Source organism: Pantoea sp. CFSAN033090 (genome assembly GCF_001264395.1).
GTDB classification, from domain to species: Bacteria; Pseudomonadota; Gammaproteobacteria; order Enterobacterales; family Enterobacteriaceae; genus Pantoea; species Pantoea agglomerans.
This window is the reverse complement of record NZ_LGYX01000022.1, coordinates 57,672-110,777: the sequence shown is the minus strand read 5'-3', so window position 1 is coordinate 110,777 and position 53,106 is coordinate 57,672. Positions and strand designations below refer to the sequence as shown.

At 57.3% G+C, this 53,106-nt stretch carries 37 protein-coding genes (1 of these 37 cut by a window edge); 29 read left to right on the top strand and 8 right to left on the bottom strand.

From position 1 onward, the window contains the following. Positions 1-706 precede the first annotated feature (706 nt). From bcsO to AFL22_RS18050, 7 genes are read left to right on the top strand one after another with little or no spacing between them, the layout of a single operon-like run. Positions 707-1,297 carry a cellulose biosynthesis protein BcsO gene (bcsO, locus tag AFL22_RS18080; RefSeq protein WP_052271855.1) on the top strand — a complete coding sequence of 197 codons (591 nt, stop codon included), beginning with the start codon at positions 707-709 and terminating at the stop codon, positions 1,295-1,297. Further along, complete coding sequence (bcsQ, locus tag AFL22_RS18075) at positions 1,288-2,091, top strand: cellulose biosynthesis protein BcsQ (RefSeq protein ID WP_033780835.1); 804 nt, start codon at positions 1,288-1,290, stop codon at positions 2,089-2,091. The genes bcsO and bcsQ (AFL22_RS18075) overlap by 10 nt, the downstream gene beginning before the upstream one ends. 49 nt (positions 2,092-2,140) lie before the next feature. Then, positions 2,141-4,252 carry a UDP-forming cellulose synthase catalytic subunit gene (gene bcsA / locus AFL22_RS18070; RefSeq protein WP_010671648.1) on the top strand — a complete coding sequence of 704 codons (2,112 nt, stop codon included), beginning with the start codon at positions 2,141-2,143 and terminating at the stop codon, positions 4,250-4,252. Then, positions 4,249-7,263 (top strand): cellulose biosynthesis cyclic di-GMP-binding regulatory protein BcsB, encoded by a 3,015-nt coding sequence (bcsB, locus tag AFL22_RS18065; protein ID WP_052271854.1) that lies wholly within the window; start codon positions 4,249-4,251, stop codon positions 7,261-7,263. The genes bcsA (AFL22_RS18070) and bcsB (AFL22_RS18065) overlap by 4 nt, the downstream gene beginning before the upstream one ends. A gap of 11 nt (positions 7,264-7,274) precedes the next feature. Beyond that, positions 7,275-11,090 (top strand): cellulose biosynthesis protein BcsC, encoded by a 3,816-nt coding sequence (locus AFL22_RS18060; protein ID WP_052271853.1) that lies wholly within the window; start codon positions 7,275-7,277, stop codon positions 11,088-11,090. Next, on the top strand, positions 11,090-11,533 hold the full coding sequence (gene bcsD, locus AFL22_RS18055) for a cellulose biosynthesis protein BcsD (RefSeq protein WP_052271852.1): 444 nt from the start codon (positions 11,090-11,092) through the stop codon (positions 11,531-11,533). The genes AFL22_RS18060 and bcsD overlap by 1 nt, the downstream gene beginning before the upstream one ends. Before the next feature lie 8 nt (positions 11,534-11,541). After that, the gene (locus AFL22_RS18050) at positions 11,542-12,549 is read left to right on the top strand and encodes a glycosyl hydrolase family 8 (protein ID WP_031590334.1); all 1,008 of its coding nucleotides are present in this window, start codon (positions 11,542-11,544) and stop codon (positions 12,547-12,549) included. 128 nt (positions 12,550-12,677) lie between these two features. On the opposite strand, the gene bcsG is transcribed toward AFL22_RS18050, so the two are convergent. The 3 genes from bcsG to bcsE are packed head-to-tail and all read right to left on the bottom strand — an operon-like array spanning position 12,678 to position 16,062. Next, complete coding sequence (gene bcsG, locus AFL22_RS18045; RefSeq protein ID WP_052271851.1) at positions 12,678-14,339, bottom strand: cellulose biosynthesis protein BcsG; 1,662 nt, start codon at positions 14,337-14,339, stop codon at positions 12,678-12,680. Further along, complete coding sequence (gene bcsF / locus AFL22_RS18040; RefSeq protein ID WP_010671654.1) at positions 14,339-14,527, bottom strand: cellulose biosynthesis protein BcsF; 189 nt, start codon at positions 14,525-14,527, stop codon at positions 14,339-14,341. The genes bcsG and bcsF overlap by 1 nt, the downstream gene beginning before the upstream one ends. Continuing rightward, positions 14,527-16,062, bottom strand: a complete 1,536-nt coding sequence (bcsE, locus tag AFL22_RS18035) for a cellulose biosynthesis protein BcsE (RefSeq protein WP_052271850.1) — start codon at positions 16,060-16,062, stop codon at positions 14,527-14,529. The genes bcsF and bcsE overlap by 1 nt, the downstream gene beginning before the upstream one ends. Positions 16,063-16,268: 206 nt before the next feature. On the opposite strand from bcsE, the gene bcsR reads away from it, so the two are divergent. The 8 genes from bcsR to AFL22_RS17995 all read left to right on the top strand — a co-directional run bounded on the left by bcsR (position 16,269) and on the right by AFL22_RS17995 (position 30,922). After that, complete coding sequence (bcsR, locus tag AFL22_RS18030) at positions 16,269-16,466, top strand: cellulose biosynthesis protein BcsR (RefSeq protein ID WP_052271849.1); 198 nt, start codon at positions 16,269-16,271, stop codon at positions 16,464-16,466. Next, the gene (bcsQ, locus tag AFL22_RS18025) at positions 16,466-17,197 is read left to right on the top strand and encodes a cellulose biosynthesis protein BcsQ (protein ID WP_050680411.1); all 732 of its coding nucleotides are present in this window, start codon (positions 16,466-16,468) and stop codon (positions 17,195-17,197) included. The genes bcsR and bcsQ (AFL22_RS18025) overlap by 1 nt, the downstream gene beginning before the upstream one ends. After that, on the top strand, positions 17,194-19,797 hold the full coding sequence (gene bcsA, locus AFL22_RS18020; protein ID WP_052271848.1) for a UDP-forming cellulose synthase catalytic subunit: 2,604 nt from the start codon (positions 17,194-17,196) through the stop codon (positions 19,795-19,797). Before bcsQ (AFL22_RS18025) ends, bcsA (AFL22_RS18020) begins: the two co-directional genes overlap by 4 nt. 4 nt (positions 19,798-19,801) lie before the next feature. Continuing rightward, a complete protein-coding gene (gene bcsB, locus AFL22_RS18015) occupies positions 19,802-22,090 on the top strand; it encodes a cellulose biosynthesis cyclic di-GMP-binding regulatory protein BcsB (RefSeq protein ID WP_052271847.1) in 2,289 nt (762 codons plus the stop codon). After that, positions 22,083-25,547: a cellulose synthase complex outer membrane protein BcsC gene (gene bcsC / locus AFL22_RS18010; protein WP_052271846.1), complete on the top strand. Its 3,465-nt coding sequence runs from the start codon at positions 22,083-22,085 to the stop codon at positions 25,545-25,547. Before bcsB (AFL22_RS18015) ends, bcsC begins: the two co-directional genes overlap by 8 nt. Positions 25,548-25,663: 116 nt before the next feature. Next, positions 25,664-27,670: a biofilm formation regulator HmsP gene (gene hmsP / locus AFL22_RS18005; RefSeq protein WP_031292605.1), complete on the top strand. Its 2,007-nt coding sequence runs from the start codon at positions 25,664-25,666 to the stop codon at positions 27,668-27,670. Between the two features lie 225 nt (positions 27,671-27,895). Continuing rightward, positions 27,896-29,185, top strand: a complete 1,290-nt coding sequence (locus AFL22_RS18000; protein ID WP_010257403.1) for a dicarboxylate/amino acid:cation symporter — start codon at positions 27,896-27,898, stop codon at positions 29,183-29,185. A gap of 246 nt (positions 29,186-29,431) precedes the next feature. Further along, positions 29,432-30,922, top strand: a complete 1,491-nt coding sequence (locus AFL22_RS17995) for a pitrilysin family protein (protein WP_010257399.1) — start codon at positions 29,432-29,434, stop codon at positions 30,920-30,922. Positions 30,923-30,924: 2 nt separating this feature from the next. Here AFL22_RS17995 and AFL22_RS17990 read toward each other — a convergent pair whose 3' ends face one another. Next, positions 30,925-31,797, bottom strand: coding sequence for an alpha/beta hydrolase (locus tag AFL22_RS17990; protein WP_052271845.1), 873 nt, complete (start codon positions 31,795-31,797; stop codon positions 30,925-30,927). A 523-nt stretch (positions 31,798-32,320) separates the two neighbouring features. Then, positions 32,321-33,253, bottom strand: coding sequence for a sugar kinase (locus AFL22_RS17985; protein ID WP_010671661.1), 933 nt, complete (start codon positions 33,251-33,253; stop codon positions 32,321-32,323). A gap of 284 nt (positions 33,254-33,537) precedes the next feature. On the opposite strand from AFL22_RS17985, the gene AFL22_RS17980 reads away from it, so the two are divergent. Further along, positions 33,538-35,598, top strand: coding sequence for an AsmA family protein (locus AFL22_RS17980; RefSeq protein WP_052271844.1), 2,061 nt, complete (start codon positions 33,538-33,540; stop codon positions 35,596-35,598). Here AFL22_RS17980 and ppiC read toward each other — a convergent pair whose 3' ends face one another. Then, the gene (gene ppiC, locus AFL22_RS17975; RefSeq protein ID WP_010257386.1) at positions 35,599-35,880 is read right to left on the bottom strand and encodes a peptidylprolyl isomerase PpiC; all 282 of its coding nucleotides are present in this window, start codon (positions 35,878-35,880) and stop codon (positions 35,599-35,601) included. A 75-nt stretch (positions 35,881-35,955) separates the two neighbouring features. On the opposite strand from ppiC, the gene rep reads away from it, so the two are divergent. Continuing rightward, positions 35,956-37,977 (top strand): DNA helicase Rep, encoded by a 2,022-nt coding sequence (gene rep, locus AFL22_RS17970; RefSeq protein WP_010257384.1) that lies wholly within the window; start codon positions 35,956-35,958, stop codon positions 37,975-37,977. Positions 37,978-38,020: 43 nt separating this feature from the next. Here the strand turns inward: rep and gppA are convergent, their stop codons facing one another. Together gppA and rhlB are read right to left on the bottom strand one after the other, a co-directional pair. Next, entirely contained in the window at positions 38,021-39,505 is a 1,485-nt protein-coding gene (gene gppA, locus AFL22_RS17965; protein WP_052271843.1) for a guanosine-5'-triphosphate,3'-diphosphate diphosphatase, read from the bottom strand. Positions 39,506-39,512: 7 nt separating this feature from the next. Continuing rightward, the gene (rhlB, locus tag AFL22_RS17960) at positions 39,513-40,805 is read right to left on the bottom strand and encodes an ATP-dependent RNA helicase RhlB (protein WP_022624852.1); all 1,293 of its coding nucleotides are present in this window, start codon (positions 40,803-40,805) and stop codon (positions 39,513-39,515) included. Positions 40,806-40,922: 117 nt separating this feature from the next. Here rhlB and trxA point away from each other — a divergent pair, with 117 nt between their 5' ends. From trxA to AFL22_RS17900, 12 genes are all read left to right on the top strand, one after another. Continuing rightward, a complete protein-coding gene (gene trxA / locus AFL22_RS17955) occupies positions 40,923-41,255 on the top strand; it encodes a thioredoxin TrxA (protein WP_003851963.1) in 333 nt (110 codons plus the stop codon). A gap of 352 nt (positions 41,256-41,607) precedes the next feature. Beyond that, entirely contained in the window at positions 41,608-42,867 is a 1,260-nt protein-coding gene (rho, locus tag AFL22_RS17950) for a transcription termination factor Rho (RefSeq protein WP_010257369.1), read from the top strand. A gap of 280 nt (positions 42,868-43,147) precedes the next feature. Next, the gene (wecA, locus tag AFL22_RS17945; RefSeq protein WP_022624853.1) at positions 43,148-44,233 is read left to right on the top strand and encodes a UDP-N-acetylglucosamine--undecaprenyl-phosphate N-acetylglucosaminephosphotransferase; all 1,086 of its coding nucleotides are present in this window, start codon (positions 43,148-43,150) and stop codon (positions 44,231-44,233) included. A 27-nt stretch (positions 44,234-44,260) separates the two neighbouring features. Further along, complete coding sequence (wzzE, locus tag AFL22_RS17940) at positions 44,261-45,310, top strand: ECA polysaccharide chain length modulation protein (RefSeq protein WP_010257365.1); 1,050 nt, start codon at positions 44,261-44,263, stop codon at positions 45,308-45,310. A 10-nt stretch (positions 45,311-45,320) separates the two neighbouring features. Continuing rightward, a complete protein-coding gene (gene wecB / locus AFL22_RS17935; RefSeq protein ID WP_033759719.1) occupies positions 45,321-46,451 on the top strand; it encodes a UDP-N-acetylglucosamine 2-epimerase (non-hydrolyzing) in 1,131 nt (376 codons plus the stop codon). Beyond that, the gene (gene wecC / locus AFL22_RS17930; protein WP_010257361.1) at positions 46,448-47,707 is read left to right on the top strand and encodes a UDP-N-acetyl-D-mannosamine dehydrogenase; all 1,260 of its coding nucleotides are present in this window, start codon (positions 46,448-46,450) and stop codon (positions 47,705-47,707) included. The genes wecB and wecC overlap by 4 nt, the downstream gene beginning before the upstream one ends. Continuing rightward, positions 47,704-48,774 carry a dTDP-glucose 4,6-dehydratase gene (gene rffG / locus AFL22_RS17925; protein WP_033767584.1) on the top strand — a complete coding sequence of 357 codons (1,071 nt, stop codon included), beginning with the start codon at positions 47,704-47,706 and terminating at the stop codon, positions 48,772-48,774. The genes wecC and rffG overlap by 4 nt, the downstream gene beginning before the upstream one ends. Before the next feature lie 19 nt (positions 48,775-48,793). Continuing rightward, on the top strand, positions 48,794-49,675 hold the full coding sequence (gene rfbA / locus AFL22_RS17920; protein WP_010257356.1) for a glucose-1-phosphate thymidylyltransferase RfbA: 882 nt from the start codon (positions 48,794-48,796) through the stop codon (positions 49,673-49,675). Next, positions 49,653-50,360, top strand: coding sequence for a dTDP-4-amino-4,6-dideoxy-D-galactose acyltransferase (rffC, locus tag AFL22_RS17915; protein ID WP_052271842.1), 708 nt, complete (start codon positions 49,653-49,655; stop codon positions 50,358-50,360). Before rfbA ends, rffC begins: the two co-directional genes overlap by 23 nt. Further along, entirely contained in the window at positions 50,347-51,477 is a 1,131-nt protein-coding gene (gene rffA / locus AFL22_RS17910) for a dTDP-4-amino-4,6-dideoxygalactose transaminase (RefSeq protein ID WP_052271841.1), read from the top strand. Before rffC ends, rffA begins: the two co-directional genes overlap by 14 nt. Continuing rightward, positions 51,477-52,727: a lipid III flippase WzxE gene (gene wzxE / locus AFL22_RS17905; protein ID WP_033780852.1), complete on the top strand. Its 1,251-nt coding sequence runs from the start codon at positions 51,477-51,479 to the stop codon at positions 52,725-52,727. The genes rffA and wzxE overlap by 1 nt, the downstream gene beginning before the upstream one ends. Further along, positions 52,724-53,106, top strand: partial view of a TDP-N-acetylfucosamine:lipid II N-acetylfucosaminyltransferase gene (locus tag AFL22_RS17900; protein ID WP_052271840.1) — the start only. It continues 685 nt past the right edge of the window; 383 of the gene's 1,068 nt are visible here — the first part of the coding sequence; the start codon lies at positions 52,724-52,726; the stop codon falls past the right edge of the window. The genes wzxE and AFL22_RS17900 overlap by 4 nt, the downstream gene beginning before the upstream one ends.

Genomic DNA, 53,106 nt, shown 5'->3' with positions numbered 1-53,106 from the left:
CGGCTACGGGCGCACCTCAGGGATGAGGTGCGTACTAAAAACACCGGGAGCGTTTTTGAACAACGCAACGCGTTGGCCCGGCTACGGGTGCCCCTCAGGGATGAGGGGCGTAATCGCCCGCGCTGAGCCTGCCAGGGATGGCGTCTTTTGCGTCTTTGCTTAAGGCGTATGCCCCCCTGAGCCTGTTCGCGATCTTAACTCCCCAGCCGAAGGCTCCTTTCTGGAGCCTTTTTTTATCTCAACTCAGCTGCAAGCCGCACTGCTGGCAGGTCAGCGAGCACTTTCTGGTTATTCCTCCTCTTTTTCCGTTATCAGTCTTAACCTGTTTTTCTTCTGGCGATATTTGCAGTGAAAAAAGATAAATAGCCTCAATCACTTATGGCAGAAGTGCGATTTTTTTGCGCCTGCGGCAGCCTGAACGCTCTTTGAAACGCTGTTTACAGGAGTCAGCCTGGCAGTGCCAGAGGTTGTAAGAGCGGTATTTTCTGAAAAATTATTAAAACAGGGCTAATGAATTTAACTTAAGTATTACTTATTAATTATCAGCGGCAATGACTCAGCAGAGGCTTTATTCCGCCACTATTGAATCTTTATGATTAAACAATTTGATTGAAATTGCTTTTTTTGTAATCAGGTTTTTCTGACTGATATTAAAGGGATGTGTTATATTCCAGGAAAATTCCCACCTTGTTGCAGGCCATGGCCAATGAAGAATAATTACGATGATTTGCAGCGTTTTAAAGAGAAAACGCAAACGCTCGACATCGACTTTAAAGATATGTCTGGCCAGACGCAGGAAGCGGCGGAACACAGTAAATGGGCATTGATTCGCCAGCTGGCGAAAGAAGAACATCAGACACCGTTTGGCGGCGGCGAGCGTATTGACCTGCCGCAACCTCAGCCGCTGCGTGGTGATGAGTTTACGGCTCCACCGCCTGGGGCACCGGCACGACATACCGCACTCACTGCGCAACCGGCAATGGCAGCTCGCACCTCGATTCTCGATAGCCTGTCAGGCAGCAACCTGCCAGCAACCAGCACGACTGCACGCGGTCCTTCATCACTCTTTCCGCCACCGCCACCACTGCAAAAAGCGGCCGTGGCTGAGCCTGCGACCCCGCTGCGTGCTGAGCCGGTCCGGCCTGCCGCCGTGGCGGAACTTCAGCTCGTCGTCGCACCCACCGCCACCCATTCTGAGCCAGGACGATTTGGTGCGCTGTTCCGCTCGCGCGAGATTAATCTGCCGAAAGAAACCTTACTCAAACCGTTACTGGAGAAGATTGCGCTATGCCATTAGTTTGTGTGTGCTCGCCGAAGGGGGGCGTGGGGAAAACCACGCTGGCGGCGAATCTGGCCTGGAGTCTGGCGCGTTCCGGTAGCAAAGTTCTGGCGATTGATTTTGATGTGCAGAATGCAATGCGTCTTCACTTTGGCGTGCCGCTTCATGATGGCCGCGGATTTGTGGCGCGCTCAGAAGAGCAGGCGGACTGGAGCCAGTCGATTCTTACCACCGGCGGCAATATCTTTGTGCTGCCCTATGGCGACGTCACGGAGCCGCAGCGCGAACGGTTCGAAGAGAACCTGATGAAAGATCCCCACTTTATTAAGCGCGGTCTGGATACGGTGCTCAATTATCCCGGTCTGGTGATCGTGGCTGATTTCCCGCCGGGCCCGGGCCCCGCCCTTAAAGCAATGACGGCGCTGGCCGATATGCATTTAGTAGTGATGTTAGCCGATACCGCATCAGTATCGTTATTACCGCAGATTGAAGAGAACCGGATGATCGGTAAGCCTCTCAATAATAAGCAGGGTCACTATTTCATCCTTAACCAGTGTGACAACCGCCGGAATATCAATCGCGATGTCACCGCGTTTATGCAGCAGCGCCTGGGCGATAATTTACTGGGCGTGGTTCACCGTGATGAAAGTGTAGGTGAAGCCAATGCTTCGCAGCAGTCTGTTTATGATTTCAGTCCCGCCTCGGCAGCGGCATTTGATATTGAACTGATCGCGAAAAGGGTCAGCAGCATTCTGAATATCACCGTGGGTAATGGCGAAGTTCAGGCTCCCATCCGCACAAACCACTTTTAGTCGGCTTCTGCCAGGCGACTGACTTACACAGCTCTTCTCAGGGTGAATCATGAGTAAAATCGGGTTTTACCTGCTGCTGCTGGTGCTTGCACCCGTTGCGGCGGTGATCATCATTACGCCAATGGACAGCCAGAAACAGTATATTTTTGGTCTGATCAGCATCGGCATGATGTTTTTATTGGGTTTCAGCAAGAGCCGCAAAATAACGGTGGTGATGGTGGTTCTCTCTGCGCTGATGTCCAGCCGCTATATCTGGTGGCGGACCACCGAGACGCTGCACTTTAATTCCGAAGTTGAAGCTATCTTAGGCATTGGCTTATATCTGGCGGAGCTGTACGTCTGGCTGATCTTAATTCTTGGCTTCCTGCAAACCACCTGGCCATTAAAACGCACCATCGAACCCTTACCGGACGACACCAGCCTGTGGCCGACGGTCGATATTTATGTGCCTTCCTACAATGAAAGTCTTGATGTGGTGCGCGACACCGTACTCGCGGCGCAGTGTATCGACTACCCGCGTGACAAAATCAGGGTCTATCTGCTGGATGATGGCAAGCGCAGCGAGTTTGCCCGCTTTGCGGCGGATGTCGGCGTGGGTTATATCACCCGTGACGACAATAAACATGCCAAAGCCGGGAACCTCAACCATGCGATGAAAATCACCAAAGGTGAGCTGATTTGCATCTTCGACTGCGACCACGTGGCGACGCGCACCTTCCTGCAGGCGACGGTCGGACCGTTCCTGAAAGATCCGAAGCTGGCGCTGCTACAGACGCCGCACTACTTCTATTCTCCCGATCCCTTTGAGCGTAACCTGCGCGCCGCACGCAGCATTCCAAACGAAGGCTCGCTGTTTTATGGCCCGGTGCAGCAGGGTAACGATAACTGGAATGCCACTTTCTTCTGTGGCTCCTGTGCGGTTATCCGTCGTTCAGCGCTGGAAGAGATTGGCGGTTTTGCCGTTGAAACCGTGACCGAAGATGCACACACCGCCCTGAAAATGCAGCGACTGGGCTGGGGCTCAGCCTTTTTGTCGATCCCGCTGGCTGCCGGTCTGGCAACAGAACGTCTGGGCCTGCATATCATTCAGCGTACCCGCTGGGCGCGTGGCATGACACAGATTTTCCGCGTCGATAACCCGCTGTTTGGCCGTGGCCTGAAGTGGCAGCAGCGTCTTTGCTATCTCAACGCCATGCTGCATTTCCAGTTTGGCCTGCCACGCGTTGCCTTCCTGACCGCACCGCTGGCTTACCTGCTGTTTAACCTGAATATTATTCACTCATCGGCCTCGCTGATCTTTGCCTATGTGCTGCCCCATCTGGTGATGTCGCTCTACGTTAACTCACGGATGAATGGCCGTTTCCGTTACACCTTCTGGGGTGAAATTTATGAGACGGTGATGTGCTTCCATCTGGTGATCCCGACCATTCTGACTCTATTGTCGCCAAAACATGGCAAGTTTAACGTGACCGATAAAGGCGGCGTGCTGGATCAGGGCTTCTTCGATTTCCACATCGTGCGTCCGCATGTGATTGTGGCGCTGCTGCTGGGCATTGGCATTGTAGCCGGCGTGGTGCGCGCCGTGATGCATGACTATTTTGGCGTCGATCCTTACGTAATCGCGCTCAACGTCGGCTGGGCGATCTTCAGCCTGATCATTCTGATGGCGGCAATTGCCGTGGCGCGCGAAACCAAGCAGGTGCGTAAAACCATCCGTGTTGAAGTGCAAATCCCGGCGATTATTCATTACGCCAGCGGCATTTCATCGCGCACCCAGACCAGCAACCTTTCGATGGGCGGCGCGCAGCTTGATGCACCCGATGGACGTCATGAAACTGATGAGATTGAAGAGATTGATCTGCTGCTGAAATCCGGCGCGATCACTATCCCGGTCAGTCAGATTTCCGGCGATGATGAGAGCATCCGTCTGCGCTTTGAGGCGATGCCGCTGGCGCGTCGTCGCGAACTGGTCCGTGTGGTGCTGGCTCGTGCTGATGCCTGGATTCAGCCGGAGTATAAGCAGGACAACCCACTGATTTCGCTGGGCACTATTATCCGTACCGTCTTTGAGCTGTTCTGGCTGACCTGGAAAGGCCGCCACGATAAACGTAAAAATGTCGACCCGGTTGCCGCGGCGGCGAAAGAGGATGGGGCGGCATGAAGATCCTGACGCAAACTTTGCTGGTCAGTTCACTGACCGCAGCGTTATGGCTGACGCCCGCTGGCGCGGAAACGCCGGTTGCTACTGATAACAGCAGTGCTGCGCCGGTAAACAGTTCAGCCCCGACGCCGCCTGATGCTGCTTCCACCACGCAGCCTGCCAGTGCGCCGGTAAACAGTCCGGCTCCGACGCCGCCTGATGCTGCTTCCACCGCGCAGCCTGCCAGTGCGCCGGTAAACAGTCCGGCTCCGATGCCGTCTGATGCCGTTTCCGCCACGCAGCCTGCCGATGCCACCGTCAGTGCACCCGCGACAAATCTGGCTCCGGTCAGCGATGCGGCATCTGTGGCACCCATGAATAATGGTTCCACCCAGACGGCAGGTTCAGACCAGGTAGCCGCCCCGGTCAGCGGTGGAGAGTCTGCAATGCCATCAGTGTCACCAGCGGCAAATGCGCCATCTGCGACACCGTCCGCAGAATCTGCACCAGCATCGGCGCTTCAGAGTGCATCACCCAATGCCATGGCACCCCCGGTGAACGCCTCTTACGCCCCAGGTAGCGAGGCGACATCACAAACTCAGCCATCTTCAGTGACCGGTGACGCGGCCTCAACGCCTCAGACCGCGTCATCGACCGGTGAGGCGGCGGCTTCTGCCCAGACCACCGCGCCGATGGCCGCCACCGGCGCGGTGACCCAGGACAGCAGCGCGCTGTCCGCGGTGCCCCTGCCGCAGGGCCTGAGCAGTGCCGATCCCGCGCTGGAAGCGGCCGCCAGTGCGCTGCCCTACGCGCCAGGTCAGGTAGCTGCACCGGTTGCAGAAGCGCAGCCGCCGATCGCGGCTGCCATCAATCAGCCAATCAGTAGTGTTATTTCAGTGGCCCAGATGGGCCAGTCGCGCGGCATCACGCTGACCGGCGGCCAGCTTCAGTCGGGCATCACCTTTACCCTGCCCGGCGATGAAGTCATCACCAATGCGCGACTTAATCTGACGCTGCGCGTCTCAGCTGCGCTGGCGGCACGCAATACGTCGCTACAACTGATGCTGAATGGTCAGCCGCTCGGCACGCTGCCGCTGGGTGCGACGGACAGCGATGTCAGCGACTATGAGCTGGATATTCCGGCGGCGATGGTGGTGTCGGCGAACAATCTGAGTTTTAAAATCAATGATGCGGACAAGTTGCTGTGTGAAAGAGAGAGCGCACAGCAGTATCAGGTCACCATTCTGCCGAACACATCGCTGCACCTTGAGGGTCAGAAGCTCAATATCGGCACCAGCCTGCGTAATTTCCCGCGCCCCTTCCTGGATCCTCAGCGGATGACGGCGTCCACCGTGACGGTGGGCTTTGCCAGTCATGTTTCAGCCGATGCTGTCAGCGCGGCGGCACTGGTGACATCCTGGCTTGGCATTCAGAGTGATTATCGCGGCATCCGTTTCCCGGTGGTGCGCGGCGAACTGCCGGAACACAACGGCATCCTGTTTGGTCATCCTGGTGACCGGATCGGCACCCTGACTTTCCCGGCCAGTAACGGTCCGATGTTGCAGGTGGTGGATAATCCCAATAATCCGGTTTACAAATTGCTGCTGGTCAGTGGCAACAATGAGGAGCAGTTGCGTCAGGCGGCGAACCGTCTGACGACGCAGCCACTGACGACGGATGAGAGTCATCTGCAGGTCCCCGCACAGACTATTGCAAACCGCAAACCTTACGATGCCCCGCGCTGGATTAACACTGACCGTCCGGTACGACTGAGCGAACTGCTGCGTAAAGATCAGAGTCTGACCAGTAGCGGCATCTGGCATGATGCGCTGCGTGTTAACTTCCGCGCCGCGCCTGATTTGTTCCTGTGGGATGGCGACACAGTGCCGGTCAATCTGCACTATCGCTTCCCGTCCGAAAGCTGGATCGATGAGGATAATTCCTTCCTTAACGTCATGCTTAACGGCACTTTTCTGCGCAATCTGACGGTGAACAAAGTCGGCCTGCTGGAGAACGCCTGGCACCGTCTGGGCGGTGATGCGCGTCAGGAGCAGTATCAGCTTAATCTCGAACCCTACCTGATCTATGGCGATAACCAGCTGGCGCTCTACTTCAATATCAAACCGCGGGCTGATGCGCCCTGCGGTGTGTTACTGAACAACAACATCAAGAGCCGGATTGAAGAGGATTCATGGATCGATCTGAGCCATACCCGTCACTTCAGCATGCTGCCGAACCTCTCTTACTTTGTGGGTGCCTCTTTCCCGTTCTCACGTCTGGCCGATTTCAGCCAGACCACGCTGCTGCTGCCGGAAACGCCCAGCGATGCTGAACTGTCAACGCTGCTGGATCTGGCGGCGCGGGCTGGTAAAGCCACCGGTCTGGCGCTGACACAGAATCAGGTACTGTTTGGCCTGCCGACTGGCGGAACCCATCTGGCGCGCATACAGCAGAGCGATCTGCTGGCGGTGAGCACCACCGGCAACAGCGCCTTTAATCAGGCGATGCTGGCGGCTTCCCCTTATGACGCCACCAGCAGCACTTTTGGGGTGAAAGAGCCTGACACGCTGGAAAAATTACGTGGCTGGCTGACCGGTGACTGGAGCCGTCAGCAGCTGGATGCCGATCGTTACTTCTCCTCCAACGAAGCGTGGCGAGGCTTCCTCAGCTACCGATCGCCATGGAACCGCGATCGGCTGGTGGTGATGACGGTGGCAACCAGCGACGATCAGCTGTTGCGACTGCATAACGATTTGAGTTCAGCGCAGATTAACGCCGGCATTCGTGGCGATACCGCGATTATTACCGATGAAAACGGCATTCGCAGTTTCCGCGTCGGCGCGCAGTTTCCCAGCGGTGAGTTGCCCTGGTACATGATGGTGGTGTGGTATGCCAACCAGCACTCGGTGCTGCTGGCGGTGGCGGCGATGCTGCTCTCCGCGCTGGTGGGCAGTGCGGCCTGGGTGATGCTGAAGCGTCACGCCTGGCGACGTCTGAACCCAAAGCAGGACCGTGATTCCGGCAGGAAGTAAGGATAATAATAATGAAAAAAAATCTGTTAAGTGCCGGTATCCGTAAGGCGTTGCTGCTGGGCAGTGCGCTGGCCCTGTCACAGCCGCTGCTGGCGGCGGAAAGCGCCAATCCGGCGTTGCAGGCGCTGTTCGATCAGGCCTCTTACTGGCATCAGAAAGCGCATGACGACCTGGCGACAGCCTCACTGCAAAAGGTGCTGATGGTTGAACCCAACAACACTCAGGCGCTCTACCTGCTGGCGCTCTATTCACAGCAGGGTGGCGACACTGCGGCGGCGGCGCAGTATCGCGCCCGTCTGAGTCAGGTCTCCCCCAACGATCCGCATCTTGGCGAGCTGGATAACGCGCGCCAGATGCAGACCATTCCGCAGGCGCAGCTTGCGCTGGCGCGTCAGCAGGCGCGCAGCGGCAATATTCCGGCGGCGTTACAGACCTGGCGCAACACCTTCAGCGGCAATGCGCCACCACCCAGCGTCGCGGCAGAATATTATCTCACTATGGCGGGCGACCGTACGCTGCTGCCGCAGGCGGTTGAGGCACTGCGCCAGTTTGCGGCTCAGCATCCGCAGGACACCGGCGCACGGCTGGCGCTGGGTAAAGCGCTGACCTATCAGGAAACAACCCGTCGCGAAGGCATTGAGGTGCTGAGTTCGCTGGCAAGCGGTAATAAGGATGCCGACCGCTCACTGCGTCAGGCGCTGCTGTGGCTCGGTCCGCAGCCGTCAGATGCGGCGCTCTATCAGACCTGGCAGCAACGTCATCCGCAGGACTCCGCTGTCATCGACTACTACCGTAAAAACGTCGGCGGCGCAGAAAAAGGGGCCGGATTCAGCGCGCTGAACAGCGGTGACGTCGGCGGTGCGCAGTCCAGCTTTGAAAAAGTACTGGGTGCGAATCCGCAGGATGCCGATGCGTTAGCGGGCATGGGCTATGTGGCCCAGCGAGCCGGACGTTATCAGGAAGCGGCGGATTATCTGCAGCGGTCTGCTCAGCTCGGCGGCGATCAGGGTTCATCGCGTCAGCAGCAGGCTGACGATGCGCGTTTTTATGCACAGCTGGCCAGCGCCCAGCAGGCACTGAAAAGCGGAGACACGGCGCAGGCGCTGACATTAAGCGAACCGCTGGTGCAGGCTGACGGCGAAAAAGGGCTGGCCGCCAGACTGTTCCGCGCCGACGTGCTGCGCCGCACCAATCAGCCACAGCAGGCGGAGCAACTCTATCGCACTATTCTGCAAAGCGATGCGGATAACCGCAGCGCCAAAGAGGGACTGTTCTACGTTCTGCGTCAGCAGAATCGGGGCACCGAAGCTAACACGCTGCTGGGTGCATTGCCGGACAGCGTACGCCAGAGCGTCACGCCACGGGCCAATGAAGCCGATGCGCTGCGTCAGCAGGCGAAGCGTCAACTGGCGGCCGGTAACAATGCCGCTGCCATCGCGACGCTGCAGCAGGGTATTCAGCGTTATCCCACGGATGGCTGGCTGCGGCTCGATTTAGCCCGGCTCTATCGTCAGCAGGGCGACACGCTGCTGGCGGCCAACGTGATGCAGCCGGTGATGCGCAACGGGGCCAGCACCAGCGAACTGTATGCCGGTGCGCTTAACGCCAGCGAAAGCGGCGGCTGGCAGCAGGCCAGCACGTTGCTGTCGCGTATTCCCGCTAACGCGAAGACGGCGGCGATGCGTGAACTGGCGCAGCGGGTTAATTTCAATCTGCAGATGAGCACGGCCGACCAGTATCTGGCGCAGGGCGCGACGGCTGCTGCCGCCAATACCCTGAAGGCGCTCACGGTTAATCCACCCACCAACCCGGTTGATGCCGGAAACCTGGCGCAGAAGCTGGCGCAGGCGGGCGATCTCACCAGCGCCGTTTCGGTGGTGCGGACTAACCTGCAGCGTGGCGTGCAGGGCAATGCGGGCGATTATGCCGCGCAGATGACGGTACTGAATCAGGCGGGCCTCGGCAGTGAGGCGCAGCGCTTCCTCAGCAACCCGGAACTGCAGGCGCGCAGTACACCAACGCAACTGGCCGGTATTCGCAATGGCTATCTGATTAACGAAGTGGATCGTCTGCGGCAGCAGCGTCAGTACGCGGTGGCGTATGACAAGCTGATTGGCGCGCTGCAGCAGGATCCGCAGAACCGCGATCTGATGTTCGCGATGGCCCGTCTCTACCAGGACGGCAAGATGAACCGGGATGCGGGCGTGGTCTATGACTACCTGATGACCCAGGATACGCCGACGCAGGATGCGCGCGTCGGGGCCATCAACGTCGCGCTGGCGCAGAACAATGTGCAGCGCGCTAATGAGCTGAGTCGCGGCCTGAACAGTACGACTCAGACACCGGATCGTCTGCTGCTGCTGGCGCGGGTGGCGGAAGCCAATGGCGAGCATTCTCAGGCGATGGCTTATCTGCGTTCAGCGCGCGGTCAGCTGATTGGCCTGCAGGGCGCGCAGCCTGGCAGCGTGCCGACCGTGGGCGGACTGGCGCTGGCGGATAATCCGTTTATCAACCGTGATACTTCGCCGGTGGGACGTTCACCATCCAGCTACGGCACCGTGCTGCCGTGGCAGGCGGCACCGGCGGGCGTTGCCGCTGGCGTGACAACGCAGGGCGAACAGGCCGCGGGCAGCGAAACCGTTGCTCAACAGTCACAGATTCTGCACGACGTCGACACCATGATGGATTCGCTGCAGGAAAAAACCGGCAGCTGGAGTCAGGGCATGGTGCAGGTGCGCGGGCGTGATGGCGAGTCGGGCCTGAGCAAGCTGACGGAAGCCAAAGCGCCGCTGACCTTCTCTACCGTGCCGTTTGAAACGGCGCGCCTCGACTTTACCGCCACGCCGGTCTCACTTACGGCGGGCAGTGGCGCAGCCGATGCCTGGCGCCGTTTCGGCACCAATGCGCTGAGTCAGGGCAGGGTGGTGGCTGCAGGCGGTGCAACGGTGAATGACCTGCCGAACGCCACCACCGATTCGCAAACCGCTTCGGGCGTGGAGCTGAATCTGGCGCTGAAGGGCGACAGCTATAAAGTGGATATCGGCAGTACGCCGCTGGGCCAGGATCTCAGTACTCTGGTCGGGGGCGTACAGTGGTCACCGAAACTCACCGACTTCCTGACGCTGATCCTGACCGGTGAGCGCCGCGCGATTACCGACAGCCTGCTCTCTTACGTCGGCGCAGAAGATAAAGCCAGCGGCAAACGCTGGGGACGCGTCACCAAAAACGGCGCTAACGCCCTGTTAAGCTACGACAATGGCGATGCAGGCTTCTATGCTGGTGCAGGCGCGTACAGCTATCTCGGCGAGAATGTCGCCAGCAACAACAACCTGCAGGCGACGGCCGGTGCCTACGTTCGTCCGTTCCACACTGAGGATCGCGAGCTGAAAGTCGGCATGAGCCTGTCGTGGATGGACTTCTCAAAGAATCTCAGCTACTTCAGCTACGGTCAGGGCGGCTACTTCAGCCCGCAGAACTATGCGTCGGTCTCCTTCCCGATAGAGTTCTCACGCAAGTTTGACGATCTGAAGGTCAATATTGGCGGTGCAGCCGGTTATCAGACCTACAGTCAGGATAAGAGCGCGTACTTCCCGTCGGATGCCAGCCTGCAGTCAGAGCTGGAATCCCTTGCCGCCAGCGGCAGCGTGAAAGACGCTTACTACTCCGGCGGCAGTAAAAACGGCATCGGCTACAACCTGCACGCCGGGGCGGACTACAAACTCAATAAAGATGTGACGATTGGCGGCCAGCTGGGTTATGACACCTTTGGTGACTACAACGAAAGCAGCGCGCAGCTCTATGTCCGTTACCTGTTCGGAGAGAAGTAATGAGTGAGCATTCGGGGGTATCGCATCCGTATCAGCCGGGCTGGTTTGACCTGGTCAGCGTGCTGATTGACGGGATGATCGCCAACGCCGGTCATCAGGAGGCGGAAGCCTTTCTCTATAAGATGGGGGAATCGCTGGCGACCCGCTATCCTTTGCCAGAGTCGCGTACCGTGCAGGATCTGGAGCGCGAGTGCAATCTGCAACTGGCGCGGTTTAACTGGGGCTTTGTGCAGCTTCAGCCGGAAGAGAAGGCGCTGCTGATTGCCTGTCACGCCTTACCGGCAGGCGACAACATCCACTCTCCAGCTGACTGGCAGGCGGCGTTTGGTGCGGTGATGGCCGGACTTTTTTCGGGCTGGTTGCAGGGCCAGGGCGGCAGCAGCATTGTGCCGGTTACGCTTGAACTCAACGATGGCAGCACGCTGCACTATCGATATCAATAGGATCGGAAATGAAACGTAATCCACTCTGGCGGGTCTGGCTCTGCTCTGTTTTACTGCTGGCCTGCAGCGCGCAGGCGAGTGCCAGCGGCTGGGAGACTTTTAAAAGTCGCTTTGTGACCTCAGAAGGGCGGATCACTGACACCGCCAATAACAACGTCAGTCATACCGAAGGCCAGGGTTATGGCATGTTGCTGGCGGTGGCCAACGACGATCGCGCCACCTTCGATCGGCTGTGGCAGTGGACGCGCAGCCAGCTGCGTAATCCGCAGACCGAGCTTTTTTACTGGCGCTACGTGCCGGGCAGTGACAACCCGGTCGCCGACAAGAATAACGCCGCGGATGGCGATGTGTTGCTGGCCTGGGCACTACAGCGTGCTGCACAGAAATGGCAGGTGGAGAGCTACCAGCAGGAATCTGACCGTATTCAGCGCGCCATTATCAGGCTGGATGTCACGAGCTTTGGCGGCCACACCGTGATGTTGCCGGGTGCGCAGGGCTTTAACAAAGTCAGTTATGTGGTGCTTAATCCCTCTTACTTCCTGTTTCAGGCATGGCGCGAGTTTGGTGAACACAGCCATCTTCAGGTCTGGGATAAGCTGATTAACGATGGCTTTGATCTGCTGGGTAAGCTGAGCTTTGGCAAAACCGGGCTGCCAATGGACTGGGTCGCACTGAATGCCGACGGTTCGGTTGCCCCGGCCGTCGGCTACTCGAACCGCTTCAGTTACGATGCGATTCGCGTGCCGCTGAACATCTGGTGGTATGACCCGCACAGTCTGGCACTGGTGCCGTTTCAGCGCGTCTGGCAGGGTTACAGCCGCATGCTGACACCCGCCTGGTTCGACGTGCTGGCGAATGCCCCAGCACCTTACCATCTTGAGGGCGGGCTGCTGGCGGTACGTGACCTGACGCTGAATGAAACCGGCTATCTGAGCGATAAGCTGGCTGCGGATCAGAACTACTTTTCTGCCAGTCTGCAGTTGCTGACCTGGCAGGCGTTTCAGGAGAAGCGCTGATAACTGGCAGAATGGCGGCACTGGCCGCTATTCTGCCATCGACAGCCACGCGCTCAACAGGGAGCAGGCGCCGCGCCTGACCCGCCTTTAACTGCCGGGTCACGGCTCTGCAACCCGGCGGTTACGCGTTACTGCGGATAGGCGACCCAGTCGCCGCCGTTCAGCCTGATCCAGGGTTTGCCCTGATACATTATCGCCACTGCACCGTCATTTTCCGACACCACCGGCGTCTGTGGCAGCTTGTCAGTCAGCACCGACATATTCACATTCGGGGCATTAAATACCTGCCCATCTACGACGCGCGACACAATCTCTGACAAGGCCAGCAGGCTGGTCGGCGCATCAATGTTCAATGGCTGAGCCTGATGCGGCGCCTTCATCCCGACAAACTTAATGCCCACCGGTACGTGAGTAATATCCGGGCTGGGAATATCGCGCAGGCCGGACATCTGCATTTTGTCTCCCTGCAGCGCGGCACCGTGCTCGGGCACTACCAGTACCATGACGCGGCGGCCCGACTTCTCCAGCTGCGTCATAAAGGCATCAAGCTGATCGAATAGTAGTTGTGCGCGCGGTTTCCACGGTGCCGTTTTGGTGCTGCCGAGTTCACGGGTGCCGTCGTGCAGCGGGATCAGATTGTAGAAGGTGGCGCTGCGTGCATCGCTGCTTTTGCTGCGGTCGTCCAGCCAGCGCTGCATCAGTTGCGCATCGTTGAATACCGGCGAGCCGTCGAATGATGTCAATTCTGGTGCGATACCCGCCTGTGACATCAGCGGTGCCTGAATATCGCCGCCCTCGCGCACCTCCTTCAGGTAGTTACCGAATACCCCAGTGTGATCCATCATCAACTGCTCTTTAAAGCCCAGCTTCGCCAGATTGTCGAACAGATAGCAACGCGGATCGGCAGGTTTATAGAGATCGCTATGCGAGGTCTGGCCACAACTGGCACGCAGCAGTCGGATACCCGCCGGTCCGCTGTAGCTGGTTGCGGCGTTGTAATTGCTCAGCATGATGTCGAAATGCTGCCACAGCGGATGGTTACGCAGCTGAGAAGCATCCATATCAGACCAGGCGAGCGAACAGATATTGATCACCAGGATGTCGAAAGGCTGCGAATCGGCAGGCAGATTGTCGGGAAAATGCGTCACGCGCTGGCGTTCACTTTCATGAAAGCGGTTCAGCCAGGCGGTGAGATTCGCGCTGGTCGGCGGCGCAGACTGCTCCAGTCCATCCGGCGTGGCGGCTGGCTGGCCGCCGCTGGGTGTCTGATTCAATACGACCTGTGGCGTGGCCGTCCGGGTCGGCAGCAGCGACATCGCCGGGCCAGCAATCGTCAGCACGTTAAGCCAGATCAGCATCAGCGAAACCAGCACCGTGATGCGAATCCATTGTGAAACAAACAGATAGAGAACCAGCAGCACAAAGGCGGCCCCCACCATTTGCCAGTTAATAAAGCGATCGGCCAGGTCGAGCAGATAGGCCGCAGAGAAGCCCGCCAACTGATCGCCCTGGCTGAGTATGCTGCTGAGTCCTGGCAGCCAGGTGTCGTGCCAGAACAGCGCGATGCCAACCGGAATCGAGATCAACTGGCGGATGCGATGCAGGCGCGCCGAGGGTAACGGAAAAAGCAGCCAGGCGAGAAACACCAGATTGCTCAGGGCGTGAAAATTGAGATAGCCATACCACAGCAGGCCGAACTTCAGTAAAAAGTAGAAATTCCAGCCGCCCAGTCCGCGCCAGGAGGACCAAAAGCGGGAAGAGGAGGCCGCCGCGGGTTGATCAGTATTCATTAATTTTTTCTATCCGTTTCAGAGGATTGACGCTGCCAGTGACCTTCCGATTTAAGCGCGCGCGCTGGCAACAAACGATTCATGATGCCGTTCCAGCGACGGGGTAGCCATTTTTGATATAATGGCTTTAAAAACAACAGGATAAACAGAATTAGTAGCGCAATTTGTACCCAGTCCATCAGATTCATCAGGCTTTGTTCTCCGGCAGTAAAGTGATGGGCTGCGGTGCAGCGCGTTCATGTGTTTCAGGCCGGCTCTCAACGGCGGCGCGGGCCGTCTCTGATACCGGAGCCAGATCCTGAATTGCCATCGGCGTCAGTTTCTTAATATTGCTGACTTCCGCGAGGATCTGATTATCCTCAAACCAGACCATCCGGTTAGCAAACAGCTCGTCGTGAGGCAGGGAAAAGATATATTTCAATGCCTTATCAAGGTCGTTATAGCGGCAGGAAGAGAGGAAAAGGATGACACGATCTTCCAGCACCGTGACCAGGTCGCCAAAGCGGCGCGGTTTACAGAGCGTCAGGATTTGCTGAGGCTTAAGCTGTGGCACAGGCCGCAACGCGACCAGCAGGCCCTTATCATTTTCCGGCAGCAGGGTATTGCTGATCAACTGGCCGACTGACTGACAGAAGGCATCGAGACGCAGGTAGCCTTTCTCATGCAGAGGCTGCAACGAAGCGGTTAACGCCTCAAGACTGGCGGGAACGCGACGGTTAAACACCTGTCCCTGAAGGCCCTCCAGCGTGGTCAGAAAGCGCGACATTGTGGCGTTGGTCGGGACGATGGCGTTTACACCGCAGGCCAGCAGCAGACGTTCGTCGCTATAACGCAGGCTGGCACCCATCTCGCGCACCACAATTTTCAGGCCGTTGCCGCGTGTACGACGCAGGCTGTGCACCATCTTCGCCAGTTCGTTGATATATTCGCTGCGGGTCAGGCTGAAAATCACCGTTGCGGCATTGGCCTGCTGCGCCCGCAACCAGACCTGCTCATTATCCTCGAACAGTTGCCACTGGCGTGAAAGCGGCGGCGCGCCCTCGAGCACGATGTTGTCCGCAAGATAATGCTGCTCATCGTTGAGGCTCAGCGGTTCCTGCTTTTCATTTAAGGTAAAAAATCGCTCATTTTCACAGCCCAGACGTATTGCCCGATCGGCAAGCAGGCGTTCCGCGGCATACCACCAGTTAATTCGATACTGCCAGCTATCCTGCTGAAAGCTCAAATGCGCAACGCCATCCAGCTGACGAAAATAACGCTGAAGATGATTACTCAGATTTATTATTGTGGTGCCGGAGGTCACGATTAAAAGGGTGAGCTTTCTTTTATGCAGCGTCTGACGCATGCCCTTTATCCAGCGGGATAATTCTGCGTCATCAAGCTTATCCCATTGCGCTGCGCTGCTATTAAATATCACCAACCCATTTTTACTGCCGAGCGTGCGCAGAAAATCACTTTCCAGCTGCAACAAACTGCCTTTGCTTTTGGAAAGAGAAAACAGCGGAATACGATCGGGTCCGCCAGGTGGGTCGGGCGTCAGCAAATCACGCGGCGGCTGGTCAGCGCTGATCAGCGTTACGGCCTGCTGATGTGAAATTACCTGTCGAATAAAAGTGCGGGCGTCATCCTGCCGCGCACAGGTCACCCAATAACAGCCAGGCGTTTGCAATGCCGTTAATTCAGGCTGAACATGCAACAGCCCCAGCGAAAAAGAATTTTTCATATTGAATTCGTTATTTTTCCAGTCCAGGCTAGCTTATTATAGACAGGCCGGGATGTAACCTGAGAAATTTAAACATTGCTAATCACAGGCCGGCTCACATTGTTCTGCAATTGCCGCGTTTCTGGAAATATTTTTCAACTTTCCTTTACGCGTACGCGCAGTCGGTCATCCTGAGTGTGACGTTGTTTTATTTTTGGCGAACAGTAATGAAAAACCACAATCTCAATAACCCTGTTGCCGCTAATGGCGATCGTCAGGATGATATTAGTGCGTTGCGTGATGCGTTTTCTTTGCACTCTTTCCGCTATGTCGACATTGCGCGGGAAGAGCGCCTGAAAGCGATCGTGTCGCGCTGGCCGCTATTAGCGGAAACCCTTGCCAGCCAGTCTGAGACCGATCGCTGATGCCGCAGATCGCGCTTCAGGGCGTACGGGGCGGCGTCGGCACGACTTCTCTTTGTGCCGGATTAGGCTGGGCGCTGGCGGCACTCGGCGAACGAGTATTGTTGATCGATGGCTCCCCGGTCAGCCAGCTCGGCGTGCATTTTAATCTGCCCGCTCAGCAGGATAATGGCTGGATGAAAGCACTGTGTGAGGGCGGTGACTGGCAGCACAGCGGGTTTCGCTATCCCGATGGTCCTGATTTGCTGCCTCACGGGGTGCTTTCCCATCAGCATGCTTTGACTATTGCCAGACAGAATGAGGCGATCGCCGCGCCGCTGCTCCAGGCATTACCGGACCTGCGGGCGCGCTATCAGTGGATTATTTTCGATCTGCCTGCCGATACCCTGCCCTGGCATGAAACGCTCTATCCGTCGCTGGACAGCCTGTTGTGCGTCACTCAGCCAGACGCGAATTGCCATTTACGGCTTAGCCAGCGCCAGTTTCCGGCGCGCACCCGGTTTATTATCAATCAGTTTAATGCCAACAGTCGTCTGCAGCAGGATCTGCATCAGCTCTGGATGGCCTCGCTGAATCCGCTGATACCGCTGCTGATCCACCGGGATGAGGCGCTGGCAGAAGCGCTGATGATGAAGCAGCCGGTCGGTGAATACCGGCCACATGCGTTGGTCAGTGAAGAGATCATCACGCTGGCAAGCTGGCTGCTGCTCAATCTGAATGGAGTGAGCTCTTGAATCCGTTGTGCTGGCTGTTAACAGCGCCCGCCTGGCAATCGCTGCACAGGGGCTATACCACCGCGCGAGGCAATGGCGCGTCCCGCTTCGCCAGTGCGCTCCATCTGTTCTGGTCGGTGCTGGGCCTGATGCTGCTTCGCTTCGAAACGCCGGGCTGGCAGCGGATTATTCAGCAGCGCCGCCGGCTCTATCCGCACATTTCGCCGGAGCGGCCGCGACCGCTGGATATCCTGCGTTATCTGATCCAGACGCTGTGGCTTTTGGTGATCCTGCCGCAGAGCGATCGCGCTCGTGGCGGTTTCCGTGGCCTCGGTGCGCTGTCTGGCTGGCGCCACCATGGCTACCGCTGGCTGGACAAGGCCGTTGCCCACTCACAGACCCAGGGAATCGATGTGCGCATCGAACACTGGCTGAAGCGGCTGTCGCCGCTGGTGCGACGCAGCCTCTTCGCCGTCACTGCCCTGTTTGCCACGTTGCTGGCGCTGCTCTGTATCAGCCAGCCGTTTGGCCTGATGACGCAGTTTATCTTTGTGGTACTGCTCTGGAGTCTGGCGATGCTGGTACGACGCATCCCGGGGCGTTTCCCGACCATGATGCTGATTGTGCTGTCGCTGACCGTATCGTGCCGCTACCTCTGGTGGCGCTATACCTCGACGCTGAACTGGGACGATCCGCTGAGTCTGGTGTTTGGTCTGCTGCTTATTGCGGCAGAGACCTACGCCTGGGTGGTGCTGGTGCTGGGCTATTTTCAGACGCTCTGGCCGCTTAATCGTCAGCCAGTATCGATGCCTGTCGATCGGGATCAGTGGCCAGGCATCGATCTGCTGGTGCCAACCTACAACGAACCGCTCAGCGTGGTCAGACCCACCATCTACGCTGCCATGGGCATCGACTGGCCGAAAGACCGCCTGAATATCTATCTGCTCGACGACGGCGACCGGCCGGAATTCCGCGACTTTGCCGCCAGCGTGGGTATCAACTATGTCGTCCGTCCCACCCATGAGCACGCCAAGGCCGGCAATATCAATCACGCGCTGAAAAAGTACTGCCGCAGCGAATTTGTGGTGATTTTCGACTGTGACCATGTGCCGACGCGCGCCTTTTTGCAGATGACCATGGGCTGGTTTATTAAAGATCCCCGGCTGGCGATGATGCAGACGCCGCATCACTTCTTCTCGCCTGATCCGTTTGAGCGCAATCTCGGGCGGTTTCGTCGTACGCCCAATGAGGGTTCGCTCTTTTATGGGCTGGTGCAGGACGGTAATGATACCTGGGACGCCACCTTTTTCTGCGGCTCCTGCGCCGTGCTGCGCCGCAGCGCACTGGATGAAATTGGCGGTATTGCGGTGGAAACCGTTACCGAAGATGCCCATACCTCGCTGCGTCTGCACCGGCGCGGCTACACCTCGGCCTACATCCGCATTCCTCAGGCGGCCGGACTGGCGACCGAAAGTCTGTCAGCGCATATCGGACAGCGCATCCGCTGGGCACGCGGTATGGTGCAGATCTTCCGCCTTGATAACCCGCTATTTGGTAAGGGGCTGAAGTGGGTACAGCGGCTCTGTTATGCCAACGCCATGCTGCACTTTCTCTCTGGCATTCCGCGGCTGGTCTTCCTGCTGGCGCCGCTGGCGTTTTTGCTCTGTCATGCCTACATCATCTACGCGCCTGCGCTGGCGATCGCCATTTATGTTTTGCCCCATATGCTGCATACCAGCCTCACCAACTCGCGTATTCAGGGACGCTGGCGACACTCTTTCTGGAGCGAGGTCTACGAGACGGTGCTGGCCTGGTATATCGCCCGGCCTACCACCGTGGCGCTGTTCAATCCTCATAAAGGGAAGTTTAACGTCACCGCAAAAGGCGGGCTGGTAGAGGAGGAGCATCTGGACTGGGTGATAACCAAGCCCTATATGCTGCTGGTGCTGCTCAACCTCGCAGGGGTTTTGATGGCGTTCTGGCGCATGCGGCACGGTCCGGCCAATGAGGTACTGACGGTATGGGTGAGCCTGATTTGGGTGCTCTACAACATGATTATTCTTGGCGGTGCGGTAGCGGTTTCGGTTGAAGCACGGCAGATCCGTGAGGCGCACCGGGTGGAGATCGCCATGCCGGCCGCCATTGCACGCGAAGATGGTCATATGCTGCCCTGTACGCTGCGTGACTACTCTGACGGCGGCGTCGGGCTGGAGATGCGCGAGCCGGATGCGCTGCGGGAGAATGAAAAAGTGTGGCTGCTGCTGCGTCGTGGACAGCAGGAGTTCAGCTTCCCGTGCCAGGTGCAGCGTGTCTTTGGCCACCGGGCTGGCGTGCGTCTCCATCAACTGACCACTCAGCAGCATATTGAATTTATCCAGTGTACCTTCGCCCGCGCCGATACCTGGGCGCTGTGGCAGGACGGTTTTCCGGAAGATAAACCGGTCCAGAGCCTCGCCGATATCATGATCCTCGGTTTCAAAGGTTACCTGCGCCTGGCGGAATATGGCCCGCCGCAGTTACGTCGGCTGTTTAACCTGCTTACCGTTGGGGTGAGCTGGCTGGCTTCGCTGTTGCCGCAAGGCATCGGACGTGTGCCAGCTTCAAAAAACGCATTGAGTTGATGATATGACGATACCGAGAGTAAACAGGTGGTTTGCCGCTCTGCTGCTGGGCAGTGCAACGTTAAGCTGTGCCGCCGCGCAGGAGGACGCGCCCGCAAACATCAATGGTGTAACGCCTGTGCAATCTTTACCGCAGGATAGCGGCGCGCCGCTGCGGAACAGCCAGCTGAGCTTTGCCCAGCTGGCACCGCCGCCTGGCAGCATGACGCTGCGTGGCACCCGCACTACCGGACAGATTGAGTTCGGTGTGCGCAGCGATGAGGTGGTGACGCGCGCGTTGCTGAACCTCAGCTTTCGGCCTTCGCCCGCACTGCTGCCGACGCTGTCGCAGCTGAAGATTTATCTCAATGATGAGCTGGTCGGTCTGATTACCCTGACGCCGGAACAGCTGGGTAAAGAGATCCAGACGCAGCTGTCGATCGATCCGCGCTACATTGCCGACTTTAACCGCGTGCGTTTCGAGCTGGTGGGCCACTACGCCAACGTCTGTGAAAATCCTGCCAATAGCGCAATCTGGCTGGATATCGGCAAACAGAGCGGCATCGATCTGACGCTGCAAAAACTGCCGCTGAAAAATGACCTCTCCCACTTCCCGGAACCCTTTTTTGATTCGCGGGATACGCGACCGCTGACCCTGCCGATGGTGTTCAGCGCCCAGCCGGATGTCACGCAGCAGCGGGCTGCCGCCATTCTTGCTTCCTGGTTTGGCAGCAAAACGGGCTGGCGCGGGCAGCGTTTCCCGGTGCTGTATAACCAGCTGCCGCAACAGCAGCATGCGGTGGTGTTTGCCACCAACGAAGCGCGCCCGGATTTCCTGAAAGATCTGCCGCCGGTGACAAAACCCACAGTAGAGATTGTCAGCCAGCCCGATAATCCGTATGAAAAAATGCTGCTGATTCTGGGACGCAACGATGAGGACCTGCTGACGGCGGTTCAGGGTATTGCCCAGGGTGAGCTGCTGCTGCGCGGCGATATCTCAACCATCGACAGCGTTAAGCTGCTCTCCCCGCGCCAGGCCTATGACGCCCCTAACTGGGTGCGGACCGATCGCCGCACCACTTTCGCCGAACTGACGCAATATGAGAATCAGTTGCAGTCTGATGGGGTGCAGCCTAATCCCGTCAGCCTGACCCTCAATCTGCCGCCCGATCTCTTCCTGGTTCGCGCGCGCGGTATCGACATGGATCTGAGCTATCGCTATACCGCGCCTTTCCAGTCGGATGGCTCACGGCTGGCGGTCAACCTGAATAATCAGTTCATTCAGGATTATCCGCTGCCGCCGAAAAATACTACGGGTCAGCAGCTGCTGCATATTCCGCTGATTCAGGGAATGCTGGACAAGAGCCATGAGCTGCTGATTCCGGCGCTGCGCCTCGGGGTGGTGAATCAGCTGCGCTTCGATTTTGATTACGCCAACATCACCATCAGCGGCAACGCGGATGGACGCTGTGAAACCGCAACGCCGATAACGCATCATGTGGTGGTGGACGACAATTCCAGCATCGATTTTTCCGGCTATCGCCACTACATCGAAATGCCGTCGCTGCGCGCCTGGGCGAATGCGGGCTTTCCGTTCAGCCGCTACGCCGATCTGGCGCAAACCCTGGTACTGATGCCGCCAAAACCCGATGCAGAGCAGGTCAGTACGCTGCTGAATACGTTGGGCAATATGGGGGCGCAAACCGGCTATCCGGCGCTGCGCGTTCAGTTGACCGATGACTGGGCCACGGCGAAGAAGCAGGATGTGGATCTGCTGATGATCGGCGTCATCCCCAAAGATCTTCAGGATGACCAGCGGATCCCCGCGCTGGTCGACGCCACCGCCAGCTGGCTGAAAGAGCCTGTGCGACAAATCACTCCGGAAGTGAACCCGCAAAGTCAGCGCGAGCAGGCGGCAGAAAGCACGACGACTATCAGCTCCCGCGGCCCGCTGGCAACGGTGATTGGCTTCCAGTCACCTTTTTACGATCAGCGCAGCGTTGTCGCGTTGCTCGCCGATGGCACGCCGCGTAGCTGGCAGTTGCTCAACGAGGCGATGGGTGACAGCGGCAAGCGTGGCACGATGTCTGGCTCCACCGTGGTGATCCGCGAGTCAGGGGTTAACAGTCTGCGCGTGGGAGAGAGCTACTACGTTGGTCATCTGCCGTGGTGGGAGCGTCTCTGGTCGCTACTCTCCGTCCATCCCTTCTGGCTGGCACTCTGCGCACTCTTTGTAGTGGTGCTGTTTGCGCTGATGACCTGGCGTCTGATGCGAATTATTACCCGTCGTCGTTTACTGGATGAAGATGAATAACGCACAGGTGCTGCGGGCAGGCATGCTGCTCGGCGCACTGAGTGCGCTGCCGGGGCTGGCTGCACCGGTCGACGGATCGGAGGTGTCGCCGGTCGAATGGTTGCTGTCACAGGTACGCACCGGCGAGTCGACCAACAAATATGATCTGGTGCAGCAATCGCTCTACCGGCTTGAGAAGATCGATCCCGATAATCCGCAGGTGCTGGCGGCTCGCCTGCGGCTGGCGCTGCGTCAGGGCGATATCCCTAAAGCGCAGATGCTGCTGGAGCAGCTGAAAAAGGTTGCGCCCGACTCCGCCGCGACGCGTGAATCCGCCGTCGGCCTGACGCTGATGTCGTCGGATGGGCGGCAGCAGCTGCAGCAGGCGCGCCTGCTCGCCACCTCGGGGCGCCTGGCGGAGGCGAAAAGTGCTTACGACGCGTTGTTCGGAGGGGTTTTTCCGGATGCGAACACGGCGCTGGAATACTGGCGGCTGCTGGCACGCACTCCCGGTCAGGAGAGCGTCGCTTACCAGCAGCTGCAGGCGCTGGAGCAGCGCTACCCGGGCAATATCGGGGTTGAGCTGCAAATTGCACGCATGGCATTTGATCAACAGCAGCCGGAGCAGGCGATAGCGCAGTTGAAAAAGCTGGCAAACAGCAACGGCGGACGCGCCGCTGCCGCCGATCTCTGGCTGCAGCAAATCAACGATCAGCCGGTCAGTGACAGCAGCGTGGCGCAGTTAAACGCCTACCTGGCTGTTTTTACCGACGGCGACGCACACCAGCAGGGCGCGGATGTGCTGGCGAAGCAGCAGGCGCAGCTCGCCGATCCCGCCTATCGCGAGCGGATGCGTGGCCTGGCGCTGGTCGAGGCGGGCGATGTGAATAATGCGATGGCAGCGCTTAGCCGGGCACTGAAGGATAACCCCAACGACGCCGAATTGATGGGTGCAATGGGGCAGACTCAGGCACGCGCCGGCCATCGTGATGTGGCGGTGCTCTGGCTGGAACGCGCCGTTGAGGCGGGCAAGCAGAGTACGCTGATCGGCAAATGGCAGTCACTGCTGCAGACTAACCGTTACTGGCTGGCGGTCGAACAGGGCGACAAGGCGCTGGCGCAGCATGACGTTGAGGGAGCCGAACGCGCTTACCGCGCCGCACAGAAAATTGATAGCACCGACAGTTATGCCCTGATTGGCCTGGGCGATGTGGCGATGGCGCGCAAAGATGCGGCAGGTGCCGAACTGTTCTGGCAGCATGCGCTGCGGCTTGACGCGACCAACACGACCACCGTGCGTCGCCTGGCCGGGCTTTATCAGGCCGAGTCGCCTGCCCGCGTAATGCAGTTTATCAGTACGCTACCCGCCGGGCAGCAGCGCGAGATGGCGGGAACGTTGCGCGCGTTGCGCAGTGACAGCCTGCGCGCCGAGGCCGATGCGCTCGCCCGGCAGAATAAATGGCCGCAGGCGGCAGAGAAGTATCGGGCGGCGCTGGCGCTGCAGCCGGATGACGTCTGGCTGAGTTATCGGCTGGCGAGCGCGCTACGCGACGGTGGGGCCACCCAACAGGCGGATGCGCAGATCGCGACGCTGCAACAGCAGCATCCCGGTGATGCGACCGCGCTCTACGCCGCCGCGCTCTACCTTTCCAGCCGGGATAATGATGACGCCGCACTGGCAACGCTGCATCGCCTGCCTGAAACGCAGTGGAACAGCAATATGCATGAGCTGGCTGACCGGCTCGGGCAGGATAAAATTTTTGCCAGCGCCGAAGCGCTTCGTGCGTCAGGGCAGGAGCGGGCAGCGGTGACGCTGCTTTACCAGCAGCCGGTTTCCAGCCGACGCGACCTGACGCTGGCCGACTGGGCGCTGGCTCGCGGGGACGCGCAGCAGGCTCTGGAGATCTATCAGCAGGTGCTGTCAGGTGAAGCTGACAACAGCGACGCAGCGCTGGGACGAATCGAAGCGCTGGTTGCCCTCCAGCGCAACAGCGAAGCACGGCAGGCACTTGAGCAGCAGCCAGCCCAGGCCAATACTCTTAATGCCGATCGCCGCGCCGCGCTGGCATGGCAGGCGGTGGGCGAAACCACGCAGGCTGCCGTGCGCTTTGCCAGCCTGAAGCAGCGCGCTGCGTCACTGCCGCCATCACAGGATAAGGCACTGGTGTTTCGTGATGCGGCACGGCTGGAGCGCGCGCAGCAGCCAGAGATCGCGCTGGCGGATTATCGTCAGGCGATGACGGCCAGCGGTATCGGCAGCGGCGAAAGTATCAGCCGCGCGACACGCTCTCAGGAACAGGATGACTGGCTGAAGCGCAGTATTCGCAGCGACACCGCAGATCTCTATCGTCAGCGTGAGACCACGCTGACGGTGCAGCAGGACTATTCGCGCAATAAGGGTACGGCTGGGGTCTCCGACTTTACTGCCCATACCACCATGCTGCAGGCGGAAAGTCCGTTTGCCGACGGACGCGGCTTTTTCCGTCTCGACCAGGTGGACGTCTCGGCAGGAAGTTTTACCACCCGCAACGGCAGCTTCGACGAGCAGTTTGGTAGCTGCGACGACGCCAGTTCCGGCGGATGCAGCCGCGATGCCAGTCAGCGCGCCGAGGGCACTGCGCTGGGCGTCGGCTGGCATAATGACCGCTGGTCAGCGGATCTGGGTACCACGCCGCTGGGCTTTGAGGTGACCAACTGGACCGGCGGACTGAGCTGGAAAACTGACGTCAGGGATCTTGGCGTGACGCTGACCGCCTCGCGACGGCCGATCGCCAGTTCGCTGCTTTCCTACGCGGGCGCGCGCGATCCATCAGCCAACGGTGGAAAAAGCTGGGGCGGCGTAGTGGCAACGGGTGGCAGCATCGGGCTGAGTTACGATCAGGGCGGCGCACACGGTGTCTGGGGCGACATCAGCGCGCATCAGATCACCGGTAAAAACGTTGCGGATAACAGTCGCGAGCGCTTAATGGCCGGCTACTACTACAAGCTCATTAATAGCGATAATCGCCGGGCCACCGTCGGGCTTAACAGTATGCTCTGGCACTATCAGAAGGATCTCAGCGATTACACCTTCGGTCAGGGCGGCTACTACAGTCCGCAGCAGTATCTCTCCTTTTCCGTGCCGGTCACCTGGCGACAGCGGACAGAAAACTGGTCGTTCGACCTGGGCGGCTCGGTTTCCTGGTCACATTCGAAAACCGATGCGCAGCAGCGCTATCCGGTCAATCCCGGCTTTACCCTTGCCAGCAATCCCGTTTCCGCCAGCAGCACCGGCAGCGGCACGGGGTATACGCTGCAGGGCGTGGTTGAACGTCGTATCACACCCGACTGGTTTATCGGGGTGGGCGTCGATATTCAACAGGCAAAAGACTATACCCCAAGCCACGGGCTTATCTACGTGCGTTACTCTGCCGCAGGCTGGGAAGGGGATCTGGATATGCCGCCACATCCGCTGACCCCTTACGCGGATTTTAAATAATCCCGACCGGGAAAAAGCCGGACTTTTCAGACGGTAAAAAAGTCAGTTTATGGGATATACTGGCGGGCATTGTACTGTCTGCTATCTGGGCTTTTTTCATCGTCAGGAGAATATTTTTGCGCGTAAGCCGGTCACTTACGATAAAGCAGATGGCGACAGTTTCGCTGGTTGCGGTTATCACCATCAGCATCTTTATCGTCATCCAACTGTTTCATTTTGTGCAGCAGCGCAGGATTGACTACGCCCAGCAGATGGAGAATATCGCACACACCGTCCGCCAGCCGCTGTCGGAAGCGGTACTGCGCGCCGATATTTCTCAGGCCGAACGCATTCTCCATTCACTGAAACCTGCCGGTATTTTATCGCGCGCCGATGTGGTGCTGCCGAATGCGTTTCAGGCTCTGCATGCCGACTTCGAAACGGAGAAACCGGTGCCGCGTCTGGTGGCGCGACTGTTTGAGCTGCCGGTGCAGATTACCCTGCCGCTCTATTCAGTGGAAAATACCGGGATGCCGAAACCGCTGGCCTATCTGGTGCTGCAGGCTAACTCGACGCGCGTCTACCAGTTTATTCTCAGCACGCTCTCGACCATGATTATCACCTATCTGCTGCTGGCACTGATCCTGTCAGTGGCGATCAGCTGGTGTATCAACCGGCTGGTGGTGCATCCGCTGCGCAATCTCTCGCGGGAGCTGCAGGAGCTGCCGCCGCAGTCGATTCTGACGCATAAGCTGTCACTGCCGCAGAGCCACCGCGATGATGAAATCGGCATGCTGATCCGCAGCTACAACCGCAATCAGCAGGTGCTGGAGTCGATACATGATGAGATGAGCCGGCTGACCACCCATTTTCCCGTGACCGATCTGCCCAACCGTACCCTGTTTCTGGCGCTGGTCGAGCAGTTCATGAGCAGCCCGGAACAGCCGCTGGGGCTGATGGTGATCCGCATTGAAACCCTGCAGGAAGCCAACGGCGTATTAAGCGATGAGCAGCGCGATACGCTGATGCTGACGCTGGTGGAGAAGATCCGTAATACGCTGGATGACCATACTCTGCTGGCGCAGACCGGGACCAGCGACTTTGTTCTGTTAATGAAGCGTGCCAGCAATCCGTTCCGCGCCCTGCGTCTGGCCCGTAACCTGATGATTCGCCTTAATCAGCCGGTCAACCTTTATCAGCTGCAGCTGCGTCCTAACGTCAGCATTGGTCTGGCGCTGCGCGATGATCAGCCGCTGAGCGCCAGTGATCTGCTTGGCCGCGCGACCTCAGCGATGATGTCGGCCCGTCATCAGGGCAAAAATCAGATCCTGTTCTTTGACGCCGCGTTAACCGAGCGCGCGCAAAAACGTCTGACCCAGGAGCATGACATTCTGCAGGGGCTGCACAATGAGCAGTTCGCCCTCTATCTGCAACCGCAGGTCGATATGCGCACCGGCACGTTAGTCGGCGCGGAAGCGCTGCTGCGTATGCGCCAGCCAGACGGCAGCTACGGTCTGACCGAAGAGTTTATTGCCAGTGCCGAAGAGATTGGCGTGATTAGCGCGATTGGCCGCTGGGTGTTTGAAGAGGCGTGCCGCATTCTGGCAGGCTGGCAGCGACAGGGCATTATGTTGCCGCTGAGTGTGAATATTTCCGCTGTGCAACTGCGTGACACGGGCGTGGTCTCTCATCTGCAATCCCTGCTGACGCGCCACCGCATCGCACCTGGCACCTTCGTGCTGGAAGTGACAGAAACGGCTCAGCTTGATGATGCTGAACAGGCGATATCGATGCTGCGGATGTTGCAGCAGACCGGCGTAGCCGTGGCTCTGGACGATTTCGGCATGGGCTACTCCAACCTTAACTACCTCCATCAGCTGAAAGCGTTGCCGGTTAACAAGCTGAAGATGGATCGCAGCTTCGTGGCGGCGCTGCCGCATGACGACACCATGGTCTGCATCGTGGCGGCCATCGCCGAGATTATCCATCTGGAGGTGATTGCCGAAGGCGTGGAGACAGCAGAACAACGTGACTGGCTGCTGGCGCGCGGCATCTCTATCGGACAGGGCTATCTGTATGCTGAAGCGCTGCCTCTGACCCGATTCAATCAGGCATGGATCGAAAACTCCTCACTACCGCAATAATTGCCTGATTCATTGATTTTGCGAGAATTTTAGTTACAAAACCCCTTGCTGAAGCGTTTCAGTTCAGAATTACGATCCCCGGGTTTCCTGGGCGTTTGTCACCCTGTATTAATCACGTAAACAGAGTGTTATTTTCGGGTTACTGTCAGGCGCCACCTCTGTTGCCCGCCAGTCACAATAACGAATCCGACAACATCACCTCACGGCGTTAGTGGACACCTGTTTATGAAAACCTCACTTTTTAAAAGCCTTTATTTCCAGGTGCTGATGGCGATTGGCATCGGCGTTTTGTTAGGCCATTTTTACCCGGAGTTAGGGACCCAGATGAAGCCGCTGGGAGATGGCTTTGTTAAGTTAATCAAGATGATTATCGCCCCGGTGATTTTCTGTACCGTGGTGACCGGCATCGCTGGCATGGAAAGCATGAAAGCGGTAGGACGGACCGGCGCGGTTGCACTGCTCTATTTTGAAATTGTCAGCACCATCGCGCTGATTATCGGCCTGATCGTGGTGAACGTGGTGCAGCCAGGTGCCGGGATGAACGTTGATCCTGCCACGCTGGATGCCAAAGCCGTGGCGATTTATGCGCAACAGGCAGAACAGCAGGGCATCGTTGCTTTCCTGCTGGATGTCATCCCCAACAGCGTGATTGGCGCCTTTGCCAGCGGCAATATTCTGCAGGTGCTGCTGTTTGCCATTCTGTTTGGTTTTGCCCTGCATCGTCTGGGTAACACTGGCACGCTGATTTTCAACGTGATTGAAAGCTTCTCAAAAGTGATTTTCGGCATCATCAACATGATCATGCGTCTGGCACCGATAGGGGCATTTGGCGCGATGGCGTTCACTATCGGCAAGTATGGCGTGGGCTCACTGGTGCAGCTCGGCCAGCTGATTATCTGCTTCTACATCACCTGTATTCTGTTTGTGGTGATCGTGCTGGGGCTGATTGCACGCCTGTTCGCCGGATTCAGCATCTTTAAGTTCATCGCCTATATCAAAGAAGAGCTGCTGATTGTGCTGGGCACTTCCTCTTCCGAGTCTGCGCTGCCGCGCATGCTGGATAAGATGGAGAAGCTGGGCTGCAAGAAATCGGTAGTAGGGCTGGTGATCCCCACCGGTTACTCCTTTAACCTGGACGGCACCTCGATTTACCTGACCATGGCGGCAGTATTTATCGCTCAGGCGACCAATGCGCACATGGACATTTTCCATCAGATTACGCTGCTGGTGGTGCTGCTGCTCTCCTCCAAAGGAGCGGCGGGGGTAACCGGGAGCGGATTTATCGTGCTGGCGGCGACGCTCTCTGCGGTGGGACATCTGCCGGTGGCGGGTCTGGCGCTCATTCTCGGTATCGACCGCTTTATGTCCGAAGCCCGTGCGCTGACCAACCTGATCGGTAACGGTGTGGCGACCGTGGTGGTGGCGAAGTGGGTCGATCAGCTGGATCATAAACAGCTGACCGACACGCTGGCAGGCCGGAATAAGGAGAATAAAGCGTCTGAATCTTCAATTTAATCATTGAATTTCACTTAAATCCCCACAAATGCCCGCTGTCGCTTGCCCTGACAGCGGGCATTTGCATAATAAACCCCACTTGTTTTTTTTGACGTTTTTCACTTCGTTACGCGACATCCTGAGCTTCCTGTGGTCAAACACTTTGTTGTTGGATAACAGCGCGATTCGGCGCCAGCCGATTCGTTAATAACAGCGGCAATATGCGCCAGTGATAACGATATTTGAATTATTTGAGTAGGGGTTCACATGCAGGGCACCAGAATTCGGCTTTTGGTTGGTGGATTAGTGCTGGCAAGCAGCTTTGGTCTCCAGGCAGAAACGCTGCAACCGGATCCGGCCTGGCAGGAAGGCAAGCTGGATAATGGATTTAACTGGCAGTTACTGGCCACACCGCAACGCCCCAGTGACCGTATTGAACTGCGGCTGGTGGTGAATACCGGCTCGCTGGTGGAGAGTGCGCAACAGGCCGGCTTCAGCCATCTGCTGCCGCGTCTGGCGATGGTGCACAACACCGCGCTTGATAACCATCAGCAGCGCGCGCTATGGCAACAGGCGATGGATCCTCAGCATCCGCTGCCACCTGTGATCACCTCCTATGATTCCACCCAATATAATCTGAGCCTGCCGAATAACCGCCCCGAGTTGCTGAAAGAAGCGCTGAACTGGCTGGCGGCCACGGCGGGCAATATGGCCATCACCGAACAGGTGGTTAATACCGCGCTGGCGGCATCGGATCCGGTGGCGACCTGGCCGAAAGATACCCAGGATGTCTGGTGGCGCTACCGCCTGAAAGGCTCCGCGCTGCTGGCGCATGACCCCGCAGCACAACCACGCGCGCCGGTTGATTTAACCCAGCTCAATGATTTTTATCATCAGTGGTACACCCCGGATGCGATGACGCTCTACGTGGTAGGGAATGTTGACAGCCGCAACCTCTCTGAGCAGATCAATAAAACCTTCTCGGCGTTAACCGGTAAACGAGAAACGCCTGCGCCACTGCCCACCCTGTCGCCGCTGCCGCACGAGCCGGTAAATCTTGTCAGCAGCAACATGACGCAGGATCGTCTCTCGCTGGTGTGGGATACGCCGTGGCAACCGATTCGTGACTCCCAGAATCTGCAGCGTTACTGGCAGGGCGATCTGGCACGTGAAGCGCTGTTCTGGCATGTCCAGCGTGCGCTCAGTGACAGCAAGGCACAGGGCATCCAGGTGGGATTTGATTGCCGTGTGCTCTATCAGCGTGCGCAGTGCTCCATCAACCTGGATGGACGCAACGAAAATCTGGCGCAGAATATGAATCTGGTGGCGCGTGAGCTGGCAAACGTGCGTGACAAAGGCTTGCCGCAGGAGGAGTTTGATGCGCTGATGGCGCAGAAGCTGCTGGAGCTGAACAAGCTGTTTACCACCTATGCCCGCACCGATACGGATGTGCTGATGAGCCAGCGCCTGCGCTCCCAGCAGAACGCCGTAGTTGATATCGCACCTGAGCAGTATCAGAAGCTGCGTCAGACTTTCCTGGCCGGCCTGACCCGCGAACAGTTAAACCAGGAGCTGCGTCAGCAGCTGACGCAGGAACTGATGATGGTACTGATTCAGCCGGAAGGCGAAGCGGAAACCAACGTGAAGAGCCTGCAAAACAACTGGGACAAAGTGATGGCACCCCCAGCGGCACCGGCGACCAGCAATGAAGCCAGTCCGCCGGATAGCAACGTCAAAGACGTTCCGCCAGCCGCATAAAGTCAGGTTTTTGCCCTGAGCCACTCGGTCACTAACATCGGCCAGCTGGCGAGGGGCAAATCTGCCACGCCGCGGATACCAAATCCGTGCCCGCCTTTCTGATAGAAATGCACCTCTGCCGGGACCTTATGCTCACGCAGTGCGCCAAAAAACGCCATGCTGTGATTCACTGATACATCATCATCGTCGGCTGCGTGGATCAACAGCGTTGGCGGCACCAGCGGATGAACCCGGGTTTCCATTGAATAAGCGTCAATGGTTTTCTGATCGGGCCAGGCACCCAGCAGGCGGGTTCTGGCACCTTCATGGGCGAGGCCGTCCCGCATGCTGATTACCGGATAGACCAGGACCATCGCATCCGGACGCGGCGAGAAGTTTTCTGCGCCATCCTGCACCGGATAGAGTTTCTCTGCGAAACGCGTACCCAGACTGGCAGCCACGTGACCACCCGCCGAAAAGCCCATCATGACGATATATTTACCATTCAGGCCGCGCTGCGCCCGTTCACGCAGGACGCGTACCGCGCGCTGAGCATCGGCCAGCGGCGCGTCGGGGCCTTCGTGATGTCCATCATAGGGCAGACGGTAGGTCATCACCGCCAGGGTGTAACCCATTGAGGTAAAGAATGTCGCCAGGGCGCTGCCTTCACGATCGATCATCACGCGCTGATAGCCACCGCCCGGTGCGACCAGCAGGGTAATCCCGTTTGATTCGACCGGATGCCAGATCGCCATCTCCGGGCAACGCACGCCGGTAGCGGCCCGATCGTAAGGCTCATACTCTTTTGCCATGTCGACAATCTGCGGCTGTGCGCGTGAATCGCTGGCGCCTGGCGCATCACCGTGTGGCCAGATATTAATAATTTCTGTGTGCATAAATAGATCCTGATGCGGGGAATATTTTAGTTGTTTTGTTCGCGGCCGGAGAGAACAGCGTCCTGCTGTCTTTTGATTAAAAGATGGTCTTTTTTCAGGCGGTCGTCCATCCGAAAAGGGGGGATCTGACCAGATTCGGACTATGCCTGGTGGTGGATCTGTTTGTTTAACTTATTAATTTTAATCAATAAATTATAAGAGGGATTGAAGGGGGAGACCGCAGGGGATCTGTGATTAACCACAATTTTTCCGCTTAAGGTAAATAGCTGGCACGGCCCGCTTTGTTAGCCGCAATTTACCAGATATCACGCTGTGCGTTCTTAAGGCGACATAATGATTTTAGCGTCAGGATCACACCGCCACGCTGCAGGGGCTAACGTGCCAGTCTCATCTGGGAACGGATAGCATCGGTTACAGTCACGCAGCCAGACATTACCAGCAGCCTAAAAAAATGCGCCCTCGGGCGCATTTTCTGGCATCGGCACGATCAGTGCCTGTATCAACGACGCTGGCTGCCGCTCTGTCAGTCAGGCATCGCCTCTGCCGGAATAATTGCGCCGCGATGCTGAATCACGGTGCTGGCAGTCAGGTGTCCGCGCTGCGCGGCGACCTCTGCAGAGGCGCCGGTCAGACGGCGAGCCAGATAACCGGCACTGAACGAATCACCGGCTGCGGTGGTATCGATCACTTTCTCTTTCGCCAGACGTACCGCAGGCACATCAATCAGCGGTGCGTCGCCGGTGACCACCAGGCAGGAGTCTGCACCGCGCTTAATCACGATTTCGCTGGCACCCGCCTGACGGGTACGCGCGATAACGTCATCCAGCGGCTCTTCGCCCCAGAGCAGATGTTCATCATCCAGTGTCAGGAAAGCGATATCGGTGCAGTTGAGCATGGCGCGATAAGCGGCCTGCGTGCTGGCCCGATCGGCCCATAAACGTGGGCGGTAGTTGTTATCAAAAATTACCTTGCCGCCATTAGCCCGGCAGCGAGCCAGCAGCACCATCAGCTTTTCACGACTGGCAGGCGGCAGAATCGCCAGGCTGATGCCGCTAAGATAGAGATAATCGTAGTGCGACAGCTGTTCAGCTATCTCTGCAGATTGCGGACTGTCGAGCCAGTAACGCGCGGCGGCATCACTGCGCCAGTACCAGAAGGTGCGCTCACCGTCGGCATCGGTTTCAATGAAATACAGGCCTGGCATTTTATTATCGAGCCGCTGAATCAGGTCAGTATTGACCTTCTCCTGCTGCCAGGCCGCGATCATTTGATCGCTGAACGAATCCGTACCCAGCGCAGTGACATAATCGACCCGTAACTGCTGCTCATCAACCTGGCGAGCGAGATAAACGGCCGTATTGAGCGTATCGCCGCCAAAGCCACGTTTAATGTTCTCACCCTTTTCGGACAGCTCAATCATGCATTCGCCGATGATGGCGATTTTTTTCTGCGTCATGGTTTCAGACCTGTAGTGAAATATCGCCTTAGTCTCGCGTCTGGTATGGCAGACGTCAATGGTTTTAAAACGGTGTTTTAATTTACCTTTTAAGGTGGCCATTAGTCGCGGTCTCGGGGATAAACGCCGGGAATGTCGGCTTTTTTTACCGCTTATGCTAACGAAATGGCTAAGAAACCCCTTTTTCTGAATTGAATCATCTTACTATCCCGCTTCCCTGATGCCGTTGCTCGCGGTCTCGACTATCTTTAACGCAGACCGTGAATGTGCAAGGAGAAAGCGTAATGTCGCGTACCGGGAAAATAGTCAGCTGGGTAGCAGGAATTCTGGTGTTGTTGATCGTGGTGATTATCGTCGTCATCGCGACCTTTGACTGGAATCGCCTGAAGCCCACCATCAATCAAAAAGTTTCAACCGAGTTAAACCGTCCCTTTGCGATACGCGGGGATCTGGGTATCGACTGGGCACGAAATCACGATGAAGCAGGCTGGCGGCGCTGGGTGCCGTGGCCGCAGATCCATGCGGAAGATATCATGCTGGGGAATCCGCCTGACATTGCCGACGTCACCATGGTACATCTGCAGCGGGTCGATGCCACATTGTCACCGCTGTCGCTGCTGCACAAAGAACTGTTCATCCCGTGGATTAAATTGCAGCGGCCGGATGCGCGTTTGATCCAGACCGCGGATAAAAAGAACAACTGGACCTTTACCCTTGCCGAGAGCGGCAAGGATGAGAAGAGTGCTGCGCCATCGGCCTGGTCATTCCGTCTGGATAATATTCTGTTCGATCAGGGCCAGATTCGTTATCGCGACGCCATTAACCGCGCAGATGTCACGGTGCAGGTTAATCCGCTGGGTAAACCGGTGCCGTATACGCAGATTGCCGGAGGCAATGATCAGCAGAAGGGCGCAGGCGACTTCGTCTTTGGCTGGCAGGCGAAGGGCACTTATAACAATGAGTCACTCAGCGGCGACGGTAAGATTGGCGGCATGCTGTCACTGCGCAGTCAGAACACACCGTTCCCGATTGAGGCCGATCTGCGCAACGGCACCACCCGCGTTCAGGTGACCGGCGGTCTGCAGGATCCGATGAACCTCGGCGGGCTTAACGTGCGACTGCGCTTCTCGGGCGATACGCTGGCCAATCTCTATGGCCTGACCGGCGTTCTGCTGCCTGACACGCCACCTTATGAAACCGACGGCCATCTGATTGCTAAATTCAGCGGCGAAAAGGGCGCGGTCTACCGCTATGAGAAATTCAACGGACATATTGGCGACAGCGATATTCATGGGTCGCTGATCTACAGTCAGGTTAAACCCCGCCCGACACTCAGCGGCGAGCTGACCTCTGAGCAACTGCGCATGGCCGATCTGGGGCCGCTGATTGGCGTCGACTCTGGCAAAGGTAGTGAAAAAACGGCTCAGGCCAAAGCCCGGCGCGGGGAGAAATCGAATCAGCCCGCAGACCGCGTGCTGCCACACGATAAATTCGAAACCAAAAACTGGGACGTGATGGATGCCGACGTGAAGTTCAGCGGCAAACGGATCGAACACAGCAATTCACTGCCGTTAAGCGATCTCTATACCCATTTACAGCTGAAAAACGGTGATCTGCTGCTGGACCCGCTGCGCTTTGGTGTGGCGGGCGGCAATCTCAACAGCACTATCCGGCTGGAGGGCGATCACTCGCCGATGCGTGGTCGGGTTGATCTTCATGTCCGTAAGCTGCAGCTGCGTCAGCTCTTCCCGAATGTGGAGGCGATGAAGAACAGCCGTGGCCAGCTCAATGGCGATGCCAGCTTTACCGGCACCGGTAACTCCGTAGCCGATCTGCTGGCGACCAGCAACGGGCAACTTAAGCTGCTGATGAATGATGGTCTGATCAGCCGCAGCCTGATGGAAATTGCCGGACTCAACGTCGGTAACTACGTGGTGGGCAAACTGTTTGGCGATGACCAGGTGCGCATCAACTGCGCCGCCACCGATCTCAAACTGCAGAACGGTGTGGCGACGCCTAACCTGTTTGTGTTTGATACCGAGAACGCGATTATCAACGTGTCAGGCAACGCAAACTTCGCCAGTGAGCGGCTGGATCTGTCGGTGAATCCGGAGAGTAAGGGCGTCCGCATCGTAACGCTGCGCTCCCCGCTCTACGTGCGTGGCACCTTTAAAAATCCTGATGCGGGCGTGAAAACGGGGCCACTGCTGGCACGTGGTGCCGCTGCAGTGGCACTGGGCGCAGTAGTGGGCCCGGCGGCGGCGCTGCTGGCACTGATCTCTCCTAGTGATAACGAAGACAACCAGTGCAGCACCGTACTGCAGCAGATGAAGCAGAAGAAGTAACTAGTTGCGATAGAGTACTTTGATAATGTGATAACCAAAGCCGGTCTTTACCGGCCCGTAAGGCGTCAGCAGCGGGCAGGTAAAGACCGCTTTATCAAAGGCCGGCACCATCTGTCCCTGCCGGAACTCGCCCAGATCGCCGCCATTCCGGCCGGAAGGACAGGTTGAGTGCTTCTTTGCCAGCTGCTGGAAATTGCCACCCTTCGCCAGTTTCGCCAGAATCTCTTTTGCCAGCGCTTCCTCTTTGACGAGGATGTGTAAAGCCGCCGCGGTTTTCGCCATGTTGGTATCTCGGTTGTGTATAATTGCCGCCCAGTATAAACCCCTTTCTTTTGATTCAATCAGGCGATTTCTCCTATGCGTTTAAACCCCAGCCAACAACGTGCCGTCGAATTTGTTACCGGTCCCTGTCTGGTGCTGGCGGGCGCGGGATCGGGCAAAACCCGCGTGATTACCAATAAAATCGCCCATCTGATCCGTGAATGCGGCTATCAGGCGCGCCACATCGCCGCGGTGACCTTTACCAATAAAGCCTCGCGCGAAATGAAAGAGCGTGTGGCGCAGACGCTGGGCCGCAAAGAGGCGCGCGGTCTGCTGATCTCCACCTTCCATACGCTGGGGCTGGAGATCATCAAACGCGAAACCGCGGCGCTGGGCATGAAGTCAAACTTCTCGCTGTTCGACGATCAGGATCAGCTCGCCCTGCTGAAAGAGCTGACAAAAGAGTGGCTGGAAGAGGATAAGACGCTGCTACAGCAGCTCATCTCCACCATCTCGAACTGGAAAAATGATCTGATCGATCCGCAGGGCGCCGCCGCGCTGGCGCGATCGCAGCAGGATAATATTTTTGCTCACTGCTACGCCCTCTACAGCCAGCATCTTAAGTCGTGCAACGTGCTCGATTTCGACGATTTGATTCTGCTGCCGACGCTGCTGCTGCAGCGTAATCAGGAGGTGCGTGAACGCTGGCAGCAGCGTATCCGCTATCTGCTGGTGGATGAGTATCAGGATACCAACACCAGCCAGTATGAACTGGTTAAGCTGCTGGTGGGCGCGCGGGCGCGCTTCACGGTGGTGGGCGATGATGATCAGTCTATCTACTCCTGGCGTGGCGCACGCCCGCAGAATCTGGTGCTGCTGAATCAGGATTTCCCGGCGCTGGAGGTGGTGAAGCTGGAGCAGAACTACCGCTCTTCGCAGCGCATACTGAAAGCGGCAAATATCCTGATTGCCAATAACCCGCACGTCTTTGAGAAGCGGCTCTTTTCGGAGCTGGGGCAGGGCAGCGAGCTGAAGGTGCTTACTGCCAACAGTGAAGAGCATGAAGCGGAGCGGGTCACCGGCGAGCTCATCGCGCATCACTTTATCAACCGGACGCAGTACAAAGATTACGCCATTCTTTATCGTGGCAACCATCAGTCCCGGACCTTTGAAAAGTTTCTGATGCAGAACCGCATCCCTTATCGCATCTCTGGCGGTACCTCGTTCTTCTCACGGCCCGAGATCAAAGATCTGCTCGCCTATCTGCGCGTGCTGACCAATCCTGAGGATGACAGCGCGTTTCTGCGCATCGTCAATACGCCGCGCCGTGAGATTGGCCCGGCCACGCTGCAGAAGCTCGGTGAGTGGGCCAACCTGCGCAGCAAGAGCCTGTTTAACGCCAGTTTTGATGTCGGTCTGGGGCAGACGCTGAGTGGCCGTGGTCTGGAGCATCTGCAGCGCTTCACCCACTGGCTGAATGAGATTATCCAGCTGACCGAACGTGAGCCGGTAAACGCAGTGCGTGATTTGATTCGCGGCATCGACTACGAAAGCTGGCTGTTCGAAACCTCCGGCAGCCCGAAAGCCGCAGAGATGCGGATGAAGAACGTCAACACGCTGTTTCAGTGGATGACAGAAATGCTGGAGGGCAGCGATATTGATGAGCCGATGACGCTGGCGCAGGTGGTGACGCGCTTTACACTGCGCGACATGATGGAGCGCGGTGAAAGCGATGAAGAGCTGGATCAGGTGCAGCTGATGACGCTGCACGCCTCCAAAGGGCTGGAGTTCCCCTATGTGTTCCTGGTGGGCATGGAGGAGGGGCTGTTACCGCATCAGAGCAGCATCGATGAGAATAATATCGAAGAGGAGCGTCGCCTGGCCTACGTGGGGATCACACGGGCGCAGAAAGAGCTGACCTTTACCCTGTGTCGCGAACGCCGGCAATATGGCGAATTAATCCGGCCGGAGCCGAGCCGTTTTCTGCTGGAACTGCCGCAGGACGATCTGCAATGGGAGACCGAGCGCAAAGTGGTCAGTGCGGAGGAGCGGATGAAAACTGGTCAGAGCCGGGTGGCCGGTCTGAGAGCGATGCTGGATAAGGCGAAAAAGAGTTAAACCAGTGCAGGAGGCGAAAGAGATTCGCCTCACGCGACGGCAATTAAGACAGGGTTAATAACCAGTGGACGTAAGACTGATAATGGCTTTCCTGCTCCAGCAGCTCACTGCGCAACGGATGGGCCTCCAGCCAGCCCGCGGGCAGGGTCAGATGCAAGGCATCATCGTCTGCCTGTAGCCGCACCGCAGGCAGGGTGTCATCGCGACGACGGGTGGAGAAAATAATCGCCAGCCGCAGCAGACGGCACATCCGTTCCGCCAGCCGCGGCGGCAGGGCATTCTGCTGAGTCAGCAAAACCAGATCGATGCTGCCGCTCTGGTTTTGCAGTAAACAGGCCAGTAGCTTCTTCTGTGCCGGTGTGAAACCAGGAAGATCGAGGTGACGCACCAGATACGCCGCATGCTGCGGCGCATGACGGAAGTCAACGCTCAGGCCGATTTCGTGGATCGCGCAGGCGCTGAGCAGCAACTCACGACAGCGCTGATCCAGCTTCCACAACGTGGAAACCTGACGGAAAAAGCTCTCCGCCAGCTGACGCACGCGATCCGCCTGCTCAACATCAATGCTGAAACGGCGCTGGACGTTATGCAGTGTACGGGTTCGGATATCCCGGTCGATGGGCAGATGCAGCATGCCGTAGACCAGTCCTTCACGCAGTGCGCCGCCCGCCAGCGTCATGCTATCGATACTGAGCTCCTGGAAGATGGCGATCAGAATCGACAGGCCGCTGGGGAACACCAGCGCCCGCTCCAGCGTCAGCCCTTCGATTTCCAGCTCTTCCAGTTTGCCGCACTGAATGGCGCGCTGCTTCAGCTGCTGCAGCTTATTCAGCGTGATGCGCTCATCCATGCCCTGCGCCACCATGATCTCCTGCAGCGCCTGAACCGTGCCAGAGGCACCAACACAGGCCTGCCAGCCCTGCTCACGCAGTTGCGCTGCAATGGGCTGGATCATTTCACGCGCCGCCAGCTCGGCCTGGTCAAAGTTCTCTTTTGCCAGATGACGATCGCTGAAGAAGCGCTCCAGCCACGTCACACAGCCCATCGACAGACTGAACAACACCGACGCGTGCGATCCGTCGCCGGTGGCCAGCTCGGTGCTGCCGCCGCCGATATCGACCACTAAACGCTGGTCGGAACCGCCGGTGGTGTGGGCCACGCCCTGATAAATCAGGCGCGCCTCTTCTTCACCGCTGATGACGTTGATGGTACAGCCAAGGATCTGTTGGGCGGTGTCGAGGAAGGTCTGCGCATTGGCAGCCAGACGCAGCGTGGCGGTCGCCACCACGCGGATCTGATCGGGGGGAATATCCTGCAGTTGTTCAGAGAACAGTCTGAGGCATTGCCAGCCTCGCGACATCGCGTCGGCTGACAACAGGTTATTTTTATCCAGACCGGCAGCAAGGCGAACCTTGCGCTTAATTTTTGCAACGGTCTGGATACTGCCAGAGACCTCGCGCACCACCAACATATGAAAGCTGTTAGACCCTAAATCAATCGCTGCATAAAGTGACGATGCGCTTAGCATGGTGGCCTTAACCTGAACGTTTACGGTTGTTGTTGCGTGGAGCACCGCGACGATTGGCGTTATTCCCTCCGCGACGTGGGCCATTGCCGGAACGGCTGCGTTGCAGACGCTTAGGCGGTGGTAAATCCGTTAACAACGCTTCGCTGCTGTACTTGCTGACCGGGATGCTGTGGCCGATGTACTCTTCAATCGAAGGCAGATTCAGCGCGTACTCTTCACAGGCCAGGCTGATTGAATGACCGCTGGCGCCTGCACGACCGGTACGGCCAATACGGTGAACGTAATCTTCACAGTCGTCTGGCAGATCGTAGTTAAAGACGTGGGTAACAGCCGGGATGTGCAGACCGCGAGCAGCCACGTCAGTGGCGACCAGAATATCCACATCACCTTTGGTGAAGTCATCCAGAATGCGCAGGCGCTTTTTCTGAGCAACGTCGCCGGTCAGCAGGCCGACACGATGTCCATCGGCAGCCAGGTGGCCCCAGATATCTTCACAGCGGTGCTTGGTGTTGGCGAAAATAATGGCGCGATCGGGCCACTCTTCTTCCAGCAGGGTCTGCAACAGGCGCATTTTCTCTTCGTTAGACGGATAGAAAAGCTCTTCCTGAATGCGATGGCCGGTTTTCTGTTCCGGTTCCACTTCCACATATTCAGCACTGTTCATGTGCTCGAATGCCAGTTCACGGACGCGGTAGGAGAGGGTCGCCGAGAACAGCATGCTCAGACGCTGAGTCGCCGGCGGCATGCGACGGAACAGCCAGCGAATATCTTTAATAAAGCCGAGATCGAACATGCGATCGGCTTCGTCCAGCACCATGACCTGAATAGCACCGAGGTTGACGTGATTCTGTTTCGCGTAGTCGATCAGGCGACCGGTGGTAGCCACCAGAATATCAACGCCCTGCTCCAGCACTTTCAGCTGTTTGTCATAACCGTCTCCGCCATAGGCGAGACCCAGTTTCAGGCCGGTTGAGGCGGTAAGGGGTTCTGCATCTGCATGAATCTGCACAGCAAGTTCACGCGTCGGCGCAAGAATTAATGCCCGTGGCTGGTTAACCTGACGACCTTCCGCCGCAGGATGAGAGAGAAGATGATGAAACGTTGACGTCAGAAACGCCATCGTTTTGCCGGTACCGGTTTGCGCCTGGCCTGCAACATCACGCCCTGAAAGCGTAAAAGGCAGAGCTAACGCCTGAATCGGCGTGCAGTATTGAAAGCCTTTAGTATCAAGGGCTTCCACCACTTTTGGGTGCAGGGCGAAGTCGGAAAACTTCTGTTCAGTTAAGTGTGTTTTGCTCATAGTGTGGTAGAATATCAGCTTACTATCGCTTTACGAAAGCGTATCCGATGAAATAAAGTCAACCAACATTGGTATATTTTACGCCAATTCGCCAGGCATAATCTTGTGGAGTAAAACATGAGCAGCGATAAAATCGTTCATCTGACTGATGACAGTTTCGACACCGACGTGCTGAAAGCCGACGGCGTTACACTGGTAGATTTCTGGGCTGAATGGTGCGGTCCTTGCAAAATGATCGCGCCAATCCTTGATGAAGTTGCAGAAGAGTATGATGGCAAGCTGACCATCGCTAAGCTGAATATTGATGATAACCCAGGCACGGCACCGAAGTATGGCATTCGTGGTATCCCGACGCTGCTGCTGTTTAAAAATGGCGAAGTCGCCGCGACCAAAGTGGGCGCGCTGTCTAAAGGCCAGCTGAAAGAGTTCCTGAACGCCAATCTGGCGTAATTCAGGGCTGAATGTCCGGCAGTGGTGAATTTATCTCCTGCTGCTGGACGTTCGCTTTCAGGCGTGCTAATTTACCAGCACTGCATTACGAACTTACCTTGTAGTTAGCATCTAAAAGTTTTCCCTTGTTGAACCCTGTCGCCCTGTACCTTATAAAGATAGAACGGTTCAGCAATCTTACGGTTAGCTCCAACTCTGGCATCACATTCGGACATCTCCCTGCATACCGATCGCCATTCCATACGATGATCGTCAGGAAGAGCCGAAAAGAGCCATTAACGGCATGGATTAGTTGCCATACCATTCACGACAAACATTCCGAGTATTACCCCGAGTTTAAGAACCCATCACTATGAATCTTACCGAATTAAAGAATACGCCGGTTGCTGAGCTGGTTACTCTCGGCGAAAATATGGGACTGGAAAACCAGGCTCGTATGCGCAAGCAGGACATTATCTTTTCAATCCTGAAGCAGCACGCGAAAAGCGGCGAAGACATCTTCGGTGATGGCGTGCTGGAGATCCTTCAGGATGGATTTGGATTCCTCCGTTCCGGAGACAGCTCCTACCTCGCCGGCCCTGATGATATCTACGTTTCCCCTAGTCAAATCCGCCGCTTCAACCTCCGCACTGGTGACACCATCTCTGGCAAAATCCGTCCACCGAAAGAGGGTGAACGTTATTTTGCGCTGCTGAAAGTTAACGAAGTTAACTACGACAAGCCGGAAAATGCGCGTAATAAGATTCTGTTCGAAAACCTCACGCCGCTGCACGCAAATAAACGTCTGCGTATGGAGCGGGGTAATGGCTCAACGGAAGATTTAACTGCTCGCGTACTGGATCTGGCATCGCCAATTGGTCGTGGCCAGCGTGGTCTGATTGTTGCACCACCGAAAGCCGGTAAAACCATGCTGCTGCAGAACATCGCGCAGAGCCTGGCGCACAACTATCCGGACTGTACCCTGATGGTACTGCTGATCGATGAGCGCCCGGAAGAAGTCACCGAGATGCAGCGTCTGGTGAAAGGTGAAGTTATCGCCTCAACCTTCGATGAGCCAGCTTCACGCCACGTTCAGGTTGCTGAAATGGTGATTGAAAAGGCCAAGCGTCTGGTTGAGCACAAAAAAGATGTCATCATCCTGCTCGACTCCATTACACGTCTGGCACGTGCTTACAACACCGTGGTTCCTGCTTCAGGTAAAGTCCTGACCGGTGGTGTGGATGCCAACGCCCTGCATCGTCCAAAGCGTTTCTTTGGTGCTGCACGTAACGTGGAAGAGGGCGGCAGCCTGACCATCATCGCGACTGCGCTGGTTGATACCGGTTCGAAGATGGATGAAGTGATTTACGAAGAGTTTAAAGGTACCGGTAACATGGAACTGCATCTCGCCCGTAAAATCGCTGAAAAACGCGTCTTCCCGGCGATTGATTACAACCGCTCTGGTACGCGTAAAGAAGAGCTGCTCACCTCTCAGGAAGAGCTGCAGAAGATGTGGATCCTGCGTAAGATTATTCACCCGATGGGCGAAATCGACGCAATGGAATTCCTCATCAACAAGCTGGCGATGACCAAAACTAATGATGAATTCTTCGATATGATGAAGCGTTCTTAATCCGATACTGCCTGGCCGAACCACAGATTCGGCTTTTTTAGTCCAGATGCGCAGAAAATCGACCTCACGCCACGTCTCAACGTGGCGTTTTTCATTTGTGAGCTATAGGATTGAACACTGGCAGGAGCATTTATAATGACTGTGGTAGCGATGGCGAACTTTTGACCGTTCGTCTGTCTCTTTATGCAGAATTCGGAATCCGACACAGCGATAGGCGCGTTTTTTCGCGTATTGTTGTGCGGGATGTTAGCTGAGAGCGTTTAACGTGAATTTACTCACTATGAGTACTGAGCTTGGTTTAATTTTTCTCTTTTCCCTGGCTTTCCTCTTTTTTGCTCGAAAAGCAGCTAAAAAAATTGGTTTAGTTGATAAGCCTAACTCACGTAAACGCCATCATGGCGCGATTCCGTTGGTGGGCGGCATTTCTGTGTTCGCAGGTATCTGCTTCACGTTTGCCATTACCAACTACTATCTGCCTCACGCGCTGCTCTATCTGGGCTGCGCCGGTGTTCTGGTGCTGGTTGGCGCACTGGATGACCGTTTCGATATCAGCGTCAAAATTCGTGCGGTGGTGCAGGCCATTGTCGCGCTGGTGATGATGTTTGGCGCAAAACTCTATCTGCTTAGCCTGGGCTTTATCGTCGGCCCGTTCGAGCTTATCGTGGGGCCCTTCGGCTATGTGCTGACGCTGTTTGCCGTCTGGGCCGCGATAAACGCCTTTAATATGGTGGATGGGATCGACGGTCTGCTGGGCGGACTCTCCTCGGTCACTTTTGCCGCCATGGGGATCATCCTCTACTTCGACGGCCAGACCAGCCTCGCGATGTGGTGTTTTGCGATGATTGCCGCCACGCTGCCCTATATTCTGCTTAACCTCGGCTTCCTTGGCCGTCGCTTCAAAGTCTTTATGGGCGATGCCGGCAGCACCATGATCGGGTTCACCATTATCTGGATTCTGCTGGAAACGACGCAGGGTCTGAGCCATCCCATCACGCCCGTTACCGCACTGTGGCTTATTGCCATTCCTCTGATGGATATGGTGGCGATTATGTATCGTCGCCTGCGTAAAGGCATGAGTCCGTTCTCGGCTGACCGTCAGCACATCCACCATCTGATTATGCGTGCCGGCTTTACCTCCCGTCAGGCCTTTGTACTGATTACCGTTGCGGCGGCTATTCTCGCCGGTATCGGTGTGCTGGGCGAATATCTGGCATTTATCCCGGAGTGGGTGATGCTGCTGCTGTTCCTGGGCGCGTTTATGGTTTACGGCTACTGCCTCAAACATGCATGGCGCGTGGCGCGACGTGTCCGCCGCATTAAGCGCCGTCTGAGCCATCATCGCGAAGCAAAAAACAAATTACCCTGAAAAGAGCTGATAAAGGATACCTCTGCCATGCCTTCTGACGTTGTGGACAACGAACTGGATATTCGCAGCTTTTGCTGCCGTTTATGGCGTGGCAAGCGCTGGATTATCGGGCTGGCGCTGCTGTTTGCTCTGGTCGCCTGGCTGGCCACGCTGCTGCTGAAACAGGTCTGGAGCACCACGGCGATCACCGATCGTCCGACGGTGAACATGCTGGGTTCTTACTATGCGCAGCAGCAATTCCTGACCAATCTGGATGTGCGCAACAACGCCTTAACCCTGGCCGCACCTTCACCTACGGTGATGGATCAGGTTTATCAGGAGTTCACCATGCAACTCGCCTCCTGGGATACGCGTCGTGAGTTCTGGCAGCAAACGGATTATTACAAGAGTCGTAAAACCGGCAATGCGCATAATGATGCCGCGCTGCTCGACGATATGATCGGCAATATCCTGTTCACGCCCGCTGACGCGGCACATAACCTGCCCGATAACGTCAAACTGAAAGCGGAAACCGCAGGCGACGCCAATAATCTGCTGCGTCAGTACATCGCCTATGCCAGTGAGCGCGCCGCGCGTCATCTGAATGATGAGCTAAAAGGTGCCTGGCGGGCACGTACCGACCAGTTGCAGGCGCAGGTGAAACGTCAGGAAGATGTGGCTAATGCGGTGTTTCAGCGCCAGCAGCATCGACTGGAGCAGGCGCTGAAGATCGCCAGCCAGCAGGGCATCAATGAGAAACAGACGCGTGAAGCGGGTGAAAATCTGGCAGACAGCGACCTGTTTCTGCTGGGCCAGCCGGTTTTACAGGGACAACTGGATACGCTGCGCGCTACCGGTCCGGAGTTTGATATCAGCTATGATCAGAACAGAGCAATGCTGACCACGCTGCAGACCGGGCCAAAACTGAACAGCCAGTTCCAGACCTACCGTTATCTGCGTACGCCGGAAGAGCCGGTATCACGTGACAGTCCGCGACGTCTGTTCATGATGATTATGTGGGGTGCCATTGGGGCATTAACAGGCGCGGGAGTGGCGCTGGCACGTCGTCCGCGTCTGATGTCAGACACGCATGAGTGAGAGAAACAGTGTGAAAGTTCTGACGGTATTTGGTACTCGTCCCGAAGCGATCAAAATGGCACCGCTGGTTCAGGCGCTGGCGCAGGATCCCGCTTTCGAATCGCGACTGTGCGTCACCGCACAGCATCGCGAAATGCTCGATCAGGTGCTGCGCCTGTTCAAGCTGCAGCCGGACTATGATCTCAATATTATGCGTCCCGAGCAGGGGCTGACCGAGATCACCTGCCGCATTTTAGAGGGCATGAAAACCGTCCTGCTCGACTTCAAACCGGACATCGTGCTGGTGCATGGTGACACCACCACCACACTGGCGGCGAGCCTGGCGGCATTTTATCATCAGATTCCGGTCGGGCATGTGGAGGCCGGTCTGCGTACCGGCGATCTCGCCTCGCCATGGCCGGAAGAGGGTAACCGTAAACTTACCGGTCATCTTGCCCATCTGCATTTCACCCCCACCTCCCGATCGCGTCAGAATCTGTTGCAGGAAAATCTGCCCGATGCGCGCATTATCGTGACCGGCAATACGGTCATTGATGCGCTGCTGTGGGTTCGCGACAGGGTGCTGGATGACAGCAATCTGAATGCACAACTGGCGGCGCGCTATCCGTTTCTCGACCCGGATAAGAAACTGGTGCTGGTCACCGGACATCGTCGCGAAAGCTTTGGTGGCGGCTTTGAACGTATCTGCAGCGCGCTGGCGCAGATTGCCCGCCAGCATCCCGAGGCGCAGATTGTCTATCCGGTGCACCTTAATCCCAATGTCAGCGAGCCGGTAAACCGGATTCTCAGCGGCATTGAGAATATCATTCTGATTGAACCACAGGAGTATCTGCCTTTTGTCTGGCTGATGAACCGCGCCTGGCTCATCCTCACTGACTCCGGTGGCATTCAGGAGGAAGCGCCTTCGCTGGGTAAACCGGTGCTGGTGATGCGTGACACCACCGAGCGGCCTGAAGCGGTCGACGCCGGCACCGTCAAACTGGTGGGGACCGATATCGCCCGAATCGTGGCGGAGGTCAGTACCTTGCTGACTGACGACGCTGCCTGGCAGGCGATGAGCCACGCCCATAATCCGTATGGCGATGGCAAAGCCTGTGGTCGTATTTTACAAGCCTTAAAAGATAACCGAGCCGAATTATGAGTTTTGAAACCATCTCCGTGATTGGACTGGGATACATTGGGCTGCCGACGGCAGCCGTTTTTGCCTCAAAGGGAAAAAAAGTGGTGGGCGTGGATATCAATGCGCGCGCCGTTGAAACCATCAATCGTGGCGCGATCCATATCGTGGAACCCGATTTAGATCAGGTGGTGCATGCGGCTGTTACGCGTGGCGATCTGCGCGCCACCACGCAGCCGGAAGCCGCCGACGCTTTTCTTATCGCCGTACCGACCCCTTTTAAAGATGAGCATCAGCCCGATCTGCGCTTTGTGAAAGCCGCGGCGGAGTCGATTGCGCCGGTACTGAAAAAGGGCGACCTGGTGATTCTGGAGTCGACCTCACCGGTGGGCAGCACCGAACAGATGGCCGACTGGCTGGCGGCGGCGCGTCCCGACCTGCGCTTTCCTCAGCACGGTGATACGCCCGATATTTTTGTGGCCTACTGTCCGGAGCGCGTGCTGCCTGGTCAGGTGATGGTTGAGCTGATTAACAACGACCGGGTGATTGGCGGCATGACGCCAGCCTGTTCCGCCCGCGCCAGCGAGCTTTATCGGCTGTTTTTAAAAGGCGAATGCGTTGAAACCAACGCCCGAACCGCCGAGATGTGTAAGCTGACAGAAAACAGCTTCCGTGACGTGAATATCGCCTTTGCCAATGAGCTGTCGCTGATTTGTGCCGATCAGGGGATTAACGTCTGGGAGCTGATTGCGCTGGCGAATCGCCATCCGCGCGTCAACATTCTGCAGCCGGGCCCAGGCGTCGGCGGTCACTGTATCGCCGTCGATCCCTGGTTCATCGTGGCGCAGAATCCTGAATTAGCCCGCCTGATCCGCACCGCGCGCGAGGTCAATGACGCCAAGCCGCAGTGGGTGCTGGACCAGGTGAAAACCGCGCTGGCGGACTGCCTGACACAGACCGGCAAGCGCGCCAGCGATATCACCATCGCCTGCTTTGGCCTGGCCTTTAAACCCAATATTGACGACCTGCGCGAAAGCCCGGCGGTGGGCGTGGCACAGAAAATTGCAGAGTGGCACAGCGGCACTACCTGGGTGGTTGAACCCCATATTGAGCAGCTTGCTGACGCACTGGCCGACAAAGCCGTGCTGGTCTCTGCCGGGCAGGCGCTGGAACAGGCCGATATTCTGGTGATGCTGGTCGATCACCGTGCCTTCCGCGCCATTGATGGCGCCAGCGTTCAGCAGAACTGGATTGTCGACACCAAAGGTGTGTGGCGATGAGGCGTTTTCTGATCACGGGCGGTGCCGGTTTTATCGGTTCTGCACTGGTGCGCTTTCTGATCGCAGAAACCGAACATCAGGTGGTGGTGGTCGATAAACTCAGCTACGCCGGAAATCTGGCGTCACTCGCCAGCGTTGCCGACTCGCCCCGCTTTCATTTTGAGCAGGTCGATATCTGCGATCGCCCGGCACTTGATCAGGTGTTTGCCCGTCATCAGCCAGACTGTGTGATGCATCTTGCGGCTGAAAGCCATGTGGATCGTTCGATTGACGGGCCGGTAGCCTTTATCGAGACCAATATTGTCGGGACTTATCAGTTGCTGGAAGCCGCGCGTTTTTACTGGCAAAACCTGGATGACGCGCGCAAAACCGCCTTTCTGTTCCACCATATCTCGACCGATGAAGTCTTTGGCGATCTGCACGACAGCCAGGCTTACTTCACCGAAACCACACCCTATGCGCCAAGCAGTCCTTACGCCGCCAGCAAGGCCAGCAGCGACCATTTAGTGCGGGCCTGGCTGCGAACTTACGGTCTGCCCACGCTGGTCACCAACTGTTCAAATAACTACGGCCCCTGCCATTTCCCGGAGAAACTGATCCCGCTGACCATTATCAATGCGCTGGCCGGGAAAGCCTTACCGGTTTACGGCAACGGACAGCAGATTCGTGACTGGCTCTACGTCGAAGATCACGCCCGCGCACTCTATCAGGTGGTCAGCCATGGCAAGCCAGGCGAAACTTATAATATTGGCGGCCATAACGAGCGACGCAATATTGAGGTGGTTGAAACTATCTGCAGCCTGCTTGAAGAGCTGGCCGCAGAGCAGAAACCTGCCGGGCTGGCGCATTACCGCGACCTGATTACCTATGTCACTGACCGCCCCGGTCACGATCAGCGCTATGCCATTGATGCCAGTAAAATTGCGCATGAACTTGGCTGGGTACCGCAGGAAACCTTTGAAAGCGGCATGCGTAAAACCGTGGCATGGTATCTGGCCAATCCCACCTGGTGGCAGGCTATTCTGGATGGCCGCTATCAGGGCGAACGCCTTGGCTTATCGCAATAAACCCGCGTAAGGAGCAGCGATGAAAGGCATCATTTTAGCGGGAGGGTCGGGCACGCGGTTACACCCGATAACCCGTGCAGTATCAAAGCAACTTCTGCCGGTTTACGACAAACCGATGATCTACTATCCGCTCTCCGTGCTGATGCTGGCGGGTATTCGCGACATCCTGTTAATTACCACGCCGGAAGACCGGGCGCAGTTTGAACGTCTGCTGGGCGATGGCAGTGAATTTGGGATACGCCTCAGCTATGCGGTGCAGCCAAGTCCCGATGGGCTGGCGCAGGCCTTTATCATCGGCGAATCCTTTATCGGCGAGGATAATTGCTGCCTGGTTCTGGGTGATAACCTCTATTTTGGCCAGGGCTTCAGCCCCAAGCTCCGGAAAGTTGTTGAACAGAATCGTGGCGCAACGGTGTTTGGCTATCAGGTCATGGACCCGGAACGTTTCGGCGTGGTGGAGTTTGACGATAACTTCAAAGCGATCTCGATTGAAGAGAAACCACAGCAGCCGAAATCGCGTTGGGCAGTAACCGGGCTCTATTTTTATGACAATCAGGTTATTGAATTCGCGAAACAGGTGAAACCCTCAGCGCGGGGCGAGCTGGAAATCACGGCCATTAACCAGATGTATCTGGAGCGTGGTGAGCTGACGGTCGAACTGCTGGGACGAGGTTTTGCCTGGCTGGATACCGGCACGCACGACAGCCTGGTGGAAGCCAGCATGTTTGTGCAGACGGTGGAAAAACGTCAGGGCTTCAAAATTGCCTGCCTGGAAGAGATTGCCTGGCGTAACAGCTGGCTGAGTGATGACCAGCTGCGGGCCGCGGGTGAAGCGCTGACAAAAACCGGCTACGGCCAATACCTGCTGGATTTATTACATGCCCGTCCACGTCAATATTAATCCCCTTAACTGGGAGAGCGCATTCTTCGGTGTTAATACTGTGCGGCTGGAGCCGCAAGGTGAGATTCCGCTGGAACAGGCGCTGCGTCATCCCTGTGCGCTGATGCAGATAAAAGTCGCTGCCAGCGAGACGGCACTGATTGATACGCTGCAGCAGCATCAGTTCCGGCTGGCAGAAGGCGAAGCAGATCTGACGCTGGCGCTGAAACAGACTGAACGGCAGGCGGGAATTCGCATTGCGCGCGAAGCCCAGATCCCGCTACTGCGCGATGCTGCCTCACAGCTCTTCAGCCAGAGTCGTTTTCGCGCGCCCTGGTATGCGCCGGACGCCAGCGGACGCTTCTATGCGCAGTGGATTGAAAATGCGGTACGCGGGGCGTTTGACGATCAGTGTCTGGTGGCAAGCGATGCCGCGGGTCAGCTGCAGGGATTTGTTTCGCTGCGCGCGGTGGATGGCGATGCCCGCATTGGCCTGCTGGGCGTACTGCCCGACGCGCAGGGCCAGGGGCTGGGTCAGCGACTGATGCTGGCGGCGGCAGACTGGGCGCGGGTACGACAGCTGGCTCAGCTTCGGGTTGCTACCCAGCTCAGCAATCTCACGGCGATGCGCCTCTATTTACGCAGCGGTGCCCGGCTCGACAGCACCGCGTACTGGTTTTACAGGAAAGGTCATGATTCCATTTAATGCGCCCCCGATTGTGGGCACAGAAATTGAGTATATGCAGTCGGCGATGAACAGCGGCAAGCTGTGCGGCGATGGTGGATTTACCCGTCGCTGTCAGCAGTGGATGGAGCAGCGTTTTGGCAGCAAAAAAGTGCTGCTGACCCCCTCCTGTACCGCTTCGCTGGAGATGGCGGCGCTGTTAATCGATCTGCAGCCCGGCGATGAAGTGATTATGCCGAGCTACACCTTTGTCTCTACCGCCAACGCCTTTGTGCTGCGCGGCGCCCGCATTGTGTTTGTCGATGTGCGCCCGGACACCATGAACATTGATGAAACGCTGATCGAAGCGGCCATCACTGAAAAAACCCGCGCCATTGTGCCGGTGCATTACGCAGGCGTGGCCTGTGAAATGGACACCATTATGGCGCTGGCGGCAAAGCATAAGCTGTTTGTGATTGAAGATGCGGCGCAGGGCGTGATGTCACGCTACAAAGGTCGTGCGCTCGGCACCATCGGTCATATTGGCTGCTTCAGTTTCCACGAAACCAAGAACTACACCGCCGGCGGCGAAGGTGGCGCGACGCTCATTAACGACGCCAGCCTGGTCGAGCGCGCCGAGATCGTGCGGGAAAAAGGCACCAACCGCAGCCAGTTCTTCCGGGGTCAGGTCGATAAATACACCTGGCGCGATATGGGATCGAGCTATCTGATGGCCGATCTGCAGGCAGCCTATCTCTGGGCGCAGCTGGAAGCCGCTGAAGGTATCAACCAGCAGCGGTTACGCATCTGGCAGCGTTACTACGATGCGCTGCAGCCGCTGGCGGCTCAGGGACGCATCAGCCTGCCGGTGATCCCCGCCAGCTGTGAACACAATGCGCACATGTTCTACATCAAACTGCGCGATCAGGACGATCGTCAGGCGCTGATAAACTGGATGAAAGAAGCCGAGATACTGACGGTGTTTCACTATATTCCGCTGCACAGTTCGCCCGCCGGTGAGCGGTTCTCGCAGTTTGTCGGCGACGATCGCTTTACCACGCGGGAAAGTGAACGCCTGCTGCGTCTGCCGCTGTTTTATAACCTGTCGGATAACAATCAGAGCACGATTATCAGCTCACTGCTGAGCTTCTTTTCCTGATGTCATTAGCCAGAGCCTCAGTGTGGACCGCATCGTCCACGCTGGTAAAAATTGTGGCCGGCCTGCTGGTCGTCAAACTGCTGGCGGTCAGCTTCGGACCCGAGGGTGTCGGGCAGGCGGGGAACTTCCGTCAGTTGATCACCGTGCTGGGCGTGCTGGCGGGCGCAGGCATCTTTAATGGCGTCACCACCTATGTGGCGCAGTATCAGCAGCAGCCCGAGCAATTGCGGGCGATGGTGGGCACGGCATCAACCATGGTACTGGGCTTTTCCGGTGTGCTGGCGCTGCTGTTTCTGCTGGCGGCGGCACCCATCAGCATCGCGCTGTTTGGTCACGACCGCTATCAGGGCGTCATCCGCGTGGTGGCCTTTCTTCAGCTCGGCATCGCCTGGGCCAACTTTACCCTTGCACTGCTGAAGGGCTATCGCGACGCGCGCGGTAATGCGCTGGCGCTGATTCTCGGCAGCCTGATTGGCGTGGCGGGCTATCTGCTCTGCTGGTGGCTGGGCGGCTATCAGGGCGCGCTGACCGGGCTGGCGCTGGTACCGGCTTTGCTGCTGCTGCCTGCACTCCTGATGCTGAAACGCCGTGCGCCGCTGCCGCTTAGCTGGCTGCGACCGCAATGGCATCCTGAGCTGGCCCGTAATCTGGCAAAATATACCCTGATGGCGCTGATCACCGCCGTGACCCTGCCGGTCGCCTGGGTGCTGATGCGTAATCTGCTGGCGGAGCAGCAGGGCTGGGCACAGGTCGGATTGTGGCAGGGCGTCACCAGCATTTCCGATGCCTATCTGCAATTTATTACCGCGACGTTTAGCGTCTGGCTGCTGCCGACGCTGGCGCGGCTGGATAACAAACGCGACATCGCGCGCGAGATTGGCCGTGCACTGCGCTTTGTCCTGCCCGCCGTAGCGGTTGCCAGCCTGGGTGTCTGGGTACTGCGCGATTTCGCCATCAGCCTGCTGTTCTCTGAAGCGTTTCGCGGGATGCGCGATCTCTTTGTCTGGCAGCTGTGCGGCGATGTTTTTAAGGTCGGCGCCTATGTTTTCGGATATCTGGTTATCGCCAAAGCCTCGCTGCGCTTTTATGTTCTGACTGAAATCAGCCAGTTCCTGTTGCTGACGCTGTTTTCACGCTGGTTGATCCCGTTACATGGCGCGGCGGGTGCGGCGCAGGCCTATATGTTTACCTATATGGCTTACTTTGCCCTGTGTTGTGGCGCTTTTATTGTTTACTGCCGGAAAAAATGACTTTAATTCACGTTTTGGGATCGGACATTCCCCACCACAATCTTACGGTGCTGCGCTTTTTCAACGACGTACTCAGCGTTGAGCAGCCTGCGGCTGCGCCACGCCATTTTATGGTGGTGACGCAGCAGCCCGAGAGCCTGACGCCGTTCAGTGCGTTGCAGATCGAGTGCTTTACCAGCAAGAAAGCGCTGGCGCAGGCGGTACTGCAGCGCGCCAGAAATCGTCAGCAGCGTTTTTTCTGCCACGGACAGTTTAACCCGTGGATCTGGCTGGCGTTACTCAGCGGTAAGCTGCGTCGTTCACAGCTGTTCTGGCACGTCTGGGGCGCCGATCTTTATGAAGATTCGCGCAGCCTGAAGTTCCGCCTGTTCTATCTGGT

Excerpts from the sequence above, each read along its gene's own strand:
- AFL22_RS17985 (WP_010671661.1), bottom strand. The coding sequence starts at position 33,253 with ATGACGCAGAAAAAAATCGCCATCATCGGCGAATGCATGATTGAGCTG.
- bcsQ (WP_050680411.1), top strand. The coding sequence starts at position 16,466 with ATGCCGCAGATCGCGCTTCAGGGCGTACGGGGCGGCGTCGGCACGACT.
- AFL22_RS18060 (WP_052271853.1), top strand. The coding sequence starts at position 7,275 with ATGAAAAAAAATCTGTTAAGTGCCGGTATCCGTAAGGCGTTGCTGCTG.
- AFL22_RS18000 (WP_010257403.1), top strand. The coding sequence starts at position 27,896 with ATGAAAACCTCACTTTTTAAAAGCCTTTATTTCCAGGTGCTGATGGCG.
- rhlB (WP_022624852.1), bottom strand. The coding sequence starts at position 40,805 with ATGAGCAAAACACACTTAACTGAACAGAAGTTTTCCGACTTCGCCCTG.
- rep (WP_010257384.1), top strand. The coding sequence starts at position 35,956 with ATGCGTTTAAACCCCAGCCAACAACGTGCCGTCGAATTTGTTACCGGT.
- bcsA (WP_010671648.1), top strand. The coding sequence starts at position 2,141 with ATGAGTAAAATCGGGTTTTACCTGCTGCTGCTGGTGCTTGCACCCGTT.
- rho (WP_010257369.1), top strand. The coding sequence starts at position 41,608 with ATGAATCTTACCGAATTAAAGAATACGCCGGTTGCTGAGCTGGTTACT.
- trxA (WP_003851963.1), top strand. The coding sequence starts at position 40,923 with ATGAGCAGCGATAAAATCGTTCATCTGACTGATGACAGTTTCGACACC.
- wzxE (WP_033780852.1), top strand. The coding sequence starts at position 51,477 with ATGTCATTAGCCAGAGCCTCAGTGTGGACCGCATCGTCCACGCTGGTA.
- bcsB (WP_052271854.1), top strand. The coding sequence starts at position 4,249 with ATGAAGATCCTGACGCAAACTTTGCTGGTCAGTTCACTGACCGCAGCG.
- bcsG (WP_052271851.1), bottom strand. The coding sequence starts at position 14,339 with ATGAATACTGATCAACCCGCGGCGGCCTCCTCTTCCCGCTTTTGGTCC.
- wecA (WP_022624853.1), top strand. The coding sequence starts at position 43,148 with ATGAGTACTGAGCTTGGTTTAATTTTTCTCTTTTCCCTGGCTTTCCTC.
- bcsR (WP_052271849.1), top strand. The coding sequence starts at position 16,269 with ATGAAAAACCACAATCTCAATAACCCTGTTGCCGCTAATGGCGATCGT.
- rfbA (WP_010257356.1), top strand. The coding sequence starts at position 48,794 with ATGAAAGGCATCATTTTAGCGGGAGGGTCGGGCACGCGGTTACACCCG.
- bcsB (WP_052271847.1), top strand. The coding sequence starts at position 19,802 with ATGACGATACCGAGAGTAAACAGGTGGTTTGCCGCTCTGCTGCTGGGC.
- rffA (WP_052271841.1), top strand. The coding sequence starts at position 50,347 with ATGATTCCATTTAATGCGCCCCCGATTGTGGGCACAGAAATTGAGTAT.
- bcsO (WP_052271855.1), top strand. The coding sequence starts at position 707 with ATGAAGAATAATTACGATGATTTGCAGCGTTTTAAAGAGAAAACGCAA.
- AFL22_RS17990 (WP_052271845.1), bottom strand. The coding sequence starts at position 31,797 with ATGCACACAGAAATTATTAATATCTGGCCACACGGTGATGCGCCAGGC.
- gppA (WP_052271843.1), bottom strand. The coding sequence starts at position 39,505 with ATGCTAAGCGCATCGTCACTTTATGCAGCGATTGATTTAGGGTCTAAC.
- ppiC (WP_010257386.1), bottom strand. The coding sequence starts at position 35,880 with ATGGCGAAAACCGCGGCGGCTTTACACATCCTCGTCAAAGAGGAAGCG.
- rffC (WP_052271842.1), top strand. The coding sequence starts at position 49,653 with ATGCCCGTCCACGTCAATATTAATCCCCTTAACTGGGAGAGCGCATTC.
- AFL22_RS17980 (WP_052271844.1), top strand. The coding sequence starts at position 33,538 with ATGTCGCGTACCGGGAAAATAGTCAGCTGGGTAGCAGGAATTCTGGTG.
- bcsQ (WP_033780835.1), top strand. The coding sequence starts at position 1,288 with ATGCCATTAGTTTGTGTGTGCTCGCCGAAGGGGGGCGTGGGGAAAACC.
- AFL22_RS18050 (WP_031590334.1), top strand. The coding sequence starts at position 11,542 with ATGAAACGTAATCCACTCTGGCGGGTCTGGCTCTGCTCTGTTTTACTG.
- bcsC (WP_052271846.1), top strand. The coding sequence starts at position 22,083 with ATGAATAACGCACAGGTGCTGCGGGCAGGCATGCTGCTCGGCGCACTG.
- bcsD (WP_052271852.1), top strand. The coding sequence starts at position 11,090 with ATGAGTGAGCATTCGGGGGTATCGCATCCGTATCAGCCGGGCTGGTTT.
- wzzE (WP_010257365.1), top strand. The coding sequence starts at position 44,261 with ATGCCTTCTGACGTTGTGGACAACGAACTGGATATTCGCAGCTTTTGC.
- rffG (WP_033767584.1), top strand. The coding sequence starts at position 47,704 with ATGAGGCGTTTTCTGATCACGGGCGGTGCCGGTTTTATCGGTTCTGCA.
- bcsE (WP_052271850.1), bottom strand. The coding sequence starts at position 16,062 with ATGAAAAATTCTTTTTCGCTGGGGCTGTTGCATGTTCAGCCTGAATTA.
- wecC (WP_010257361.1), top strand. The coding sequence starts at position 46,448 with ATGAGTTTTGAAACCATCTCCGTGATTGGACTGGGATACATTGGGCTG.
- AFL22_RS17995 (WP_010257399.1), top strand. The coding sequence starts at position 29,432 with ATGCAGGGCACCAGAATTCGGCTTTTGGTTGGTGGATTAGTGCTGGCA.
- bcsF (WP_010671654.1), bottom strand. The coding sequence starts at position 14,527 with ATGAATCTGATGGACTGGGTACAAATTGCGCTACTAATTCTGTTTATC.